This is a genomic window from Paracoccus sp. (in: a-proteobacteria), from assembly GCF_030536915.1.
Lineage (GTDB): Bacteria > Pseudomonadota > Alphaproteobacteria > Rhodobacterales > Rhodobacteraceae > Paracoccus.
The window spans coordinates 1-55226 of record NZ_JAUNPC010000004.1; the positions used below are offsets into that span (position 1 = coordinate 1).

At 69.7% G+C, this 55226-nt stretch carries 52 protein-coding genes and 2 pseudogenes (1 of these 54 running past the window's edge); 30 read left to right on the forward strand and 24 right to left on the reverse strand.

Annotated features, from left to right (window positions below; all coding sequences use genetic code 11):
* The 6 genes and pseudogenes from Q4F04_RS01455 to Q4F04_RS01480 all read left to right on the forward strand — a co-directional run.
* Positions 1-436, forward strand: a pseudogene (locus Q4F04_RS01455) (heme ABC transporter ATP-binding protein); the annotation flags it as partial.
* Between the two features lie 68 nt (positions 437-504).
* Positions 505-801, forward strand: coding sequence for a hypothetical protein (locus Q4F04_RS01460; protein ID WP_303368061.1), 297 nt, complete (start codon positions 505-507; stop codon positions 799-801).
* A complete protein-coding gene (locus Q4F04_RS01465) occupies positions 801-1880 on the forward strand; it encodes an ABC transporter permease (RefSeq protein ID WP_303368062.1) in 1080 nt (359 codons plus the stop codon). Before Q4F04_RS01460 ends, Q4F04_RS01465 begins: the two co-directional genes overlap by 1 nt.
* Positions 1880-2845, forward strand: a complete 966-nt coding sequence (locus Q4F04_RS01470) for an ABC transporter permease (RefSeq protein ID WP_303368063.1) — start codon at positions 1880-1882, stop codon at positions 2843-2845. The genes Q4F04_RS01465 and Q4F04_RS01470 overlap by 1 nt, the downstream gene beginning before the upstream one ends.
* A 110-nt stretch (positions 2846-2955) precedes the next feature.
* Complete coding sequence (gene gyrB, locus Q4F04_RS01475) at positions 2956-5394, forward strand: DNA topoisomerase (ATP-hydrolyzing) subunit B (RefSeq protein WP_303368064.1); 2439 nt, start codon at positions 2956-2958, stop codon at positions 5392-5394.
* Positions 5395-5678: 284 nt separating this feature from the next.
* Positions 5679-6383 carry an outer membrane protein gene (locus tag Q4F04_RS01480; RefSeq protein ID WP_303368065.1) on the forward strand — a complete coding sequence of 235 codons (705 nt, stop codon included), beginning with the start codon at positions 5679-5681 and terminating at the stop codon, positions 6381-6383.
* 53 nt (positions 6384-6436) lie between these two features.
* Here the strand turns inward: Q4F04_RS01480 and pdeM are convergent, their stop codons facing one another.
* The 6 genes and pseudogenes from pdeM to mobA all read right to left on the reverse strand — a co-directional run bounded on the left by pdeM (position 6437) and on the right by mobA (position 13820).
* On the reverse strand, positions 6437-7072 hold the full coding sequence (pdeM, locus tag Q4F04_RS01485) for a ligase-associated DNA damage response endonuclease PdeM (RefSeq protein WP_303368066.1): 636 nt from the start codon (positions 7070-7072) through the stop codon (positions 6437-6439).
* A complete protein-coding gene (locus Q4F04_RS01490; protein ID WP_303368067.1) occupies positions 7069-9537 on the reverse strand; it encodes a ligase-associated DNA damage response DEXH box helicase in 2469 nt (822 codons plus the stop codon). Before Q4F04_RS01490 ends, pdeM begins: the two co-directional genes overlap by 4 nt.
* Positions 9534-11246, reverse strand: a complete 1713-nt coding sequence (locus Q4F04_RS01495; RefSeq protein ID WP_303368068.1) for a cisplatin damage response ATP-dependent DNA ligase — start codon at positions 11244-11246, stop codon at positions 9534-9536. The genes Q4F04_RS01490 and Q4F04_RS01495 overlap by 4 nt, the downstream gene beginning before the upstream one ends.
* Positions 11247-11316: 70 nt before the next feature.
* On the reverse strand, positions 11317-12312 hold the full coding sequence (locus Q4F04_RS01500) for a ligase-associated DNA damage response exonuclease (protein ID WP_303368069.1): 996 nt from the start codon (positions 12310-12312) through the stop codon (positions 11317-11319).
* 24 nt (positions 12313-12336) lie between these two features.
* Positions 12337-13242, reverse strand: a pseudogene (locus Q4F04_RS01505) (DMT family transporter).
* Complete coding sequence (gene mobA, locus Q4F04_RS01510; protein WP_303368070.1) at positions 13233-13820, reverse strand: molybdenum cofactor guanylyltransferase MobA; 588 nt, start codon at positions 13818-13820, stop codon at positions 13233-13235. Before mobA ends, Q4F04_RS01505 begins: the two are co-directional and overlap by 10 nt.
* Before the next feature lie 98 nt (positions 13821-13918).
* Between mobA and Q4F04_RS01515 the strand changes: the two genes are divergently transcribed.
* The 5 genes from Q4F04_RS01515 (at position 13919) to Q4F04_RS01535 (ending at position 17231) form a co-directional block, all read left to right on the forward strand.
* Positions 13919-14416, forward strand: coding sequence for a DUF2478 domain-containing protein (locus tag Q4F04_RS01515; protein WP_303368071.1), 498 nt, complete (start codon positions 13919-13921; stop codon positions 14414-14416).
* Complete coding sequence (locus tag Q4F04_RS01520) at positions 14413-14643, forward strand: sulfurtransferase TusA family protein (RefSeq protein ID WP_303368072.1); 231 nt, start codon at positions 14413-14415, stop codon at positions 14641-14643. The genes Q4F04_RS01515 and Q4F04_RS01520 overlap by 4 nt, the downstream gene beginning before the upstream one ends.
* Positions 14644-14707: 64 nt before the next feature.
* Positions 14708-15634 carry an AEC family transporter gene (locus Q4F04_RS01525; protein WP_303368073.1) on the forward strand — a complete coding sequence of 309 codons (927 nt, stop codon included), beginning with the start codon at positions 14708-14710 and terminating at the stop codon, positions 15632-15634.
* A 5-nt stretch (positions 15635-15639) separates the two neighbouring features.
* A complete protein-coding gene (locus Q4F04_RS01530) occupies positions 15640-16437 on the forward strand; it encodes a crotonase/enoyl-CoA hydratase family protein (RefSeq protein ID WP_303368074.1) in 798 nt (265 codons plus the stop codon).
* Positions 16434-17231 carry an alpha/beta hydrolase gene (locus Q4F04_RS01535; protein ID WP_303368075.1) on the forward strand — a complete coding sequence of 266 codons (798 nt, stop codon included), beginning with the start codon at positions 16434-16436 and terminating at the stop codon, positions 17229-17231. Before Q4F04_RS01530 ends, Q4F04_RS01535 begins: the two co-directional genes overlap by 4 nt.
* 54 nt (positions 17232-17285) lie before the next feature.
* Here Q4F04_RS01535 and Q4F04_RS01540 read toward each other — a convergent pair whose 3' ends face one another.
* Together Q4F04_RS01540 and Q4F04_RS01545 are read right to left on the reverse strand one after the other, a co-directional pair.
* Positions 17286-18509 carry a BON domain-containing protein gene (locus tag Q4F04_RS01540; RefSeq protein WP_303368076.1) on the reverse strand — a complete coding sequence of 408 codons (1224 nt, stop codon included), beginning with the start codon at positions 18507-18509 and terminating at the stop codon, positions 17286-17288.
* Between the two features lie 144 nt (positions 18510-18653).
* The gene (locus Q4F04_RS01545) at positions 18654-19979 is read right to left on the reverse strand and encodes a 4-aminobutyrate--2-oxoglutarate transaminase (RefSeq protein ID WP_303368077.1); all 1326 of its coding nucleotides are present in this window, start codon (positions 19977-19979) and stop codon (positions 18654-18656) included.
* Positions 19980-20120: 141 nt separating this feature from the next.
* Here Q4F04_RS01545 and Q4F04_RS01550 point away from each other — a divergent pair, with 141 nt between their 5' ends.
* Positions 20121-20846: a rhomboid family intramembrane serine protease gene (locus Q4F04_RS01550; protein WP_303368078.1), complete on the forward strand. Its 726-nt coding sequence runs from the start codon at positions 20121-20123 to the stop codon at positions 20844-20846.
* Here the strand turns inward: Q4F04_RS01550 and mnmD are convergent.
* Complete coding sequence (gene mnmD, locus Q4F04_RS01555) at positions 20843-21493, reverse strand: tRNA (5-methylaminomethyl-2-thiouridine)(34)-methyltransferase MnmD (protein ID WP_303368079.1); 651 nt, start codon at positions 21491-21493, stop codon at positions 20843-20845. The two genes, Q4F04_RS01550 and mnmD, sit on opposite strands and share 4 nt — an antisense overlap.
* Before the next feature lie 43 nt (positions 21494-21536).
* Here mnmD and Q4F04_RS01560 point away from each other — a divergent pair, with 43 nt between their 5' ends.
* Positions 21537-22577 carry an FAD-binding oxidoreductase gene (locus Q4F04_RS01560; protein ID WP_303368080.1) on the forward strand — a complete coding sequence of 347 codons (1041 nt, stop codon included), beginning with the start codon at positions 21537-21539 and terminating at the stop codon, positions 22575-22577.
* Positions 22578-22792: 215 nt separating this feature from the next.
* Here the strand turns inward: Q4F04_RS01560 and Q4F04_RS01565 are convergent, their stop codons facing one another.
* From Q4F04_RS01565 to Q4F04_RS01580, 4 genes are all read right to left on the reverse strand, one after another.
* Positions 22793-23119 carry a DUF1992 domain-containing protein gene (locus Q4F04_RS01565; protein ID WP_303368081.1) on the reverse strand — a complete coding sequence of 109 codons (327 nt, stop codon included), beginning with the start codon at positions 23117-23119 and terminating at the stop codon, positions 22793-22795.
* Entirely contained in the window at positions 23116-26175 is a 3060-nt protein-coding gene (locus Q4F04_RS01570; protein WP_303368082.1) for a valine--tRNA ligase, read from the reverse strand. The genes Q4F04_RS01565 and Q4F04_RS01570 overlap by 4 nt, the downstream gene beginning before the upstream one ends.
* 69 nt (positions 26176-26244) lie before the next feature.
* A complete protein-coding gene (locus tag Q4F04_RS01575) occupies positions 26245-27048 on the reverse strand; it encodes a VOC family protein (RefSeq protein WP_303368083.1) in 804 nt (267 codons plus the stop codon).
* Between the two features lie 67 nt (positions 27049-27115).
* Entirely contained in the window at positions 27116-27847 is a 732-nt protein-coding gene (locus tag Q4F04_RS01580) for a DUF1428 domain-containing protein (protein WP_303368084.1), read from the reverse strand.
* A gap of 97 nt (positions 27848-27944) precedes the next feature.
* On the opposite strand from Q4F04_RS01580, the gene Q4F04_RS01585 reads away from it, so the two are divergent.
* Together Q4F04_RS01585 and Q4F04_RS01590 are read left to right on the forward strand one after the other, a co-directional pair.
* Positions 27945-28616 carry a helix-turn-helix domain-containing protein gene (locus tag Q4F04_RS01585; RefSeq protein WP_303368085.1) on the forward strand — a complete coding sequence of 224 codons (672 nt, stop codon included), beginning with the start codon at positions 27945-27947 and terminating at the stop codon, positions 28614-28616.
* Positions 28613-29086 (forward strand): VOC family protein, encoded by a 474-nt coding sequence (locus Q4F04_RS01590; RefSeq protein ID WP_303368086.1) that lies wholly within the window; start codon positions 28613-28615, stop codon positions 29084-29086. Before Q4F04_RS01585 ends, Q4F04_RS01590 begins: the two co-directional genes overlap by 4 nt.
* Positions 29087-29089: 3 nt before the next feature.
* Here the strand turns inward: Q4F04_RS01590 and Q4F04_RS01595 are convergent, their stop codons facing one another.
* Positions 29090-29521 carry an Lrp/AsnC family transcriptional regulator gene (locus tag Q4F04_RS01595; RefSeq protein WP_303368087.1) on the reverse strand — a complete coding sequence of 144 codons (432 nt, stop codon included), beginning with the start codon at positions 29519-29521 and terminating at the stop codon, positions 29090-29092.
* A gap of 144 nt (positions 29522-29665) precedes the next feature.
* Here Q4F04_RS01595 and Q4F04_RS01600 point away from each other — a divergent pair, with 144 nt between their 5' ends.
* Entirely contained in the window at positions 29666-30823 is a 1158-nt protein-coding gene (locus Q4F04_RS01600; RefSeq protein ID WP_303368088.1) for a type III PLP-dependent enzyme, read from the forward strand.
* A gap of 41 nt (positions 30824-30864) precedes the next feature.
* Here the strand turns inward: Q4F04_RS01600 and metF are convergent, their stop codons facing one another.
* Positions 30865-31722, reverse strand: a complete 858-nt coding sequence (gene metF / locus Q4F04_RS01605; RefSeq protein ID WP_303368089.1) for a methylenetetrahydrofolate reductase [NAD(P)H] — start codon at positions 31720-31722, stop codon at positions 30865-30867.
* Between the two features lie 81 nt (positions 31723-31803).
* Here metF and Q4F04_RS01610 point away from each other — a divergent pair, with 81 nt between their 5' ends.
* The 4 genes from Q4F04_RS01610 (at position 31804) to Q4F04_RS01625 (ending at position 35193) form a co-directional block, all read left to right on the forward strand.
* Positions 31804-32691: a LysR family transcriptional regulator gene (locus Q4F04_RS01610; protein WP_303368090.1), complete on the forward strand. Its 888-nt coding sequence runs from the start codon at positions 31804-31806 to the stop codon at positions 32689-32691.
* 62 nt (positions 32692-32753) lie between these two features.
* Entirely contained in the window at positions 32754-33218 is a 465-nt protein-coding gene (locus tag Q4F04_RS01615) for a hypothetical protein (RefSeq protein ID WP_303368091.1), read from the forward strand.
* Positions 33219-33296: 78 nt separating this feature from the next.
* On the forward strand, positions 33297-34088 hold the full coding sequence (locus Q4F04_RS01620; RefSeq protein ID WP_303368092.1) for an inositol monophosphatase family protein: 792 nt from the start codon (positions 33297-33299) through the stop codon (positions 34086-34088).
* A 127-nt stretch (positions 34089-34215) separates the two neighbouring features.
* Entirely contained in the window at positions 34216-35193 is a 978-nt protein-coding gene (locus Q4F04_RS01625) for a DMT family transporter (RefSeq protein ID WP_303368093.1), read from the forward strand.
* Here Q4F04_RS01625 and Q4F04_RS01630 read toward each other — a convergent pair.
* Positions 35141-37594, reverse strand: coding sequence for a lytic transglycosylase domain-containing protein (locus Q4F04_RS01630; protein WP_303368094.1), 2454 nt, complete (start codon positions 37592-37594; stop codon positions 35141-35143). The two genes, Q4F04_RS01625 and Q4F04_RS01630, sit on opposite strands and share 53 nt — an antisense overlap.
* A gap of 115 nt (positions 37595-37709) precedes the next feature.
* Between Q4F04_RS01630 and dapA the strand changes: the two genes are divergently transcribed.
* Positions 37710-38585 carry a 4-hydroxy-tetrahydrodipicolinate synthase gene (gene dapA, locus Q4F04_RS01635; RefSeq protein WP_303368095.1) on the forward strand — a complete coding sequence of 292 codons (876 nt, stop codon included), beginning with the start codon at positions 37710-37712 and terminating at the stop codon, positions 38583-38585.
* A 10-nt stretch (positions 38586-38595) separates the two neighbouring features.
* Positions 38596-38925, forward strand: a complete 330-nt coding sequence (locus Q4F04_RS01640) for a multidrug efflux SMR transporter (protein WP_303368096.1) — start codon at positions 38596-38598, stop codon at positions 38923-38925.
* Between the two features lie 34 nt (positions 38926-38959).
* Here Q4F04_RS01640 and Q4F04_RS01645 read toward each other — a convergent pair whose 3' ends face one another.
* Positions 38960-40057, reverse strand: coding sequence for a pyridoxal phosphate-dependent aminotransferase (locus Q4F04_RS01645; RefSeq protein WP_303368097.1), 1098 nt, complete (start codon positions 40055-40057; stop codon positions 38960-38962).
* A 138-nt stretch (positions 40058-40195) separates the two neighbouring features.
* Positions 40196-41944, reverse strand: a complete 1749-nt coding sequence (locus Q4F04_RS01650) for a thiamine pyrophosphate-binding protein (RefSeq protein WP_303368098.1) — start codon at positions 41942-41944, stop codon at positions 40196-40198.
* A 106-nt stretch (positions 41945-42050) separates the two neighbouring features.
* Here Q4F04_RS01650 and smpB point away from each other — a divergent pair, with 106 nt between their 5' ends.
* On the forward strand, positions 42051-42524 hold the full coding sequence (gene smpB / locus Q4F04_RS01655; protein WP_303368099.1) for an SsrA-binding protein SmpB: 474 nt from the start codon (positions 42051-42053) through the stop codon (positions 42522-42524).
* An 87-nt stretch (positions 42525-42611) separates the two neighbouring features.
* The gene (locus tag Q4F04_RS01660; protein WP_303368100.1) at positions 42612-42860 is read left to right on the forward strand and encodes a hypothetical protein; all 249 of its coding nucleotides are present in this window, start codon (positions 42612-42614) and stop codon (positions 42858-42860) included.
* A gap of 23 nt (positions 42861-42883) precedes the next feature.
* Here the strand turns inward: Q4F04_RS01660 and Q4F04_RS01665 are convergent, their stop codons facing one another.
* Positions 42884-43291 (reverse strand): DUF1810 domain-containing protein, encoded by a 408-nt coding sequence (locus Q4F04_RS01665; protein ID WP_303368101.1) that lies wholly within the window; start codon positions 43289-43291, stop codon positions 42884-42886.
* Positions 43292-43392: 101 nt separating this feature from the next.
* Here Q4F04_RS01665 and sseA point away from each other — a divergent pair, with 101 nt between their 5' ends.
* Complete coding sequence (gene sseA, locus Q4F04_RS01670; RefSeq protein ID WP_303368102.1) at positions 43393-44244, forward strand: 3-mercaptopyruvate sulfurtransferase; 852 nt, start codon at positions 43393-43395, stop codon at positions 44242-44244.
* Positions 44245-45429 (forward strand): amino acid aminotransferase, encoded by a 1185-nt coding sequence (locus Q4F04_RS01675; RefSeq protein ID WP_303368103.1) that lies wholly within the window; start codon positions 44245-44247, stop codon positions 45427-45429.
* A gap of 97 nt (positions 45430-45526) precedes the next feature.
* Here Q4F04_RS01675 and Q4F04_RS01680 read toward each other — a convergent pair whose 3' ends face one another.
* Positions 45527-45724 carry a DUF1127 domain-containing protein gene (locus Q4F04_RS01680; protein WP_303368104.1) on the reverse strand — a complete coding sequence of 66 codons (198 nt, stop codon included), beginning with the start codon at positions 45722-45724 and terminating at the stop codon, positions 45527-45529.
* A gap of 282 nt (positions 45725-46006) precedes the next feature.
* Entirely contained in the window at positions 46007-46747 is a 741-nt protein-coding gene (locus Q4F04_RS01685) for a 16S rRNA (uracil(1498)-N(3))-methyltransferase (RefSeq protein WP_303368105.1), read from the reverse strand.
* 43 nt (positions 46748-46790) lie between these two features.
* Between Q4F04_RS01685 and ubiA the strand changes: the two genes are divergently transcribed.
* Positions 46791-47717, forward strand: coding sequence for a 4-hydroxybenzoate octaprenyltransferase (gene ubiA, locus Q4F04_RS01690; RefSeq protein ID WP_303368106.1), 927 nt, complete (start codon positions 46791-46793; stop codon positions 47715-47717).
* Between the two features lie 58 nt (positions 47718-47775).
* A complete protein-coding gene (locus tag Q4F04_RS01695; protein WP_303368107.1) occupies positions 47776-49920 on the forward strand; it encodes an OmpA family protein in 2145 nt (714 codons plus the stop codon).
* Between the two features lie 547 nt (positions 49921-50467).
* Here Q4F04_RS01695 and Q4F04_RS01700 read toward each other — a convergent pair.
* The gene (locus Q4F04_RS01700) at positions 50468-51346 is read right to left on the reverse strand and encodes a 50S ribosomal protein L11 methyltransferase (protein ID WP_303368108.1); all 879 of its coding nucleotides are present in this window, start codon (positions 51344-51346) and stop codon (positions 50468-50470) included.
* The gene (msrA, locus tag Q4F04_RS01705) at positions 51346-52014 is read right to left on the reverse strand and encodes a peptide-methionine (S)-S-oxide reductase MsrA (RefSeq protein WP_303368109.1); all 669 of its coding nucleotides are present in this window, start codon (positions 52012-52014) and stop codon (positions 51346-51348) included. The genes Q4F04_RS01700 and msrA overlap by 1 nt, the downstream gene beginning before the upstream one ends.
* 162 nt (positions 52015-52176) lie before the next feature.
* Here msrA and Q4F04_RS01710 point away from each other — a divergent pair, with 162 nt between their 5' ends.
* The gene (locus tag Q4F04_RS01710; RefSeq protein ID WP_303368110.1) at positions 52177-53148 is read left to right on the forward strand and encodes a P1 family peptidase; all 972 of its coding nucleotides are present in this window, start codon (positions 52177-52179) and stop codon (positions 53146-53148) included.
* A 64-nt stretch (positions 53149-53212) separates the two neighbouring features.
* Here Q4F04_RS01710 and Q4F04_RS01715 read toward each other — a convergent pair whose 3' ends face one another.
* Positions 53213-53899, reverse strand: a complete 687-nt coding sequence (locus Q4F04_RS01715; RefSeq protein ID WP_303368111.1) for a DUF1236 domain-containing protein — start codon at positions 53897-53899, stop codon at positions 53213-53215.
* A 153-nt stretch (positions 53900-54052) separates the two neighbouring features.
* On the opposite strand from Q4F04_RS01715, the gene Q4F04_RS01720 reads away from it, so the two are divergent.
* Positions 54053-55226, forward strand: the 5' portion of a protein-coding gene (locus Q4F04_RS01720; RefSeq protein WP_303368112.1) for an NAD-dependent succinate-semialdehyde dehydrogenase. Its footprint extends 305 nt past the window's final position; the window shows 1174 of its 1479 coding nt (coding positions 1-1174); the start codon lies at positions 54053-54055; the stop codon falls past the right edge of the window.

A 55226-nucleotide genomic window follows, 5' to 3' on the forward strand; every position in this document is an offset into this window, starting at 1 on the left:
GAACACGGTCCTCGGCCATCACCGCGAGGGCGGCGCGCTGATGGACAACGCCGCCATCCGCAGCAAAGCCGCCGCCCAGATGGAGCGCTTCGACGTCCGCCCCCGCGACCCCGACCTGCCCGCCCGCAACTTTTCTGGCGGCAACCAGCAGAAGATCGTCGTCGCCCGCGAGATCGAGAGCCGGCCTGTCCTTCTGCTGGTTGGCCAGCCCACGCGCGGCGTGGACATCGGCGCCATCGAGTTCATCCACCGCCGCCTGATCGCCTTGCGCGACGCGGGCGCCGCGATCCTGCTGGTCTCGGTGGAACTGGACGAGATCATGGCGCTGTCCGACCGCATCGCCGTCATGTTCGACGGCCGCATCATGGGCGAGCGGCTGCCTGATCAGACCTCGGCCGCCGAACTGGGACTGCTGATGGCGGGCGCCTCGCCTTAGACAAAGCACCCGTGCAGAAACTTCCGATTGATGCAAGCATGTTAGCGCGGCAAAGCCAGAGGGCAGACATGAAGATTACGATCAGACCGGAAAAACGAAACAGAGACAACGTAACAATCCTCTGTGAGAAGAGCAGTCCAGGAAGAAGCGCATCAACAACTGATGATGGGATAGCTATTTCCTTTTCCACAGATGTCAGAACAAGCGGCAGCTTCTATGGAACACTATATCTTAGCGTATCCGAGCTTTATGAATTAATAGGCGTAGCCGCTCAGCATCATTTTGAGAACGTGCAACAGCATCGCCGTGCGATTTCGGCAGCTGAGAGAAAGATCTTGTCCATAGAACGGAAACAGACGCCTTGATGACCCGCCTGCCCCGCTGGGCCGACCTCGTGCTGGTGCCGCTGATCTCGCTGGCGCTGGCCTTCGCCATCTCGGCGCTGGTGATCCTGTCGATCGGCCAGAACCCCGTCGAGGCGCTGAAGGTGATGGTCACGGGCGCGCTCGGGTCGTCCTACGGCTGGGGCTACACGCTGTATTACGCGACGAACTTCATCTTCACCGGGCTGGCCGTGGCGGTGGCGGCGCACGCGGGTCTGTTCAACATCGGGGCCGAGGGGCAGGCGAGCCTCGGCGGGCTTGGCGTCGCGCTGGTGGCGCTGTCGCTGCCATGGCCGCATTGGGGCGTGGCGCTGCCCGCCGCGATGGTGGGGGCGGCGCTTTTCGGGGCGCTCTGGGCCTTTGTCCCGGCGATCCTGCAGGCGAAACGGGGCAGCCACATCGTCATCACGACGATCATGTTCAACTTCCTCGCCGCCGCGCTGCTGAACTGGCTGCTGGTGAACGTGCTGCGACCCGTGGGCAGCATGGACCCGGCCTCGGCGCGGTTCCCGGAAACCACGCAACTGCCGCGCCTGACGGACATGGCGGCGGTGGTTGGGCTTGATTGGGGCAAGTCCACGCCCGCCAACATCAGCTTCCTGATCGCTCTGGCCGCCTGCGGGCTGGTCTGGCTGCTGATCTGGCGCACGCCGCTCGGCTACGAGATCCGCGCCTTCGGCCGGTCGGAACGCACCGCGCGCTACGCGGGCATCCGGCCCGCTCGGATCATCGTGATCGCCATGATGATCTCGGGCGCGCTGGCCGGAATGATGGCGATCAACAACGTCATGGGAGAGGCCGGGCGGCTGCTTCTGAACAGCGCCGAGGGCGCGGGCTTCATCGGCATCGCGGTCGCGCTGATGGGCCGCAACCATCCGGTCGGGATCGTGCTGGCGGCGCTGCTGTTCGGGTTCCTGTATCAGGGGGGCGCGGAACTGGCGCTCTGGACCTCGATCCCGCGCGAGCTGATCGTGGTGATCCAGGCGCTGGTGATCCTGTTCACGGGGGCCCTGGACAACATGGTGCGGATGCCGCTGGGCCGCCTGTTCGGGGCGCGCTGATGGATTACGCGACGATCCTGCAGATCCTCGACAGCGCGGTGCGGCTGATGACGCCGCTGCTGCTGGCCTGCCTCGCCGGGCTTTATTCCGAACGCGCGGGCGTCTTCGACATCGGGCTGGAAGGCAAGATGCTGATGGCGGCATTTTCGGCGGCGGCCACGGCGGCGGTGACGGGGAACGTCTGGCTGGGGCTTGCCGCGGGGGTCGCCTCGGCGGTCGGGATGTCGCTGATCCACGGGCTGGCGGCGATCACCTTCCGCGGCAACCAGCTGATCTCGGGCGTGGCGATCAACTTCCTCGCCTCGGGCCTGACGGTGCTTCTGGGGCAAAGCTGGTTCGCATTGGGCGGCCGCACGCCCTCGCTGGAGGGCGCGGCGCGGTTTTCCCCGATCACCCTGCCGGGGGCCGAGGCGCTGCGGGGCATCCCCATCCTCGGCCCCTTCTACGCCGAGGTCGTGTCGGGCCACACGGCGCTGGTCTATGTGGCAGCGCTGCTGGTGCCGGGGACCTGGTGGCTGCTCTACCGCACCCGCTTCGGGCTGCGGCTGCGGGCGGTGGGGGAAAACCCGGCCTCGGTCGATACGGCGGGGGTGTCGGTGACGCGCCTGCGCTGGGCGGCGGTGGCGATCTGCGGGGTGCTGACGGGGCTGGCGGGGGCTTACCTCGCCACCGGCCTTTCGGCGGGCTTCGTCAAGGAGATGACGGCGGGGCGCGGCTATATCGCGCTGGCCGCCCTGATCTTCGCCAACTGGCTTCCCTGGCGGGCGCTGGGGGCGACCTTCCTCTTCGGGCTGATGGAGGGGGTGGCGAACCGCTATCCCGAACTCACCCTCGGCCCCGTCACCATCCCCTCGATGGTGATGAGCGCCCTGCCCTACCTGCTGACCGTCATCATCCTCGCGGGCTTCATCGGCCGCGCCACGCCGCCACGCGCAGGCGGCGAGCCTTACGTCAAGGAACGCTAGGCAAGACCCTGCCGGACGCCCCGGAAAACCGCAAAATCTTGTGTGTTTCCCGTGACATTAGCGCGCGCGAGCCCTATATGATGGGCAACAATCGCAGGATAATGTCAGCAATGAGCGCAGCCACCGCGCAGCCGATCGAATACGGCGCCGATTCCATCAAGGTTCTGAAGGGTCTGGAAGCCGTCCGCAAGCGGCCCGGCATGTATATCGGCGATACCGATGACGGGTCCGGCCTGCATCACATGGTCACCGAGGTGGTGGACAACGGCATCGACGAGGTTCTTGCGGGCCACGCCGATTACGTCCGCGTCACCATCCACGCCGACAGCAGCGTCAGCGTCCGCGACAACGGCCGCGGCATCCCCGTGGACATGCACCCGACCGAGGGCGTCAGCGCGGCCGAGGTCATCATGACCCAGCTTCACGCGGGCGGAAAGTTCGACAGCAACAGCTACAAGGTCTCGGGCGGGTTGCACGGCGTCGGCGTGTCTGTCGTCAACGCCCTGTCGGACTGGCTGGAACTGCGGATCTGGCGGGGCGGGAAAGAGCATTTCGTCCGCTTCGAGAACGGCGACACGGTGGAACACCTGCGCGTGGTGGGCGACGCCGCGCCGGGCGAAAAGGGGACCGAGGTGCGGTTCCTCGCCAGTTGCAAGGAGAACGCGCAGGGCGGGACCTTCTCGAACCTCGACTACCAGTTCAAGACGCTGGAAACGCGGCTGCGGGAACTGGCCTTCCTGAACTCGGGCGTCCGCATCCTGCTGGAAGACGAGCGCCCCGCCGAACCCCTGCGGACCGAGCTGTTCTACGAGGGCGGCGTCCGCGAGTTCGTCAAATACCTCGACCGCTCCAAGACCCCGGTCATGCCCGAGCCGATCTTCATCACGGGCGAGCGCGGCGGCATCGGCGTCGAGATCGCCATGTGGTGGAACGACAGCTACCATGAAACGGTCCTGCCCTTCACCAACAACATCCCCCAGCGGGACGGCGGCACGCATCTGGCGGGCTTCCGGGGTGCGCTGACGCGGGTGATCGGCAAATACGCCCAGGACAGCGGCATCGCGAAGAAGGAAAAGGTGGATTTCACCGGCGACGACGCGCGCGAGGGGCTGACCTGCGTCCTGTCGGTCAAGGTGCCGGACCCCAAGTTCTCGAGCCAGACCAAGGACAAGCTGGTGTCCTCGGAAGTGCGGCCTGCGGTCGAGAACCTGGTGGGCGAGAAGCTGGCCGAGTGGTTCGAGGAGCATCCGACTGAGGCCAGGCAGATCGTCGGCAAGATCGTCGAGGCCGCGCTGGCGCGCGAGGCCGCGCGCAAGGCCCGCGAACTGACCCGCCGCAAGACCGCGATGGACGTGGCCTCCCTGCCCGGCAAGCTGGCCGACTGCCAGGAAAAAGACCCTTCGCTGGCGGAACTGTTCATCGTCGAGGGTGACTCGGCGGGCGGTTCCGCCAAGCAGGGGCGTTCCCGCCAGAACCAGGCGGTGCTGCCGCTGCGGGGCAAGATCCTGAACGTGGAACGCGCCCGCTTCGACCGGATGCTGTCCTCGGACATGATCGGGACGCTCATCACCGCGTTGGGCACCGGCATCGGACGGGACGAGTTCAACCTGAAAAAGCTGCGCTACCACAAGATCGTCATCATGACGGATGCCGACGTGGACGGCGCCCATATCCGCACGCTGCTGCTGACCTTCTTCTTCCGCCAGATGCCGGAACTGATCGAGGCCGGGCACCTCTACATCGCCCAGCCCCCCCTTTACAAAGTCGCGCGGGGCCGGTCCGAGGTCTACCTTAAGGATCAGGCCGCGCTGGAAGACTACCTGATTCAGCAGGGGATCGAGGGCACCTCGCTGCGCCTGGGTTCGGGCGAGGAGATCAGCGGCGCCGATCTTGCCCGCGTGGTCGAGGAGGCGCGGCTTGCCCGCCGCGTCATCGCCACCTACCCGACCCATTACCCGCATCACATCACCGAGCAGGCTGCCATTGCCGGGGCGATGGTCCCCGGCGCCATCGACACGGATGCGGCGGGCGTGGGCGCAGCCGTGGCGGCGAGGCTGGACGCCATCGCCGAGGAATACGAACGCGGCTGGACCGCGCGGCCCACGCAGGACGGCGGCATCCGCCTGTCGCGCCTGCTGCGCGGGGTCGAGGAGACGCGGCTGCTGGATGGCCCGATGCTGCGCTCGGCCGAAAGCCGGCGGCTGGGGACGTTGACCGACGCGCTGCGCGAGGTCTATGGCGACCGCGCCACGCTGGTCCGCAAGGACCGCAGCATCCCGATCCACGGGCCGCTGTCGCTGCTGGACGCGATCTTCGCGGAAGGGGAAAAGGGCCTGACCTTGCAGCGCTACAAGGGCTTGGGCGAGATGAACCCGGAACAGCTTTGGGAAACCACGCTGGATCCGGTGGCGCGCACCCTGCTGCAGGTCCGGGTCGAGGACGTGGCCGAGGCCGACGACATCTTCACCAAGCTGATGGGCGACGTGGTGGAACCCCGCCGCGACTTCATCCAGCAGAATGCGCTGGCGGTCGAGAACCTTGATACGTGACAAATCCGCCACCCTCGCCTGACAGGATCGAACCTGCCCGGGCGAGGGAAGCGACAAGGCTGTCCGTCAAAATGCCTTTCACACCAACAGGTTGTGGAAGCGGGGCTCGGTCCTGCCGGCACGGTCCATGATCCTCTGCCCCCTGAGGGATCGTGCCGGCGCCGCCACACAAGCCCGTGGTTTTCCGCTTATCCCCTTGGGAACGGAGCGATTTCATGCGAGTTGTCAGCCATAGATGGTCTGGGCCCGGCCCAAGACCGATTCCTTATGAAGTGAGGTTCACCTTGCGCATTAACCTCGTCGTGGCCTCTGCCGCTGTCCTGTTCTCGGTTCCCGCTGCTTACGCCGGCGGCTATGTCGCCCCGGTCGTCGATATCGAGCCCGCGCCGGTCGTTGTCGCGCCGGCTGCGTCCGACTGGCAGGGCGGCTATGCCGGCATCACGCTGGGCTATGCGTTCGGGGGGGATGACAGGGTTGGCGCATATACCGCCGACGACCGGTTCATCGCCAACCTGGGGGATGCAGAAATTTCGGGGGCCAACGGGGGGCTGCACGTCGGGTATCGCTGGCAGCGCAATCGGTGGGTGATCGGACCGGAACTCTCTTACACCTTCAGCAACATCTCGGATGACTTCGACTATGATGTTCCCGTTCTGGGAAGCGGAACGTTCAAATCCGAAGTGGACGATCTTTGGGCACTCAAGCTGAAGACCGGCTATCTGGCGCGGCCGGATACCTTGGTTTACGGCATCGCCGGCTATCAGGAGGGTAACTTCACCTTGTCGGCCGGCGGAGGCGACGTCGAATATGACGCGGATGGGTATGTCGTCGGCCTCGGTGTCGAGCGGCTCATCAATGATCGCCTCTCCGTCACGGGTGAATGGGAGTACAGCGATTTCGGCACGACCGACGTCGAAATTCTGGGGGCGAACACTTCCGCCTCGTCCAGCTTCCACAACGTCAAGGTGGGCCTGAACTTCCGCTTCTGAGCGGACATTCAGAAACCATGCAGGCCGCCGGTTCGCCCGGCGGCCTTTTCCGTTCAGGCGGCCCGCAGCGGAACCGGCAGGGCCTTGTGCAGGCAGGCGACGGCAAAGCCGCGCGGCACCCAGCGGGTGATCGCCTGCGAATCCGCATCGAGCCCGCCCGTGTAATGCCCGAAGGCGGGCAGGATCATGTGCGACGGCCCGACCAGCAGCGCCCGCCTGCGCCCGCCCGCTAACCGAACGACCGGATGGAAATGCCCGCTGATGTCGGGACCATCGCCCTGCGGTTCATGCCGCAGCGTGACCGGCCCCATTCGCAGCGTCTCGACGCCGCCGCCCGCCTGCGGATCGTGGTTGCCCGCGACCCACAACATGCGGCGGTCCCGCGCCAGCGCCGCGACCCCCTCCGCCACCTTCTGGTCAAGCCCCTCTGCCGCCGCATCGTCGTCGAAACCGTCGCCGAGGCTGACGATCGCCGTCGGATCCAGCACCGCGACCTCGGCTTCGAGCCGACGCAATGTCTCAAGCCCCTCGTAGGGCGGCAGCAGCGCGCCGCCGCGTCGGGCCATGCGCTCGGACTTGCCGAGATGCAGGTCGGCCACGATCAGCCAGCGCCCCTCGGGCCACCACAGCGCACCCGAACAGCGGGCCTCAAGCGCAAGGCCATGCCACGTGAAGGCAAAGCCCGTCATCGCGCCAGCGGAACCCTGCGCGGCCGCGCGCGCCGGGGCCGCTCGGACAAGGGCGCCGCAGGCGCGGGCGTGTCGAAGCCCCCGAGGTCGTCCAGTTGCAATCCTGCGGCCTGCATCAAAGCCTCTGCCTCCTGCTCGGCCAGCCGCATCCGGCCCTGCCCCTCGATCCTGACGCGACCCTGTTCCAGCATCAGGGGCGCGGCCAGCGGGGATACGCGGTCGAGCTGCCGGTGGTCAAGGACGGGGGATCGGTCCAGCATTTCCTCGATCCGCCCGAAATCGACGAGGCCGCGGCCTGCCTCGGCCGCCGTGATCCGCAGCAGCAGGTGGTCCGGGTCGTGGCGGCGCAGGGTGTCGTAAAGGATGTCGGTGGAAAAGGTCGCCTGCTTTCCGCTGCGCCGCCCGCCCGGCATGTTGCGCTGGATCAGGGCCGAGATGATCGCCACGTTCTTGAAGGTCCGCTTCATCACCGCGTTGCCCGCGAGCCAGTCCCCCAAGCCCGCCCGAAGGCGGTCGCGGTCCAGCAGCGGGCCAAGGTCCGTCACCGGGTCCAGCGACCAGACCAGAACCGCATAGTCGGTCGAGGAAAAGCCCAGAGGCCCCAGCCCCGCCTCCTCCATCGCCCGCGTCAGCAGCAGGCCCAGCGTCTGCATCGCGTTGTGCCCCGCGAAGCCATAGACGGCGAGATGCCAGCGGCCCATGTGCGGGAAGGTTTCCGCCAGCAGCACGCCGGGCCGGGGCACGGCCGAGACCTCGGCCTGCAGGGACAGCCAGTCGCGGGTAGGCTGGGGCAGCACGTCCCAGCGGGCGGGATCGCCGATCAGGGACATGACGCGGTGGCTGAGTTCGGCCGACATGGGCATCCTGACGCCGGTGAAGACGGCGATCTTGGCTTCCTTGCGGGGACTGGGGCTGACCTCGACCACCAACTCGCGCAGGGCCTCGTAGCGGACGATCTGGCCGCCGGTCAGGAAGGTGTCACCGGGGACGAGGCTGGCGGCGAAGGATTCCTCGACCTCGCCCAGCAGCCCGCCGCCGCGCTTCCAGCGGACCTTGGTCATCTCGGCCTCGACGATGGTGCCGACGTTCATCCGCAGGTCGCGGGCGGCGCGGGGGTCGCGCAGGCCCCACAGGCCCCCCCGCTGCATCAGCCGCTGCCAGCGGTCATAGGCCCGCAGGGCATAGCCCCCCGTGGCCGCGAAGTTCAGGCAGTCGTCGAAATCGGCGCGGGAAAGGTCGCGGTAGGGACCGGCGGTGCGGACCTCGGCATAAAGCGCATCGGCGTCGAAAGGCCCCGCGCAGGCGGTCAGCAGGATATGCTGGCAGAGGACATCCAGCGGCCCCGGTCCCCGCGCGTCGCCGTCGAGGTCGCGCTCGCGCACGGCCTCCAGCGCGGCGATGCACTCGATCACCTCGAAGCGGTTGGCCGGGACCATGCGGGCGCGGGATGGCGCGTTGTAGCGGTGGTTCGCGCGTCCGATCCGCTGGACCAGCCGCTTGACGTTCTTGGGCGCGCCGATCTGGATCACCAGATCGACGTCGCCCCAGTCGATCCCCAGATCGAGGCTGCCCGTCGCCACCACCGCCCGCAAATCGCCCGCCGCCATCGCCGCCTCGACCCGGGCGCGGGCTTCGCGGGCGAGGCTGCCGTGATGCAGGCCGATGGGCAGGTTCGCGTCGTTCTCGGCCCAGAGCGCCTGGAAGAACAGTTCGGCCTGCGCACGGGTGTTGATGAAGATGATGGTCGTGCGCGCCTCGGCCACGGCCTTCAGCACGTCGCGGACGGCATAGCGGCCCCCTGCCCCGGCCCAGGGCGGGGGTCGGCTGGTCGGCAGCATGGCAATGTCCGGCTCGGGGCCGGGATCAGCATGGACGACCTGCGCGCCGCCCATGAACCGGGCCAGCGCCTGCGGGTCTTCCACCGTCGCCGACAGGCCGGTGGCGATCAGGCCGGGCGCAAGGCGGCGCAGCCGCGCGAGCCCCAGCATCAGCTGGTCGCCGCGCTTGGATTCCGCCAAGGCGTGCAGTTCGTCCAGCACCACGCGGCGGAGGCTACCGAAGATCTTCGGGGCCTCGGGATAGCTGAGCATCAGGGCGAGGCTTTCGGGCGTCGTCAGCAGGATCTGCGGCGGGTCGGTGCGCTGGCGCTGGCGGGCGCCGGTCTTGGTGTCGCCGGTGCGGTCCTCGACCCGGATCGGCAGGTCCAGGTCGGCCACGGGCCGCGCGAGGTTGCGCCCAATGTCCGCCGTCAGCGCCTTGAGCGGCGAAACATAGAGCGTGTGCAGCCCTTTCCACCCCCCGGCCAGTTCCACCAGCGAGGGCAGGAACCCGGCCAGCGTCTTGCCGCCGCCCGTGGGTGCGATCAGCAGGCTGTCGCCCTGTGCTTCCAGCAGCGCAAGCTGGTGCGGGTGCGGGGTCCAGCCCTGCCGCGCGAACCAGTCGGCGAAGGCGGAGGGCAGGTTCATTCTTTTTCGTCCAAATATCCCGCGGGGATGGATGGGGTTTTAACCCCATCCATGGGGCGCGAAGCCCCCACGTCTTGGGGCGCATCGCCTCCGCCGCGCCGCCTGGTCCGCCCATGCCGCACGCCCGCCCGCGCGGCCTCGGCATCGAAGACGTTGGGCGCGTCGATCATTGCCTCCAGCGTGTCCAGCCGGTCAGCCTCGAGCGCCGGCTTGTCCCAGCGGATGCGGCTGATGCGGGGGAAGCGCAAGGCCACGCCGGACCGGTGGCGGGCGGAGCGGTTGACGCCCTCGAAGGCGACCTCGACCACCAGCTTGGGCGCCACGGCGCGGACGGGACCGAAGCGCTCGGTCGTGTTGTTGCGGACGAAGCGGTCGAGTTCGCGGAGTTCCTCATCCGTGAAGCCGAAATAGGCCTTGCCGACCGGGACCAGCGCCTCGCCGCTCCACAGGCCGAAGGTGAAGTCCGAATAATAGCCCGAGCGCTTGCCGTGCCCGCGCTGGGCATAGATCAGCACCGCGTCCACCACGCGGGGATCGCGCTTCCATTTGAACCACGGCCCGCGCGGGCGGCCGCCGGTGTAAGGCGCGTCGCGGCGCTTGATCATCACGCCCTCGATCACCGGGTCGGGCGGCTCGGCCCGCAGGGCGGCGAGGTCGTCCCATGTGTCGAACGGCAGCAGCGGCGAGACGTCGATGCGGGGAGAGCCGAAATCCGCCGCCTCCAGCACGGCGCGGCGGTCCATCAGCGGGCGCGGGCGCAGGTCCTCGCCGTTCCAGATCAGCAGGTCATAGACCCGCAGGCCTGCTGGGTGGCTTTGCAGCAGCGCACGGCTGACGGTCTTGCGGTTCAGCCGCTGTTGCAGGTCATTGAACGTAGCAACCCCCTCCTCGCTGCGGACCAGAAGCTCACCATCGACCGTGCCCTCCCAGGTCATCTCGGCAATGAGATCGGGGAAGGCGCCGGAAATATCCTCGCCGGTGCGGGAATAAAGCCGACGGACGCCTCCGTCGCTGACCGCCTGCACGCGGATGCCGTCCCATTTCCATTCCGCGACATGGTCGGCGGGGTTCAGCGCGCGCAGCTCCTCAAGGTCCGTGGGGGTGGACAGCATCACCGGCCGGAAGGGCGCCAGCGCCGCGCGGTCGGGGCGCGGACCGCCCTCGACCCAGGCGAAGACCTCGGGATAGGGGGGCTTGAGGCCGTGCCAGACCTCCTCGATCTCGTCGAGCGTCGGCGCCCCCATCTGCGCCAGCGCCGTGCGCGCCAGCCGCGCCGAGAGGCCGATCCGCAGGTTGCCGGTGGCGAGCTTGAGGAAGGCCAGCCGCTCGGACGGACCCAGCCGGTCCAGCACCCCCGCGATGGCGGCGGGCAGACCCGCCTTGCCGGTGGTTTCCAGCAGGTGGACGGCCTCGGTGATCGACAGATCGCCCTGCGGCTCGCCCTCCCAGATCAGGGCGATGGTCTCGGCGAGGTCGCCCACGAAATCATAGCTCAGCGCGAACAGCACCTCGTCGAAGCGCTCCACCGCGAGGCCGCGCAGCAGGCCCGGCGTGACCGTGCGCAGCTTGAGGTCGCCCGTCAGCGCGGCAAAGGCATAGCCGCGGTCGGGGTCGGGGGTGCGTTCGAGGTAGTGCTGCAGGATCTGCAGCTTGGCATTGCGGGCGGGCGTGAAGGCCAGCCGTTCCAGACGGGCGGCAAAGGCCTTCATGCGGCACCGCCGGACGGGGGGCTGCCTGCCCCCCGAGCCCCCCGGGGATATTCAGGCGAAGAAGAACCTCTCATTCCTCTTCGTCCTCGTAGCCGACCAGCCGCAGGGGACGGGCGCGAAGCTGGTTCAACTCGCACCAGCGGACGAGCGCCTCCTCGGCGCCATGCGTGACCCAGACCTCGGAGGGGCGCAGTTCGAACAGGGTCTGCGTCAGTTGCGGCCAGTCCACATGGTCGCTGATGACCAGCGGCAGTTCCACACCCCTTTGCCGGGCGCGGGCGCGGACCGCCATCCAGCCGGAGGCGAAAGAGATCACCGGGTCGCGGAAACGCTGGACCCAAGGGCTGGCGAAGGCCGAAGGCGGCGCGATGACGACCTGTCCCTCGATCTGCTTCGGCGTGGTGGCGGGGCGCAACTCGCCCAAGGGGATGCCTTCGGCCACATGGTAGTCGCTCAGCCTCTGGGCGCTGCCATGCAGGTGGATCGGCGCATCGTAGCCCGCCTGCCGCAGAAGCGCGATCACCCGCTGCGCCTTGCCCAGCGCATAGGCGCCGACCAGATGCGGGCGGTCGGGGAACTCGGCCATGCTGGCCAGCAGCTTTGCCGTTTCCGCGCCTGGGTCGGGGTGCTTGAAGACGGGCAGGCCAAAGGTCGCCTCGGTCACGAAGATGTCGCAGGGGACGGGTTCCCACGGGGCGCAGACGGGGTTCGGGGTGCGGCAATAGTCGCCCGAGACGGTGATGACCGGGCCATTGTCGCAGGCCAGCCGGATCTGGGCCGAGCCGAGGATGTGGCCCGCCGGGTGGAAGCTGACCTCGACGCCGCCCACCCGCACCGGCCCGTCGGCCAACTGGCGTGCGGCGTTGAAATCCTCGCCATAGCGGATCGCCATGATGTCGAGCGTCTGCCGCGTGGCCATGACCGCGCCGTGGCCTGCGCGGGCGTGGTCGCCGTGGCCGTGGGTGATGAGTGCCCGTGGCACGGGCCGCACCGGGTCGATGAAGAAATCGCCCGGGGGGCAGTAAAGCCCGGCATCGGTCGGATGAAGGAAATCGTCGGCGCGCATCGCCGCCTCAACCTCGGGCAGGGGTCAAGCGTTCCGCGGCTCTGCCACGATGGGCGGAACGGCAGGCGCCACGCGGGCCAGTTGCACCATCAGGATGCCGACGGCGACGATGATGGACCCGATCACGTCCGACCCGCCGAAGCTTTCGCCCAGCCACAGCGCGGCGATGGCGACCCCCAGCGGCGGCGACAGGAAATGGAAGGCTGCCGCCCGGACCGCGCCGATGCGGGTGACCAGCCGGACCCTGTTGAAGGTCGCGAGGATGCCGGGGACGAGGATCTAATTGGCCAGCGCGCCGACCAGCCGCCCGCTCCATTCAAAGGGGCGGCCCCATTCCAGAACCGCCGAAGGCAGCGCCAGCGCCGCCGCGCCCACCGCCATCTGCAGGCCCACGATCATCATGACGTTCGGGCCACCCCCCGCGCCGCGCACGGCCAGCGTGGCGACGGTCAGCGCCACGACGGCGGCAAGGCACAGCGCAAGGCCGAAGAGGTCCATCCCCTGCGAGAGCCGCACGCTCATGATGATGACGACTCCGACGATGCCGACCACCAGCCCGGCCACGGCCTGCGGGCGCAGCGGCTGGCGCAGGAAGGCCCAGCCCGCGAAGGCCACCAGCAGCGGCATCATCGAGGCGATGATGGACGCCGCCGAGGCCTCGACCCACTGCATCCCGACCCAGTTGAGGCCCAGATACAGCGCGTTCTGGCAGAGGCCGAAGACGACGACCGTGCGCCATTCGGCCCGCGTCAGCCGCATCGACTGGCCCATCGCCCGCGCCAAGGCGATGGCGATCACGGCCGAGATCGCAAAGCGGATCACCAGCGCCAGGAGCGGCGGCATCTCGATCACCGCGATCCGCGTCGAGGTGAAGGCGGAGGCCCAGATCGCCGCGAAGCTCAGGCCCATCAGGGCGGATTTCAGGTCCATTCCGGTTCCTGCGACAGCCTGAGGCGGGCCGTTTCCAGCTCGGCGGGCGTGTTGATGTTGAAGAAGGGATCGTCGCCCGGGAACCCGACCCGGACGGCGCCCTGCGCGTCCATCCAGTCACGCATCCGCCGGGTGCCCGAGCGCAGCGCGGCGCGCAGGTCGTCGCGCAGGGAAACATCCCAAAGGGCGAAGGCCGGATGGTCGCCGTCGTTGGTGGCCATGACCACCGGCGCCTCGACGGCGGCAAGCCGGGCCGCAAGGTCGCGCGGGAAGAAGGGCGTGTCTGCGGCAGCGGTCACGATGCGGGCGATTCCCTCTGCTGCCGCCCAGTCCATCCCGGCCAGAACCCCCGCCAGCGGCCCCGGCCAGTCCGGCAGGCTGTCGGGCAGAACGGGCAGGCCGAAGCGGGCGAAACGCGCCGGATCGCCATTCGCGCTGATCGCGCGGGCGCAGCCCAGACGTTCGATCACATGGGCGATGACCGGGCGGCCGCCGAGGTCCAGCAGCCCCTTGTCGCCGCCGCCCATCCGGCGCGACTGCCCCCCGGCCAGCACGATTCCCGCGATCTCTCTGTTCATAAGGCGGCACTCTGCGTCGCCGCCTCGAAGGCCGCAAGCCGGCAGCCGCGACGGCCTGTCGCTTGCGGGCGCGGGCGGCGGCCCATAGGATCGCGTCCATGCTGGCTTACGTGATCCACGATGACGACGAGGGCAACGGCCGGATGGCCGCGCTGGCCCGCAGGCTTGCCGCGCAGGGTCTGCGGCTGGCGGGCGCCGTGCAGACGAACCTCGACCGCGGCGCGGACTGCGCCTGCGACATGGAGCTGACGGTGCTGGGGATCGACGCCCCGCCGATCCGCATCTCGCAGTCGCTGGGCGCAGGCTCGCAGGGCTGCCGGCTGGACACGGACGCGCTGGAACGGGCGGCGGCGCTGGCAGCCCGGGGGCTGGAAGGCGCCGACCTCGCGCTGGTCAACAAGTTCGGCAAGCAGGAGGCCGCAGGCCGGGGCTTCCGAGACTTCATCGCCGCCGCGCTGGCCGGGGAGATCCCCCTCCTGATCGCCGTCGCGCCCGAGCTTGTCCCCGCCTTCACCGGTTTCGCGGGCGATTACGCCACGCCCCTGTCATGGGCCGAGGCCGAGGGCTGGTGCCACAGCCGCCGCGCCGCCGCATGACCGCGGACGCGGAAATCGACGCGCGGCATCTTCTCTGCCCCCTGCCGGTGCTGAAGCTGCGCCGGACGCTCTCTCCCCTGCCCGCCGGGGCGACGGTGGCGCTGGTGGCGACCGACCCGGCGGCGGTGCTGGACGTGCCGCATTTCTGCGCCGAGGGCGGGCATGAACTGATCGCCTCGGACCCCCTGCCCGGCGGCGCCCGCCGCTACTTGGTCCGGCGCGGCTGATCTTGCGTCCTGCGCGCGGGGATGCTTCTGTCGCGCCCCGAAGGCGGTCAAGGGAGGAACGCCCGTGCTGGCGATCTTTCTCAAGACCCTGCCGTTCTTTGCGCTGATCGGGACCGGCTGGCTGGCCGGGCGGCTGCGGCTTTTTTCAGCCGAGGCGACGGCGGCGCTGACAAAATTCGTCTTCTATTTCGCGCTGTCGGCGATGCTGTTCGGCTTTGCCGCCTCGCTGGACATCCGCGAACTCTTCGACCTGCGCTTCGCGCTGGCCTATGTGGCAGGTTCCGCCGTGGTCTGGCTGCTGGTCGCCGCCGTTGCCCGCAGCCGCGGTGCGCCCGCCCCCGAGGCGGCGATGCTGGCCCATACGGCGATCACCGGGAACACAGGTTTCCTCGGCGTGCCGATGCTAGTCGTGCTGCTGGGGCCGGCGGCGGTTGGGCCGGTGCTGATGGTGCTGGCGCTGGATCTGGCGGTCTTCGCCATGCTGGTCACGCTGATCGTCGCGGCAGTCCGCCACGGCCGCATCGGTCCCGGCACCTTCCTGCCGGTGCTGAAGGGCATCATCCGCAACCCGATGATCGGCTCGATGGCGGCGGGGCTGGCGTGGTCGGCCCTGCGCCTGCCCTGGCCCGCGCCCGCGGCCGAGTTCATGACGCTGCTGGGGGGCGCCGCGACCCCCGGCGCCCTGTTCGCCATCGGGGCCTCGCTTGCCCATCGCCCGGCCGAACGGCTCGGGCCGGCCGCGTGGCTCAGCGCGGCCAAGCTGGTGCTGCACCCGGCGGCGGTGGCACTCGCGGCCTTCGTGCTGGCGGTGGAGCCCACGGCCGCCGGGGTGATGATCGCCGCCGCCGCCCTGCCGGTCGCGGGCACCGTCCATATCCTCGCGCATCACTTCGCACTGGCCGAGCAGCGCGTCTCGGCCACGATCCTCGTGTCCACGGCAGGCTGCATCCTGACCCTGCCCTATGTCATCCACCTGATTACGAAAGGTTGAAACTCATGCGGACCCTGTCTGACCTGTCCTTGGAAAACCTGCGCCTTGACCTGGACGATGAGGGCATCGCCACCGTGACCCTGAACCGCCCGGCCAAACGCAACGCGCTGGACGCGGCCACGGTCGAGGAACTGGTGGACGTCTTCACCACCCTGCCCCGCGCGGGCGTCCGCGCCTGCGTGCTGCGCGGAGAGGGGACGCATTTCAGCGCGGGCCTCGACCTCGTGGAACATTACCACGCGAACCGCAGCGCGTCCGACTTCATGCACGTCTGCCTGCGCTGGCACGAGGCCTTCAACAAGATGGAATACGGCGGCGTGCCGATCATCGCCGCGCTGAAGGGCGCGGTCGTTGGCGGGGGGCTGGAGCTTGCCTCGGCCGCCCATATCCGGGTCGCGGACCAGACCACCTATTTCGGCCTGCCGGAAGGCCAGCGCGGGTTGTTCACCGGCGGGGGCGCGACGATCCGGGTCGCGGACCTGATCGGCAAGGCGCGGATGATCGACATGATGCTGTCGGGCCGCCTGTATCGCGGGCAAGAGGCGGTGGACGTGGGCCTTGCCCAGTATCTGGTCGACGACTCCGAGGCCAAGGCCTACGAGATCGCCCGCGCCGCGGCCCAGAACCCGCCGCTTTCCAACTTCGCCATCTGCTCGGCCATCAGCCACATGCAGAACATGAGCGCGCTGGACGCGGCCTATGCCGAGTCGGTCGTGGCCGGCATGGTGAACACGCAGGAGGCCGCCAAGGCCCGGCTGGAAGCCTTTGCCAAGGGGACGGCGGCCAAGGTGAAGCCCGAATGACCGTGGATGGCATCGCCGACTGGGACGACGCTTACGCCAATATCGCCCATATCCCCGGCGGGGCCGGGGTTCCGGACCGCTGGCTGCGCGATGCCGCCGCCTTTCGGGCCATGCACCCACCCGAGGCGGGCGAAGCTGGCGAATTTTACCGCCCTGAGGGGCCACCCAAGGGGCTGATGGTCTTCGTCCACGGCGGCTACTGGATGAAGTTCGGGCCGGAATGGTTCTCGCATCTCGCGCAAGGGGCGCTTGCGCGGGGATGGGCGGTGCTGCTGCCCGGCTATCCACTGGCGCCCGCCGGAACTCTGGCGGGGATGCGCGACGAAGTGGCGCGGCAGATCGCAGAGGCGGCCGAGCGGACAAAGGGACCGATCGCGCTGGCCGGCCATTCTGCCGGGGGGCATCTGGCCGCGCGGCTGATCTGCGGCGACAGCCCGCTTCCGGCGCCGGTGCTGGCCCGCATCCGGCGCTGCCTGCCGATCTCGGGGCTGTTCGACCTGCGGCCGCTGCAGTTCACCGCCATGCGGGACGACCTCGGGTTGACGGACGAGGTCGCGCGCCGGGAAAGCCCTCTGTTCCACCTGCCCGCCCGCGATCTCGACCTGCACATCCGGGTCGGCGCAGATGAACGGCCGGTGTTCCTGCGGCAGTCGCGCCTGATCCACGCGGCATGGGCCGGCATCCCGAACCGGACCGAACTGACGGTCGAGACCGGGCGGCACCACCTGGACGTGATCGACGGTCTGGCCGATCCCGCGCATCCGCTGACCGAGGCGCTTCTGGGCAGTCTCTAGACACAGAAACGGGCGGCCCATCGGCCGCCCGTCTCTTTCATCCGCCTTGTTTGTTCAGCTGCGGCTGGACGAGTCCGAACCCGCCGAGGAACCGCTGGACGAACCCGAGGACGAGCCGGACGAGCCGCTGCCGCTGCCGCTGGACGAACCGCTCTCCGACCCGACCGAGCCGCTCATCGTGCCAGACGAGCCACCGGACTCGCCGGAGCCGAAGCCCCCGGTCGTCCCGCTGCCGCCCGAGGACCCGCCCGACCCGCTCATCGACCCCGAGGACGAGCCCTTGACGCGCAGGTTGTTCTGGACGTGGTTCACGCCCATGACCCGCTCGGCGATGTCCTCGGCCAGACGCTTGGCCTGGCGGCTGTCGACATGGCCGCTCAGCGTGACCTCGCCGCCCTTGACCTCGACCTCGATGTCCGAGGCGTCGATCATGTGGTCGTCGGACAGGCGGTCGGACACGTCCTCGCGCACCCGCTCATCGGACCGGGAATAGCCCTTGGGGCCGCGTCCGCGATGGGAACCCGTGCCTTCGCTGCCGCCATAGGCGCCGCGGAACGAGCCGTCCTCGCCCCGGCCGAAGCCGCCGCCGGCCGCGCCCATGCCGGCGCCCATTCCGGCACCGCGCCGCGTGCCCATGCCGCCGCCATAGCCCGAGCCGTAGTCACCAGAGTAGCCGGACCCGTAGTCGCCCGAATAGCCCGAGCCATAGCCGCCGGACCCGCCCGAGTAGCCGGAGGAGCCGAAGTCGGACCCGCGCCACTGGCCGCCGCGCTGGGCGCCGCGGTCCCATTCATCGCTCAAGCCGCGGTCCTGACCGCCGCCATAGCCACCGCTGCGGCCATAGTCGCCGCCATAGCCGCTCGACGATCCGCCGCTGAGATTGCGGCCGGCATAGTCATAGCTGGTGGACATGCCGCGGCCGGACTGGCCGTAGTCGCCCCGTCCACCGTAGCCGCCGCCATAGCCCCTGCCGCCGTAGCCGCCTCCTCCGTAGCCGCCCCCGGAGCCGCTGTAGCCACCGCGGCCCTGCTCGGTGCCGCCGTAACCGCCGCGGCCCGAGTCGCCGCCGCCATAGCCGCTGCCGTAGTCCCCCCCGCGATTGCCACGGCCGCTGTCATGACGGCCATATTCCGAAGGTCCTGCCCAGTCGCGGTCGCTGATCATGCCGGGATGGTCCGGGTCGCCATAGCGGCGGCTGGCCCGCAACTCGTCGTCCCGGTCGTTGCGCCCCGGTTCGTGGCGCCGATGGTCACGGTCGTAGCGATTGTCGTCCTGCATTGGGAACATCCTCCTTTTGCACAGCCGCTGTGGCAGCGGCGACACAAGAACAATGTCTTTCGGCCCTGCCGGGTTTACCGGCAGGATGATCGGAACAGCGCCGGCCCATGCGCCGGAATCGGCTTTGGGCGGATCAGCCTGCCCTCAGGCCTCCTGCCTGCCGGCAGCCAGTCCTCCGTCTTTTTCCGTGGCAGTCCGAGGAGATACGCGCGCCGCCCGGACCGAGTCCTCAAGGATGTCCAGTGCCTCGTCAAAGACCGGATCGGGCACCGTCAGCGGCGGCAGGAAGCGTATCACATTGCCGTGAACACCGCAGGTCAGCAGGATCAACCCGCGCGCCAGCGCCTCCTCGCGCACGCGGTTGGTGAACTCGGGCGACGGCTTGCCGCTGTGTGCGGCATTGAACTCGACCGCGTTCATCAGGCCGGGGCCGCGGATGTCCACGATCTCGGGCACGTCGTCGCGCAGGGACGCGAGCCGCTGCTTGAGCCGCTGGCCCAGCCGCTCGGCGCGCTCGGCCAGCCCCTCCTCCTCGATCACGTCCAGAACCGCATGGGCCGCGGCCACGCCCAGCGGATTGCCGGCATAGGTGCCGCCAAGCCCACCGGGGTTCGGCGCGTCCATGATCTCGGCCCGCCCCGTCACGGCGGAAATCGGCAGGCCGCCGCCCAGACCCTTGGCCATGCAGGTGATGTCGGCGGCGACCCCGTGCAGTTCCATCGCGAACAGCCTGCCGGTGCGGGCGAATCCCGTCTGCACCTCGTCGGCGATCAGCAGCATCCCGTGGTCGTCGCAAAGCTGGCGCAGCTTCTGCATGAAGCCGGACGGCACCGGATAGAAGCCGCCCTCGCCCTGCACGGGTTCCACGATGATGGCGGCCACCCGGGCCGGATCGACATCGGCCTTGAACAGCTTGTCCAGCGCCGCCATCGCATCGGCCTGACTGACCCCGTGCAATTCGTTCGGGAAGGGCAGGTGCCAGACATCGGGCATCATCGCCCCGAAGCCCGCCTTGTAGGGCTGGACCTTGCCGGTCAGCGTCATCCCCATGAAGGTGCGGCCATGGAACGCCCCGGTGAAGGCCACGACCGCGCTGCGCCCGGTGGCGTAGCGGGCGATCTTGATGGCGTTTTCGACCGCCTCGGCGCCGGTGGTGGCGAAGATCGTCTTCTTCTCGAAATCGCCGGGGACCAGCACGTTCAGCCGCTCGGCCAGCGAAACGTAATTCTCGTAGGGCACCACCTGATGGCAGGTATGGGTGAAGCGGTCGAGCTGGTCCTTGACCGCCTGCACCACCTTCGGGTGCCGGTGCCCGGTGTTCACCACCGCGATGCCGGCGGCAAAGTCGATGTAGCGGTTGCCGTCCTTGTCCCAGATCTCGGCGTTCTCGGCGCGATCGGCATAGATCTGCGTGGTCATCCCCACCCCGCGAGAGATCGCGGCGTTCCTGCGGTCGGTCATCGTGGTCATCGGCCTGCTTTCCCTCTGCGGGCGCCACGGGGCGCCGTCCGCCCATATCTGTAAACGGTGAACCGATCCGCACAATGGGGTGTTTGCCCCATGTTCCCGGGGCAACCCGGCCCGCCTTCCCCGACGGCCGAAAGGGCCTCCATGTTCCCGATCCGCGACCACAACCCCTCTGAGCGCACGCCCTACGTCACCTATGCGCTGATCGCGCTGAACGTGGCGATGTTCCTGCTGACCATGCCCTGGGTCGGCGGCATGGTCTGGCTGTGGGAACGGCTGGCGCTTTATCCCGTGGCGGTGGTGCATGGGGAACTGCTGTGGGGCTGGCTCACCCACATGTTCCTGCATGCGGGGCTGCTGCACCTTGGCGGCAACATGCTGTTCCTGTGGATCTTCGGCGACAACCTGGAAGACCAGATGGGACACTTGGGATTCCTGCTCTTCTATCTCGGATGCGGGCTGGCGGCGGCCGCGGCGCAGGTGCTGGCCGAGCCGTTCCTCGGCGTGCCCATGGTCGGCGCCTCGGGGGCCATCGCCGGGGTGATGGGGGGCTACCTGCTGATGTTCCCGCGCGCCAAGGTGGACGTGGTCGCGATCATCATCATCCTCATCAAGATGTTCACCATCCCCGCCTGGGTGATGCTGGCGGTCTGGTTCGCGGTGCAGTTGTTTTCCGGCTACGCGATGATCGGCGGGGATTCGGGCGTGGCCTACTGGGCCCATGCCGGGGGCTTCGCCGCCGGGGTGGTGCTGGCCATTCCGCTGTTCCTGCGCCGCGGCGGCCCCGCCTTCTGGCGGATCACCCACGGCCAGCCGCCCCATCCGCCGGTCGAATACGCCCCCAGCCGCATCCCGCAGGTGCGCCGCTAGGGCCTGACGCCCCGGCTCATGTGGCGCTTGCCCGCGAAGCCGGGGCCACGCTCGACCCGGAAGCCTGCCGCCGCCAGCGCCCGGCGCACATGGCCCGCGGCGGTGTAGGTGGCGAAGCTGCCGCCCGGCGCGGTGTGGCGGCCGACCTGATCCAGCAAGGCGTCCGACCAGAGTTCGGGGTTCCTGGCGGGCGAGAACCCGTCCAGAAACCATGCGTCGGCTTGCCCCGGCCATCCGGGAAGGGTTTCGCGGGCATCGCCGGGGATGATCTCGGCCATGACCTGCCCGACGCGGAATCCGGCGGTCCCCCAGCCCGCCTGCAGCTCGGCCGAGAGCCGGGCCAGTTCCGAGAAAGCCGCATGGGCACGGGCGAGGTCCTCCACGGTCATCGGAAAGGCCTCGAAGCTGGTGAAGCGCAGCGGCACGGTCGCGACCTGCGCCAGCGCCAGCAGGTTCAGCCCGGTGCCGAAGCCTGTCTCGGCCACATGAAAACCGGGGCGCAGCCGCCGGGGCAGGTCATTGCCCGCCAGAAACACATGCCGAGTCTCCTCCAGCCCCCCGGCGAGACTGAAATACGGATCGTCGAAGCGCCGCGACACCGGGATCGCGCCGCGCCAGTCCAGCCCGCTCTGGTCGTCATCGGTCATCGGCGCTAACTCCTTTCGCGGCTCATGCGGAAAGGGCGATGCGATGGCAAGCAGGGTGACGGTGATCGGCGCCGGGATCTTCGGCCTGTCCTGCGCCTGGGAATGCCTGAAGCGCGGCGCCGCCGTGCGGGTGATCGAGGCCGCGCATATCGGCGCAGGCTCCAGCGGCGGCACGGTGGGGGCGCTGGCCCCGCATGCGCCCGAGAACTGGAATGCCAAGAAGCAGATGCAGCTTGATGCGCTGGTCGCGGCGGAAAGATGGTGGGCCGAGATCGCCCAAGTCGGCGGCACCGATCCCGGTTACGCGCGGACCGGCCGCATCCAGCCCGCCGATCCTGCCACGCTGGACCGCCTCCACGCCCGCATCGCGGCGGCGGCCGAGGTCTGGCCCGCGCCCTTCCGCATGGACCTGACCGATGCGCCCGAGGGCACCCTGCTGCCCGTCAGCGCGAGCGGGTTTTACCTTGTGGACAACCTGACCGCCCGCCTCTCTCCCCGCCGCGCCGGTGTCGCGCTGGCGGCGGCAATCCGGGCCGGGGGCGGCACCATCGAGGAAAACGCCGGGCCGCAAGCGCCGGACAGGATGGACGGCCCGGCCATCTGGGCCACCGGGGCCGCGGGGCTTGCCGCCCTGTCCGCAGATCTGGGCCGCAGCATCGGCAATGGCATCAAGGGACAGTCCGCCCTGCTGGCCCACACTGCCCCCGACGCGCCACAGGTCTTTGCCGAAGGACTGCACATCGTCCCCCATGCCGATGGCACAGTGGCGATCGGCTCGACCTCAGAACGCGACTTCGACGATCCCGCCAGCACCGACGCCCAACTCGATGCCCTGATCGAGCGTGCCCGCACCCTCTGCCCCCCCCTGACCCATGCCCCGGTGATCGACCGCTGGGCCGGAGTCCGCCCCCGCGCCGCCAGCCGCGCGCCCCTGCTGGGTGCATGGCCCGGACGCGCGGGCCATTTCGTCGCCAACGGAGGCTTCAAGATCGGCTTCGGCATGGCCCCCGCCGTGGCGGCCCTGATGGCCGATCTGCTCCTGCTCAAGCAGGACCGCATCCCCGACGGGTTCCGCCTGCAATGAGGGATAACGGTGCGTGGAAACCACGCACCCTACGACGAACAGTTCGGGGGACAACGATGTAGGGTGCGTGCTTTGCACGCACCATCCGCCAAGCCGCGGCGGAAATCACGCACCCTACGTGTCCCGAAAACCGCCCATGAACCCGCAGCACAACGCCCGGGTCTTCTTCCTGACCCAGATACCCATCTTGGGGCACAACCGCACCGCCCTGCGCCTCAGCCCGACGCGAAGCGCCTGCGCTGGTCGGCGGCCATGCCGCGCTTCAGTTCCAGCAGGGCGATCTGCTTTTTCAGACGGGTGCGCTCGGCCTCGTCCTCGATCTGGTCCAGCACCGCGCGCTTGGCCTCGATGTCCTTGGCCATCTGCAGCTCGGGCGGCAGGAAGCCCGCGTCGGACATCATGCGGTACATGACATCTTCGGAGGTCTCGCGCAGCCGGTCGCGGTCCAGGGGCTTGCCCTCGCCCCTCAGCCCGCTCAACTGCCCCCGCGCGGCGGCCTCGTCGATGCGCCGCAGGGCGATGCGTTCAAACCAATGGGTCAAAAAGTCCTCAACTGCTCCAGCGCGGCGCGGGTGCGGGCGATGTCCTCGTCCAGATCGGCCAGCTTGCCGCGCGTGTCCTCGATCACCTCGGGGTCGGCGTTCTGCGCGAACCTGGGGTTCGACAGCCGCCCCCGCAAGCCTGCCGCGTCCTTCTCGACCTTCGCAAGCGCCTTCTCCAGCCGCGCCGTCTCGGCGCCCGCGTCGATCACCTCGCCGAGGGGCAACGCGAAGGACGCGCCCGGTGCCGCCACCGCAATCATCCCGCGTCCCGCCGCGCCATCAATGGGCGGGTTCACCCGCGCCAGCCGCTCGACCAGCGGCGCATTGGCGGCCAGCGCCGCGCGGGCGGCGGGGTCGGCCTCGGTCACGATCAGGTCCAGCTTCGCGCCCGCAGGCACGCCCATCTGGGCGCGGGCGGACCGGATGCCCTCGATCAGCCCGATGACCCAGTTCATCTGCCGGTCCGCCACCGGGTCGATCAGTTCGGCCCCGTAGCCCGGCCAGTCCCCATGCACCAGCATTTTCGCGCGGGTGCCGGTCAGCGCCCAGATCTCCTCGGTCACGAAGGGCATGATCGGATGCAGCATCGTGATCGCCTGCTCGATCACCCAAGCCATGGTGGCGCGGGTTTCCTCGGCGTATTCGCCGTCGAACAGGGGCTTGGCGAACTCGACATACCAGTCGCAGAGCTTCCCCCAGACAAAGGCGTAAAGCCCCTGCGCCGCGTCGTTGAAACGGTAAGCCCCCAGCGCCTCGTCCAGGGCCAGCCGGGCGCGCGCTGTCTCGCCCATGATCCAGCGGTTCACCGTATGCCGCGGCGCGGGCTGGCCCGTGGCGGCCGAGAACACGCCGTTCATCTCGGCGAAGCGGGTCGCGTTCCAGATCTTGGTGACGAAGTTGCGGTTCGCCTCGACATGCTTCGGGCCCAGCTTGGGGTCGCGGCCCATCGCGGCCATGCTGGTGAGCGTAAAGCGCAGCGCGTCCGCGCCGAACTGGTCGATCAGGTCCAGCGGGTCGATGACATTGCCCTTGGACTTGGACATCTTCGCGCCCTTCTCGTCCCGGACGAGCCCGTGGACATAGACGGTGCGGAAGGGCACCTCGCCCACCACGGCAAGCTGCATCATCATCATTCGGGCCACCCAGAAGAAGATAATGTCGAAGCCGGTGATGAGCGTGTCGGTCGGGAAATAGCGGCGCAGTTCCTCGGTGTCCTCGGGCCAGCCCAGCGTCCCGATGGGCCAGAGGCCCGAGGAGAACCAGGTGTCCAGCACGTCCGGGTCGCGCCAGACGGGATAGACGATGCGGGTCGGGTCGCCCGTGGTCTGGTATTCCGCCAGTCCCGCCGCGAATGCATCCACCGCCGCCTCGCGGTCCTCGACCTCGATCACCGAACCCGTGGCAATAGGCGCGGGCTGGGCGGCAAGCTCGTCGAAGAACTTGGCGCGCACCTCGTCGAAGCTGGCGGCGCAATGCTGGATCTCGCCGGGCCGCACCAGCCGGTCGTCGTTCAGCAGGCGCAGCATCTCGACCGGGTCAAGCTGGCCGTCGCCCTGATCGTCGCGGAAATCGGGCGCTTCCAGATCGAGGCCATACCACACCGGGATCTGGTGGCCCCACCACAGTTGGCGGCTGATCGTCCAAGGCTCGATGTTCTCGAGCCAGTGAAAATAGACCTTCTCATGCTGCTCGGGGATGATCCGGGTCCGGCCTTGGCGCACCGCGTCGATGGCGGGCTGGACGATCTTGGCGGTGTCCACGAACCACTGGTCGGTCAGCATCGGCTCGATCACCACGCCGGATCGGTCGCCGAAGGGCTGCATGATCTTCCTGCGCTCGACCCAAGGATTGCCCTCGGCATCGGTGACCGCCAGACCCTCGGCGTTGATCGCCGCGACCACCCGCTCGCGCGCTGCATAGCGGTCGAGCCCGCGCAGGTCCTCGGGAACAAGGTTGACAGTGGAGACGTCGCCCACATCCTCGCCCCGCGCGGCGGCGGTGGCGATAGCGGCGGCCTCGGCATAGGACAACCCGTCCTCGCGCATCCGCGCCTGCCCGTCCATCAGGGCGTAAAGCGGGATGCCGTTCCGCATCGCCACGCCGTAGTCGTTGAAGTCATGCGCCCCGGTGATCTTAACCGCGCCCGAGCCGAAATCCGGGTCCGGGTAGTCGTCGGTGATGATCGGGATCAGGCGGCGATGTTCCTTCGGCCCGACCGGGATTTCGCAGAGCTTGCCGACGATGGGGGCATAGCGCGCATCCCCCGGATGGACCGCCACCGCGCCGTCGCCCAGCATCGTCTCGGGGCGCGTGGTGGCGATGGAAATGTAGTCCCGCGTCTCGCGCAGGGTCACGTTGCCGTCCGCGTCGCGTTCCACGTATTCATAGGTCTCGCCGCTGGCCAGCGGATATTTGAAATGCCACATCTGGCCATCAACCTCGCGGTTCTCGACCTCGAGGTCCGAGATCGCGGTCTCGAAGCGCGGGTCCCAGTTCACCAGCCGCTTGCCCCGGTAGATCAGGCCCTTGTCATGCATGTCCACGAAGACGCGGATCACGGCGTCATGAAAGTTGCCACCCTCGCCCTCGGGCGCGCCGGGGGCACCGGACATGGTGAAGGCGTTGCGCGACCAGTCGAGGCTTGCCCCCAGCCTTTGAAGCTGGCCGGTGATGGTGCCGCCGGATTCGCGCTTCCAGGCCCAGACCTTGCGCAGGAACTCCTCGCGCCCGATCTCGCGGCGGCCGGGCTCCTGCGCCTCGGCCATCCGGCGCTCCACCACCATCTGGGTGGCGATGCCCGCATGGTCCTGCCCCGGCTGCCACAAGGTGTCGTGCCCTTGCATCCGGTGCCAGCGGACAAGGATGTCCTGCAGCGTGTTGTTCAAGGCGTGGCCGATATGCAGGCTGCCGGTGACGTTCGGCGGCGGAATCACGACCGAGAAGCTGGGCGCCCCCGGTTTCGCGTTGGCACCTGCGGCGAAGGCCTGCCGCTTGTCCCACTCGGCTGCGATGCGGGCCTCGGCTGCGGTGGCGTCGAAGGTCTTGTCCATGCTCATCGGTCGGTTCCCTTGCTTGGGCTCGGACTTACCGAAGCAAGGGCCACGCGCCAAGGGGCAAGCGGACGGTCAGGCGGTATGCTCGCGCGGGCCGACCAGGGCGAACCACGCCCCCTGCGGGTCGGTGCAGGTGGCGACAAAGGCGCCGCCCGGCACCTCGGCCGGACCATGGACCACCGCGCCGCCTGCCGCCCTGACGCGGCTGATAGCGTGGTCGATGCCATTGGCGCCGAAATAGGGCAGCCAGGCCGGCATGGGCGCGTTGCCGAGGCCCATCATCCCGCCGATGTCCGTCCCCTTGTGGCGGAACAGTTGGTAGGAGCCCATCGGCCCCATGTCCATCGCCTCTCCCCTCGTCCAGCCGAAAAGCCCCGCATAGAAGTCGAAGCCCGCCTCGGGGTCGGCGGTCATGAGCTCATGCCAGTTGCCGTGCCCCTCCTTTCCCTGGTCAAAGGCGCCCTCGCCGCGTTCCGCCTTGGCGACATCCTCGGCGCTCATGCCCGTCATGTCTGGTTCAAGGATGCCGAAGACCGCGCCCTGCGGATCGGCCGCGATGGCGAAGCGGCCGGTGCCGGGGATGTCGGCCGGGCCGCGCATCACCCGGCCGCCCGCCTTGCCGATGTCCTCGGCCGTCCGGTCGCAGTCATCCACCGCGAAATAGATCAGCCAGTTCGGCGGTGGCGCAAACTCCTGACCCTCCAGCGACATTATCCCGGCGACCATCTCGCCGCCGGATTGCGCCAGCAGATAGGTGAAATCCTTCATGCCCGCGTCCATGATTTCCCACCCCAGAAGCCCGGCATAGAAGGCGCGGGCCGCGTCGAGGTCGCCGGTCCCCAGCTCGTACCAGCAGGGGTTGCCCTGACAGGTCATGTCTCTCTCCCGACCGTGCTGCCGCGCGGCCGTGGCGCAGAAGGCCCTGCGCCACGCATTGCGTTCCTCAGGCCCGGTCGCTGTCGAACAGCGTCTCGAACCCGGCCCAGATCATGCGCTTGCCGTCAAAGGGCATGTCGGGCATCGGCTGGCCCTCCATCGCGGACTGCATCTTGCGGCCCGCTTCCTCGCAGGTTGCGCGGTCGGGCCAGCCGGCCCATGACATGACGACGACTTCGCCCTCCTTCGCGTCGACCGCCCGATGCATGTCGGTCAGCTTGCCGCGCGGCACGTCGTCGCCCCAGCTTTCGAAATTGCCCATGCAGCCGAAGGGCCTGAACATCTCCTCCCATGCCGAATGGGCGAGCTTCTCGAAGGCCTCGCGGTTGCCTTCCGGCACCGGCGTCAGGAAGCCCTGGTAATAGCCGCCGCCCTTGTCGCTGCCATCGGCGACAAAGGCTTCGAACCCGCCGAAGATCATCCGCTTGCCGTCATAAGGCGTCTCGCCCATCGTCTGGCGCATTTCCTCGGGGTTCTGCATGATGTCGGCCCAGGCGGCGTCCGAGGTTGCGCGGTCGGGCCATTCGACCCAGCCGAAGCTGACGGCCTCGCCGTCCTGCGCGTCCACGGCCCGCAGGAAGTCGGTCTGCTTGCCGGGCTGGAGGTCCTCGGCCCAGGTCTCGACCATGCGGACCGCACCGCGCTTTCGCATCAGCGGCCAGGCGCGGCGGTTGATCTGCAGATAGGCGTCCTTGCTGGTCTTCGGCACGGGGGTAACCGATCCGGTGTAGTAAGGCATCTCGCGTCCTTTCCGGTGGGATGTCGTCCGATGCGACTCAGGCTGCCATATCGGTTGCAAAAAGCAACTGAAATGTTGTATCCTGCCAGCAGGAGGCGTGGCATTGGCAGAAAACCGCAAGACCTATGGCGAGGGCTGCATCGCCGCCCATGCGCTGGACCTGATCGGCGATCGTTGGGCGCTGCTGGTGGCGCGCGAACTGATGCTGGGCCCCAAGCGCTTTGGCGCCATCCGCGCCGGGCTACCGGGCGTGGCCAGCAACATCCTCACCCGCCGGTTGGAGGACCTTGAGCGCGCGGGCATCCTGCGCCGCCGCAGCCTGCCCGCCCCCGCCAGCGCCCCGGCCTATGAGCTGTCCGAGAGCGGCCTCGGCCTGCGCCCGGTGCTGCGCGAGCTTTGCCGCTGGGGCGCGGCGATGCCGGGCCACGACCCCCGGCTGCCGATCAGCCCCACTTCGCTGATGCTGTCGATGGAGGCGATGATCCACCCCGCCGGACGCTTCACCGCCGGGTTCGAGATGGAGGGCGAGGCCTTCGCCCTGACCACCGACGCGCAAGGCCTGCACATCCGCCGCACCGACGCGGCAATCGGAGAGATGAGCTTTACCGGCCACCCGAACGACATGGCCGCGACGATCTACGGCCCCGTGCCGCTGGCGGATGTCGCCGCAAGTAGACGGGTCCGTTTCACCGGCGACCTTGGGCGCGGGCAGGGCTTCGTGGACCTGTTCCGGCTGCGTCGCCCCGTTCCCGCAGGAGAAGACGCATGACCCGCCTCATCCCGCATCTGTGGTATGACTCGGACGCCGAGGAAGCCGCCCGCCTTTATGTCTCGGTGGTCCCGGACAGCCGGATCGACCACGTCACGACGATGCCCATCGAGACCCCGTCCGGCCCGCCCGGCAGCGTCACCATCGTGGAATTCACGCTGTCGGGCCAGCCCGTGGTGGCCTTCAGCGGCAGCCCGATGGACCCGTTCAACCACGCCATCTCGCTGCTGATCGAATGCGACACGCAGGCCGAGATCGACCGCATCTGGGACGCGCTTCTGGACGGCGGCGCCCCTGAACAATGCGGCTGGCTGCGCGACCGCTGGGGCGTGGCGTGGCAGATCGCCCCCCGGTGCCTGATGGACATGATCCGGGGCGAGGACCGTGCCGCCGCCGCCCGTGCGGCCGAAGCGATGCGAGGCATGGTCAAGCTGGACCTCGCGGGGCTGGAACGCGCCTTCGCGGGCTGACCCTTACACCGCCCGGTCGAACTTGGTGGACAGATGCACTAGGCTTTCCGACGACCGCACCCCCGTGAGATTGCCGATGCGGTCCAGCAACTCGTCCAGTTCCACCGTCGATGCGCAGCCCAGTTGCAGCAGAAGATCGACCCGCCCGCTGGTGGAATGCACCTTCTCGACCGCCGGCAGCGCCTTGAGCCGGCCGAGGATCGCTCCTTGGGCCCGCGGCTCGATCGTCAGCAGGCAGGTCGCGCGGATGCGGGTGACCCGCGCCGCCTCGCCCAGCCGCAGGGTGTATCCGGCGATGGCGCCGGTGGTTTCCAGCCGCTCCAGCCGCGCCTGCACGGTGGACCGCGCCAGCTTCAGCCGCCGCGCCAGCACCGCCACCGACATCCGCGCATCCTGCCCCAGATGCGCGATGATCGCGCGGTCGGTGTCGTCCATGGTCCCTCTCGTCGATCTGACGGCCTTGCCGGTCACATTAACCGGCCCCGCGCGGCGATCCATCCTTTTCATCGTGCCGAATGCGTCCCATAGGGCGCCTTCCGCGTTGAGCGGCCGAACCCCCGGACATGGAAAGGATTGCGCATGGGACTGACCGAAGGCCACCTGGCCAAGACCGTGTGGGAGAACCCGGCCGAGATCGTCCGCAGCCTCAAGCCTGAGAACCCGGTGATGGTCTTCGCGCCGACCGTCCTGCAGGACCGCGCCCGCGCCTTCCTGGCGGGCTTTCCCGGCTTCGTCACCTATGCCGTCAAGTCGAACCCCGACGAGGCGGTGATCCAGAACCTCGTGCAGGCGGGGATCAAGGGATTCGACGTGGCCTCGCCCTTCGAGATCGACCTGATCGGCCGCCTCGCCCCGATGGCCGCGCGCCACTACCACAACCCGGTGCGAAGCCGCGCCGAGATCGCCCATGCGGTGGCGGCGGGCATCAAGGCCTGGTCGGTGGACAGCCGGACCGAACTGGACAAGCTGTTCGAGCAGGTGCCTGCGGAAAACTGCGAAATTTCCCCCCGCTTCAAGCTGCCGGTGCTGGGCGCGGCCTATGACTTCGGGTCCAAGTTCGGCGCCAGCCCCGAGCTTGCGGCGGACCTGCTGCGCGCGGTCCATGAGAAAGGCTACATCGCCTCGCTGACCTTCCACCCCGGCACGCAATGCACCGATCCCCACGCATGGGAGCAGTATATCCGCACCGCCGCCGAGATCGCCCAGATGGCAGGCGTTCATCCGAAACGCCTGAACGTCGGCGGGGGCTTCCCCTCGTGGCGCGTCCACGGGGTCGAGCCCGACCTGTCCGCGATCTTCGAGCTGATCGGCCGCACCACGGCGGAAGCCTTCGGCACGGACGCCCCGGAACTCGTCTGCGAACCCGGCCGCGGCATCTGCGCCGACGCCTTCGCCATCATCACCCGCGTCAAGGCGGTCCGCGACGGGACAAACGTGTTCCTCAACGACGGCGTCTATGGCGGGATGAACGAACTGCCGGTGATCGGCAACCTCGACCGGCTGGAGGTGCTGACGCCCGAAGGCCGCTTGCGCGGCGAAAACAGCCACGGCCGCGTGGTCTTCGGCCCGACCTGCGATTCGGTTGACCGCCTGCCGGGCGAGATCTCGCTGCCCGACGACATCGAGGAAGGCGATTACGTCGTCTTCCATGGCGCGGGCGCCTATTCGGTCGTGACCAACACCCGCTTCAACGGCTTCGGCGAGATGCGGCAACTGACGGTGATGGGCTTCGAATGAGCCTTCGAGGCGTCACCCCTTTCGGGGGTGGTGCCCTGACCTTACGCGACCTTGGCCTGCGGGGCCGCGATCCCCAGCTCCTCGCAGACGGCCAGCGTCATCTGCGGCCGGTTGACCGTGTAGAAATGCAGCCGGTCCACGCCGTCCTCGATCAGCCGGCGGCACAGATTGACCGCCATGTCCACGGCAAGCCGCCGCTCGCCTTCCGGACCCACCTTGGCAAACGCCTCGTCGGCCCAGGCGGGCACGCTCGCGCCGCAGCGGGCGGCGAACTTGCGGGCGCCCGACCAGCTTTGGATCGGCAGGATGCCGGGGATGATCGGGGCCGAGACCCCCGCCGCCGCACAGGCGTCGCGAAAGCGGAAATAGACATCCGCGTCGAAGAAGAACTGGGTGATCGCGCTGGACGCGCCCGCATCCACCTTGCGCTTGAGCCACTCCACGTCGGTGCTGGTGCCGGGGCTTTCCGGGTGCGGCTCGGGATAGGCGCCGCAGCGGATGGTGAAGCCGCCCCGCGCGGCGATGGCCTCGATCAGCTCGACCGAGTCGGCGAAGCCCTCGGGATGGGGCGCAAAGCGGTCGGCCCCCTGCGGCGGGTCGCCCCGCAGCGCCACGATCTCGCGCACGCCCGCCGCGGCATAGTCGTCCACGATCCGCATGGTTTCGGCGCGCGAGGCATCCACGCAGGTCAGGTGCGCTGCGACGTTCAGCCCGTAGTTCGCGGCCAGGGCCGTCACCGCCTCATGCGTCAACTGCCGGGTCGTGCCGCCCGCGCCATAGGTCACGGACACGAAATCCGGTCCCAGCGGCGCCAGCGCGTTCGCCGTTTCCCACAGCTTGAAGGACTGGTCGAGGTTCCGGGGCGGGAAGAACTCGAAGCTGACAGAGGGCGTGGTCATGGCAGGTATCCTTTCACCCGCCTTGTGCCACGACCTTGGCCGTGAGACAAATTCATCTTCCGCAACTTTGACATGAATCCCATGCATCTTGAACTGCGCCACCTGCGAACGATCCGCGCCATCCACGACCAGGGGGGCCTCGCCCGCGCGGCCGAGGTGCTGAACATCACCCAGTCGGCGCTGTCGCATCAGGTCCGTGCGCTTGAGGATCAGGCGGGCACCGCCCTGTTCCTGCGCCAGACCAAGCCCATGCGCCTGTCGCCCGCAGGGCTGCGGCTGCTGGCGCTGGCCCGGCAGGTGCTGCCGCTGGTCGAGGCCGCGGAATCCGAGATGCGCGGCGTCACCCAAGGCCGGATCGGGCGGCTGCATATCGCGATGGAATGCCACGCCTGCTTCAACTGGCTGCTGCCCGCGCTGGACGCCTTTCGTCACTTGTGGCCGCAGGTGGACATCGACGTGCGCGCGGGGCTGGCCTTCACCGCCCTGCCCGCGCTGATGCGGGGCGAGGCCGACCTTGTCGTCTCATCGGACCCCGAGGACCTGCCCGGCGTCGTGTTCGAGCCCCTCTTCGACTATCACCCGCTGCTGGTGGTGCCCGCCGCGCATCCGCTGGCGGGGCGCAACGTCGTGGAACCCGCCGACCTTTCCACGGAAACGCTGATCACCTACCCGATGGACCGGGCGCGGCTGGACGTCTTCTCGCATTTCCTCGACCCCGCCGGGGTGCGTCCGGCGGCGGTGCGCGAGATCGAGCTGACCGATGTCATCCTGCTTCTGGTCGCCTCGGGGCGGGGGGTCTCGGTCCTGCCCGACTGGGTGCTGCAGCGCGAGGCGGACAATCCCGATCTGGTGACGCTGCCCCTGGGCCGCAGCGGCGTCACGCGCAGGCTTTACGCGGCGCTGCGCGAGGGCGACCGCGAGCTTGCCTTCATGCAGGACATGCTGCGCCTGGCGCGCGAATCGCGCTGAGCGCGGGAACCCGGAAGGCCGCGGGCGGAGTTTCCCTTCCTGAACATCTCGGGAAAAACACCATGCTCGCCTCATTCCTCATGGGCCTCGTCGGGGGCCAGCGATCCATGACGCCGCTGGCCGCCGTGGCCGTGGCCGCCGCGCGGGACGACCTGCCGCGGGACTGCGCCGCGCCCAGTTTCCTGCGCGATCCGGCGGTGGCCAGCGGCGCGGTCGCGCTGGCGCTGGCGGAACTGGCGGGCGACAAGATGAAAAGCGCCCCCGACCGGATCGTGCCGCTCGGGCTTGCCGCGCGCTTCATCATGACCGGCTTTGCGGCCGGGGCGCTGGCCCCGCGCGGCCGCTTTCTGGAAGGGGCGGCGCTGGGCGGGATCACGGCGATCGCGGCCTCATATCCCGGCTGGCGGGCACGGATGGCCGCGATCGAGGATCACGGCCAGACCCCCACCGGGCTGGTCGAGGATGCCCTTGTCCTGGCCGGCGCGGTCGCCATCCTTGCCGCCATGCGGCCTGAAAGCGACGGCTGAGGCGCGCGGTGCGCCTTTCCTTCCGGCGGCGGGGGCCTTAAAGGGGCCTGCCCCCAAGCCCGTCCCGAGGATTCCCCCATGCCCAGCGCCAACCTCAACCTGATGATCAAGGCCGCGCGCAAGGCGGGCCGCAGCCTCGTCAAGGACTTCCGCGAGGTGGAAAACCTTCAGGTCTCGTCGAAAGGCCCCGGCGACTTCGTCAGCCGCGCCGACCGCGAGGCCGAGCGGATCATCAAGGAGGAACTGCGCGGCGCACGGCCCAATTATGGCTGGGTGGGCGAGGAAACCGGCCATGAGGCGGGCGAGGACCCGACCCGCCGCTGGATCGTCGATCCGCTGGACGGCACCACCAACTTCCTGCACGGGCTGCCCCACTGGGCCGTCAGCATCGCGCTGGAACACAAGGGCGAGATCGTCGCCGCCGTCATCCTCGACCCTGCCAAGGACGAGCTGTTCACCGCCGAAAAGGGCGACGGCGCCTTCGTCAACGACAAGCGCCTGCGCGTGTCCGGGCGGCGCGACATGAACAGCGCGATCTTCGCCACCGGCGTGCCCTTTGGCGCAAAGACCACCCTGCCCGCGACGCTGAAGGACCTCGCCCGGCTGATGCCGGTCTGCGCGGGCGTGCGCCGCTGGGGCTCGGCGGCGCTGGATCTGGCCTATGTCGCGGCGGGCCGCTACGACGGCTACTGGGAACGCGGCATCCAGCCTTGGGACATCGCCGCGGGTATCCTCTTGGTGCGCGAGTCGGGCGGCTTCGTGGAACCGCTGCGCGACCATGACGGCCCCATCGCCGATTCCAGCACCATCCTCTGCGCCAACCCGCAACTGTTCGAAACCTTCGCAGGCATCGTCCGCAGCCGCGACTGAGGCGCCCGGAACCGTCACCTTCCTGCACGCCTTCCGGCCTTTCCCCTTTTGCGGGGCTGGCCCGGCTTGACACTTGCCTCCCGAGGGGCGAGCGCCGGGGTCATCTCGCCTGTCGCGGTGCCCCTTCATGCTTTCCCCTGATTCGCCGGCCGCTGCGCCGGCGCCGCTTGCCCCTGCCCCGCTTCATCCCGCGCCGGAAATCCCGCCGCAGCCCCTCCGCCCGGACGACCGGCAGGGCCTCGCGATCCTGCTGGTCTGCATCACCAGCCTGATCTTTGCGATCCAGGACGGGCTGGCCCGCCATCTCGGCACCGCCTATTCGCCGATCTTCGTGACCATGGTGCGCTACTGGTTCTTCGCGGTCTTCGTGCTGGCCATGGCCGCCCGCGGCCCCGGCGGGCTGCGCAGCGCCGCCCGCAGCCATTACCCCGTGCTTCAGATCACCCGCGGGCTGCTGCTGGTCTTCGAGATCGTCATCATGGTCGCCGCCTTCGTCAAGCTGGGCCTGATCGAGACCCATGCCGTCTTCACCGCCTACCCGCTGCTGGTCGTGGCGCTGTCCGGCCCGGTGCTGGGGGAACGCATCGGCTGGCGCCGCTGGGCCGCGGTCGGCGCGGGCTTTGTCGGCATCCTCATCATCCTGCAACCCGGGCTGCGCGTCTTCTCGCCTTGGGCGATCCTTCCCCTGATCGCGGCGCTGATGTTCGCGGTCTACGGGCTGCTGACGAGGCTGGTGTCCGCCAAAGACAGCGCCGAGGTCAGCTTCTTCTGGACCGGCATCGCGGGGGTCGCGGGCATCACCCTTGTGGGCGCCTGGCACATGGAACCCATCGCCCGCGCCGACTGGCCCTGGATGGCGGGCCTGTGCATCTGCGGCGTGATCAGCCACTACCTGCTGATCCGCGCCTATTCGCTGGCCGAGGCCTCCAGCCTGCAGCCCTTTTCCTACACGCAGCTTGTCTGGGTCAGCCTGATCGGCGTCCTGCTGCTGGGAGAGGAGGTCCGGCCGAACGTGATCCTCGGGATGCTGATCATCGTCGGCGCGGGGCTGTTCACCTGGTGGCGGACGCTGCAGAAGGCGCGGGCAGAGGCTGGGCCCCGCTGACGATCTCGACCACGGGGACCGGCAGGATCGCCTCATCCGGCATGGCCTCCGGCGCAGGGGCGGCCTCGGCAGGCAGGTTCCCGGTCTCGCGCAGCGGGGAAAAATCCTCGGGCCGCCGCTGCGGCGCGGGCGGGATCTTTGGCGGGTCGAGGCTTTCGGCCACGCTTGCGATCTGCGCCTGCGGCCGGGGCAGGTCCTGCCCCTCGCCCGCGTCGATGACCGGCGCGGCAGCCTCGGGCAGCGCCACCGGCCCACCCGCCATCGCAAGCCGCATCGCATGGCCCGCGGCCTCGCCCACCCAGGCAGGCGGCGCGGGCGGCCGGGCCGAGGCGGCCAGCACCAGCAGCCCCTCGGCCCGCCGGGGCTTGGACACCCCGCCGCTCAGGTCCCAGCCCGGCACGAAGGGCACCGCATGGCCCGCGATCCGGGCGCGGTAGATCGGCAGCGCCTCGGCCACGCGCATGACGTAGTTGCGCGTCTCGTCAAAGGGGATCATCTCGACCCAGTCCACCGGATCGGCGCCCCCGTCCCGCAGGTCGCCGAAATCGCGCAGCCAGCGCGAGGACCGCCCCGGCCCGGCATTGTAGCCCGCCGCCACCAGCGCGATGGAATTGCCGAAGCGGTTGCGCAAGCCTTCCAGATAGGCCGCGCCCAGCCGCGCGTTGTAGCCCGCGTCCTGCGTCAGCCGGGGCAGATCGTAAGGCTCGCCGATGACGCCCGCCATCTGCCGGGCCGTGTCGGGCATCACCTGCATCAGCCCCCGCGCGCCGACATGGGACTGGACGGTGTGGTTGAACTCGCTTTCCTGCCGGGCGATGGCCATGACCAGTTCGGGCGGCAGGCCGAAGCTTTCGGCCTCCAGCCCCGTCAGCGGGTAATGCAGCGCCGGATAGACGCCGCCCTTCGCCGCCGCCGCCTTGGACAGCCGCAGGGCGTCCCAGGGGCGGCGCAGTTCCAGCATCACCCGGCCCATGCGGGCGATGTCCTCATGCGCCGCGCCGGTCGCCAGATGCAGGAAGAACCGCTGCGCCTGCGCGGGCTCTCCTGCCGCGATCAGCCACAATCCCGCCTGGAACAGCCGGTTCCCCGTCAGCGCCGAGCTGCGCCAGTCCGGCAGGCTGTCCACCGCCGCGCCGGTCACGGCCAGCGCGGGCTGCATCGGCGCGCCGATCTTCTCGGCCGCCAACTGGCCATAATAGGCCGTCTGATGCGCGGCGGCCTTCCCATAAGCCGCGCGGGCCGCGCCCTGATCGCCCAGCGCCTCGGCGGCGCGGGCCTGCCAGTAATGGGTGCGGGCGACGGTGATCGCGTTGTAATCCGCCGCCGGAAGCCGGGCGAAATGCGCCGCCGCCCGGTCGGCTGCCCCCGCGCGCAGGGCCGCATATCCCGCGATCCAGTCCAGATCGACCGCGCCGCTGTCGCCTGCCGGCAGGAAATGCCCCGCCGCGAAGCGTTCCGCCAGCGCCCAGTCGCCCTTGCGCAGCGCCTCGCGCGCATAGTCCCGCCGCATCCCCGCCCAGGCCGAGGGGTTCCCCAGCGCCTCGGCCGAGGTCGAGCGTTCCAGCATCAACTGCCGCGCCAGCTCCCCCTGCTTTGCCGCCACCCGCCAGCGGAAGCGGTCGAGCGCCAGCCCCGCATCGTTCCGCAGGTCTTCGGGCAATGCGAGAATCAGCGGGTCCACCCCCGTCCGCCGCGCCTGCACCGCGATGCGGGCGCGGGCGAGATCGGCATCCGGCCCGGTGACGTAAAGCAGCATCCGCTCGGCCACCGCCCATTCGCCGGCATCCAGCAGCACCTTCAGCCGGGCCGCGTGATGCGGGGCAACGGCGGCGCCGTGGACGGCGAGGAATGCGGTTTCCTCGGCGGCATCCAGCGCGGCGCTGCTGATCCAGAACCGGGCGGCGGCCTCGGAGCGCTGCGCTTCGGGATGGGCGGCGATCCAGGCATTCGCGCCGCCAAGGCTTTCAGGCAGGCGCGCGCCGAACCAACCCAGCACCTCGGCGGCGGGCAGGCCGGGGCGGATCATGGCCTCGCCACGGCGGAACAGAAGCTCCATCCCCGGCCAGTCGGGGTTGCGGGCGGCAAAATCGCGGTATTCGCCCCATGTCCCCTGCCCCCCCCGCAGCCGCTGCCACAGGACAAGGTCCACCGCCATCTGCCCCGACTGCCGCGCGACCCGCGCCACGGGCCGCCCCCGCCCGGCCCCCCCCCCCCCCCCGCGGGGGCACCCGCCCCCGGCCCCCCGCCGCGGGGGCCGGGGCCCCGCGGGGGCGGCCGGCCAGTCCCTTGCCGCCGCCGCCGCCAGCGCGCGGGTCATCGCGCCCCTGTCCTCGGCCTGTGCGGGCAGGGCCAAGGCGGTCGCCAGCGCCAGCGCCGCGAGTCTGAATGTCGTCCCCGTCATGCGCGCCAATCTGGGGGCGTCGGGGCGCCGGGGCAACTCACATCCGCGGCAGGCGCGCTTGGCATCCCGCGCGCCCGGCTGTATGCCCGCGCGAAACAATCGTCAGGATCGAGTCATGTTCCAAGGGTCCCTGCCCGCCCTCGTCACCCCCTTGACCGGCGAGGGCAAGATCGACTGGCCCGCGCTGGAACGGCTGGTCGAATGGCAGATCGAACAGGGCAGCCACGGCCTTGTCCCCGTCGGCACCACCGGCGAAAGCCCGACGCTGAGCCATGACGAGCACCGCGAGGTGGTCGAGGCCGTGGTCCGCCTTGCCGCCGGCCGGGTGCCGGTGATCGCGGGGGCGGGGTCGAACAACACCCACGAGGCGATCGAGCTGGCCCAACACGCCTGCGAGGTCGGCGCCGACGGGCTGCTGATCGTGACGCCTTATTACAACAAGCCCACGCAGGACGGCCTGATCGCCCATTTCACCGCCGTCCATGACGCGACCGACCGGCCGATCATCATCTACAACATCCCCGGCCGGTCCGTGGTGGACATGACGCCCGAAACGATGGGCGAACTGGCGAAGCTGCCGCGCATCGCGGGCGTCAAGGACGCGACCGGCAGGCTGGAACGGGTCTGCCAGCAGCGCATCACCTGCGGCCCGGACTTCCTGCAGATCTCGGGCGAGGACGCGACGGCCCATGGCTTCAACGCCCAAGGGGGCCGGGGCTGCATCTCGGTCTCGGCCAACGTCGCGCCCGCGCTCTGCGCGCGGATGCAGGCCGCCTGCCTTGCGGGCGACTATACGCAAGCGCTGCGGCTGCAGGACCTGTTGATGCCCCTGCATATCGCGATCTTCCTTGAGCCGGGGCTTGTCGGGGTCAAATACGCCCTGTCGCGGCTGGGGATGTGCGGGGAAACCGTGCGCCTGCCGCTGACGCCGCTGACCGCGCCCACCCGCGCCCGCATCGACGCCGCCATGGCCCATGCGGGACTGATCTGAGGCGCTGGGCATGGCCTACGCCGTCCTGACCGTCGCCATCGTCTTCGAGGTGATCGGCACCTCGCTGCTGATGCTGTCGCAGCAGTTCACGCGGGTCTGGCCGACCGCAGGAATGGCCGTGGCCTATCTCGTGTCCTTCTATTTCCTGTCGCAGGCGCTGAACTACCTGCCGCTCGGCATCGCCTATGCGCTGTGGAGCGGGCTGGGAATCATCCTGACCCTGGGCGTCGGCATCCTCGTCTTCCGGCAGATCCCCGACCTGCCCGCCGTGATCGGCATCGCGCTGATCCTTGCCGGGGTCGTGGTCATCAACGGGTTTTCCCAGACAACCCCGCATTGAGGGCGGTAAGCGGTGCGTGCGAAGCACGCACCGCTTACCCCTGCGCCATCTCAAGCGCCTTCGGCAGCGCCTCGGCGAAGGCATCCAGTTCCTCCCCCGGCCCGCAACTGACGCGGATGCAGCGGTTCTGCGGCGCGACCCAGGGCATCCGGGCGAAAATTCCCTGCCCGTCCAGAGCCGCCAGCACCGCACGGGCAAAGTCCCCGTCCCCTCCGCAGTCGATGGCGACGAAATTCGTGGCCGAGGGCAGCGCCGCAAGGCCGTTGTCCCGCGCGATGGCGGCGATGCGTTCGCGCGCCTCCGCGACCCGCCGGACCGTCCCGGCCAGATGCGCCCCGTCCCCCAGCGCCGCCAGCGCCCCCGCCTGCGCCACGCTGTTGACGCCAAAATGGTTCCGCACCCGGTCAAAGGCGCGGATCATTCCGGGCGCGCCGATGGCATGGCCGATCCGCGCACCCGCCATCCCGTGGGCCTTGGAGAATGTCCGCATCCGCAGCACCCGCGGATCGGCGGGGTCGATCCGCGGCAGGGCGGGGGCGAACTCGGCATAGGCCTCGTCGAGGATCAGCAGGATGTCTTCGGGCAGGGCGGCGACGGCGGCCTCGACCGCCTCGGGTGGATGCCAGCCGCCCATGGGGTTGTCGGGGTTGCAGAGATAGACCATCCGCGCGCCGGTCCCGGCGGCCTTCGCCACCAGCGCGGCCGGGTCCTGCCGGTCGTCGCGGTAAGGCACGCGGACCAGTTCGCCGCCAAAGCCCGTGACGTGGAAATCGAAGGTCGGATAACCGCCCGCCGAGGTCACGACGCGATCCCCCGGCGCCACCATCAGCCGGACGGCGAGGCCCAGAAGCCCGTCGATCCCCTCGCCCACGACGATGTTCTCGGGGGCGACGCCGCAATGGGCGGCAAGCGCGGCCTTGAGGTCGTGGTTCGTCGGATCGCCGTATTTCCAGACCTCGGCGGCGGCCTTCCGCATCGCCTCGACGGCCAGCGGCGAGGGGCCGAAGCCGTTTTCGTTAGCGCCCAACCGAGCACGGAAGGCCCCGCCGCGCCGGCGTTCCAGCGTTTCGGGGCCGACAAAGGGCACGGCGTCGGGCAGGCTGGCGGGCAGGGGCGCGAGGGTCGATTTCATGCGCGGATCAGAAGCGCAAATCCGCCGTCCTCGCAAGCCCGCCCGGGCGAAGGCGGCGCAAGGGGGCCGGCTCGGCTGCGCCAGCCCTTGGGCGGACGTTGCCGACGCAGCCTCTGCCGCCTGCCCTGCCGCCCTGTCCTAGCCCTTGCCGAACAGCCGGCTGAGCAGTCCCCCTGGCGCAGGCGGCTCAGCGGCGCTGTCGGCCACCGCCGGCGCAGGTGCGGGCGCGGGCTTCGCCGTCGCCGCCTCGGCCGCCGCGCGGGTCTCGGACAGCGTCGCGCCGGTCGTCAGCGCCTCGGGGTCCAGCCGCAGCTCGATCACCGCCAGCGTGCCCGCGCCTTGCGCGCGCTCGAACGCCCCGGCGAAATCCTCGTCGCGTTCCACAAGCTCTCCATGCCCGCCATAGGCGCGGGCGAGCGCGGGAAAGTCCGGGTTGAACAGGTCGGTGCCCGAGACGCGGCCGGGATAGGTCTTTTCCTGGTGCATGCGGATCGTGCCGTAGCGGCCGTTGTTCGCCACGATCACGATCACCGCAGCACCCTCCTGCGCCGCAGTGGACAGTTCATTCACCGTCATCTGGATGTCGCCGTCGCCCGCCACGCAGACGACCGTGCGGCCCGGATGCCGGATCTTGGCCGCCACAGCCGCGGGCAATCCATAGCCCATCGAGCCCGAAGTCGGCGCAAGCTGCGTCTCGCCCCGCTTGAACTGGAAATAGCGATGGATGAAGGACGCGAAGTTGCCTGCGCCGTTGGTGATGATGGCATCCTCGGGCAGGTTGTCGGACAGCCAGGTGATCACCCGCTCCATCTTCACCGCGCCGGGGGTTTCCCTGGGCTTGCGCCATGCCTCGTAGTTGGCCCGCAGCCCCGCGGTCCAGTCGCTCCACTGGCGCGGCGCGGGGGCCTCGGCCAGCGCCTTCAGCACCACGCGCGGACAGGCGGCGATGCCGGGATCGGCCCGCCACAGGTGCCCGATCTCGTCGGGGTCGGGGTAGACGTGGATGATCCGCTTGCCCTGCCCCTTCGGGCTCATCAGGTCATAGCCGTTCGTCAGCGTGTCCCCCAGCCGCGAACCCAGCGACAGCACGCAGTCCGCCTGCCGCAGCGCCTCGCCCAGCTTCGGGTTCATGCCGACGCCAAGATCGCCCACGTAGTTCGGCAGCCGGTTGTCCATCAGATACTGGCGGCGGAAGGGCACGGCGACCGGCAGGCCCCAGCCTGCCGCAAAACGCGCAAGCCGGTCGCCGTCCTCCTGCGTCCAGACCGAGCCGCCGGGAACCACCAGCGGCCGCTCGGCCGCAGCCAGCGCCCCGGTGATCGCCGCCAGTTGCGCCTGCGAGATGCCGGGGACGGGCGGTGGCGCGGGGATCAGGTCGGGGGCGTCGGATTCCGCCGACAGCATGTCCTCGGGCAGCGCCAGCACCACCGGGCCGGGGCGGCCGGACTGGGCCAGGTCGAAGGCGCGGGCGACATATTCGGGGATGCGGTCGGTCCGGTCGATCTCGGCCACCCATTTCGCAAGGCCGCCGAACATCTGCCGGTAGTCCACCTCCTGAAACGCCTCGCGGTCGCGGTCGGCCAGCGCGATCTGGCCGACAAAGAGAATCATCGGCGTCGAATCCTGCCTGGCCACATGGACCCCGGCGCTGGCGTTGGCCGCCCCCGGCCCGCGGGTGACGAAGCAGACGCCCGGCTGTCCGGTCATCTTGCCCCAGGCCTCGGCCATCATCGCGGCCCCGCCTTCCTGCCGGCAGACGGTGTTCGGGATTCCTGCGTCGTAAAGCCCGTCCAGCGCGGCAAGGAAGCTTTCGCCGGGCACCGAGAAGACCCGTTCCACCCCATGCGCCTTCAGCGCATCCGCCAGTATCCGTCCGCCGTGCCGCATCGCCTCGCCCCCTTGTCGCAGATCGGGCGCAAACTGGGGGCAAGCGGCGACAAGGGCAAGCCCGCAGCTTTACAGCGGCCGCCCGCGCCCTTATCTCACGCCGACCATGGCCCAGGCAAAATCCGACCCGAACTACAAGGTGATCGCCGAGAACCGGCGGGCGCGCTTTGATTATTTCATCGAAAGCGACATCGAGGTGGGCATCGTCCTGACCGGCTCCGAGGTCAAGGCGCTGCGCACCGGCCAGTCCAACATCGCCGAAAGCTACGCCAGCGTGGAACAGGGCGAGCTGTGGCTGATCAACGGCTACATCTCCTCCTACAAGCAGGCGGGCGTCTTCGGGCACGAGGAACGCCGCCACCGCAAGCTGCTGGTCAGCCGCAAGGAACTGTCGCGGCTGTGGCAGGCCACGGGGCGCGAAGGCATGACGTTGGTGCCGCTGGTGATGTACTTCAACCACCGCGGCATCGTGAAGCTGAAGCTGGGCATCGCCAAGGGCAAGAAGAACCACGACAAGCGCGCGACCGAGGCCAAGCGCGACTGGGGCCGCGAAAAGCAGCGTCTGCTGAAGCAGGGCTGAGACGGACCTGCCTGTTCAGTCACTGGCGTGAGCCGCGATGTCGGTGCACATTAAAGCAATGTGCCACGCCGGGCTTGCGGATCAAGGATGAGCGACACCAAGACCGATCTGGACCGGTTGCTGGCAGAAACGCGCCGGCTGAACGCCGAGGCCGACAGGCTGATGGCCGAGGAACGCAAACTCATGGCCGAGCGACTGCTGCGCCGGCAGAGGCGTGGACCCTGGTTCAACTTCGTTCATGAGATCGCTCCATTTCTGGGCATCGGTCTTGTGACCGGCCTGATTGCCGCCTTGGCTGTCGTGCTTCTGCTCCTGATGGGAACGCCCAAGCCTTAGGCGCAGACCGCATCCGTTCCCTGCTACCACAAGGCCGCCAGCGTCGCCGGGTCCGCCGCGCCGCCGAAGAACTCCGCCAGCAGCCGGTCGAAGACCTCGCCCCCGCCCGCCGCGCGGAACAAGGTCGCGCAGGACCGCAGCTTCACCGCATCGACCGGCCCCAGCACCGCCTCGGGCGGGGTGCCCGCGTTCTCAAGCATCGCCGCGGCCGCCGCGTGCAGATTCGCGACCAGCACCGGGTCGGCCAGATAGGCCCGCGCTTCGGCCAGATCGCGGATGCCGTAATGCTTCGCCGTCCCCGATCGCCCCAAGGCCGCCAGTTGCGGAAAGACATACCACATCCAGTGGCTCACCTTCCGCCCCGCCCGCAGTTCCGCCACCGCGCGGGCCTGGTCGCGCGTCTGCGCGTCGTGAAAGCGTTGCAGGTCCATGCCGCATCGTTCCCCCCTCGCACTTGCCCGGTCAAGGCCCGTTGTCCTGCCCGCGCCCCGAGGCTAAGAAAGCCCGGTGCTCGTGGGCCGAGGAGGGAAGGATGGACGATCCGAAGACGCTTGTGTCGACCGATTGGCTGGCGGCGCATCTGAACGATCCCGACCTGCGGATCATCGACGCAAGCTGGCACATGCCGGCCACGGGGCGCGACGCGCAGGCGGAATACCATGCCGCCCATATCCCCGGCGCGCGCTTCTTCGACATCGACGCCATCGCCGACAGCCGCAGCCCCCTGCCCCACATGGCCCCCCAACCCGAGATGTTCGTCAGCCGCCTGCGGGCGATGGGCATCGGCGACGGCCACCAGGTCGTGGTCTACGACAATTCGGACGTCCATTCGGCGGCCCGCGTCTGGTGGATCTTCCGGCTGATGGGCAAGGCCGACGTGGCGGTGCTGGACGGCGGCTTTGCCAAGTGGCAGGCCGAGGGACGGCCGGTCGAGGACATGCCCCCGATCACCCGCGACCGCCACATGACCGTGCAGCGGCAGGCGGGGCTGGTGCGCGACGTGACGCAGGTCGCGGCGGCGGCCAAGCTGGGCGACCACCAGATCATCGACGCCCGCAGCGCGGCCCGCTTCCGCGGGGACGAGCCCGAACCCCGCCCCGGCCTGCGCGCGGGCCATATCCCCGGCGCGAAGAACCTCCCCGTGGGCCAGCTTTACACCCCCGACGGCACGATGAAGCCGGTGGACGAGTTGCGCGCCGCCTTCGAATCGGCGGGCGTGGATCTGTCGCGCCCCGTCATCACCACCTGCGGCTCGGGCATCACCGCGGCCAGCCTCGCGCTGGCGCTGGAACGCATCGGCAAGCGGGACTGGTCGCTTTACGACGGGGCCTGGGCCGAATGGGGCAGCTACCCCGACCTCAAGATCGCAACCGGAGACGCCTGAATGTTCGGCAGCCTGCAGCCCCAAGCCCCCGACAAGATCCTTGCCCTGATGGGCGAGTTCCGCGCCGACACCCGGCAGGGCAAGATCGACCTGGGCGTGGGCGTCTACAAGGACCCGACGGGGCTGACCCCGGTGATGCGCGCCGTCAAGGACGCCGAGCGCCGCATCTGGGACGCCGAGACCACCAAGGCCTATACCGCGCTTGCGGGCGAACCCGCCTATCTGAACGCGCTGTCGCGGATGGTGCTGGGCGAGGGGCTGGACGACAGCCGCACCGCGGCGCTGTCCACCGTTGGCGGCACCGGCGCGATCCGGCAGGCGCTTGAACTGGCGCGGATCGGCAACCCGGACCTGACCGTGCATGTCTCGGACCCGACATGGCCCAACCACCTGTCGATCCTGAAATTCATGGGCGTGCCTTTCGTCGAATACCGTTATTTCGACGACACGACCCGCGGCGTCGATTTCGAGGGGCTCAAGGCCGACCTGTCGCGGGCGAAGAAGGGCGACCTGATCCTGCTGCACGGCTGCTGCCACAACCCGACCGGCGCCAACCTGACCATGAAGCAATGGGCCGAGGTCGCGGACATCCTTGACCGCACCGGCGCGGTGCCGCTGGTGGACCTCGCCTATCAGGGCTTCGGCGACGGGCTGGAGGAAGACGCGGCCGGGACGCGCCTGATCGTGTCGCGTTCGCCCGAGGCGCTGGTGGCGGCCTCCTGTTCCAAGAACTTCGGCATCTACCGCGAACGGACGGGGATGCTGCTGGCGCAGGTCAGGGACGCCGCCACGCGCGATCTTGCGCAGGGGACGATGGCCTACCTGAACCGCCAGAACTACAGCTTCCCGCCCGATCACGGCGCGCGGATCGTCCAGGTGATCCTCGACGACGAGGGCCTGACCGCCGACTGGAAGGCCGAGCTTGAGGAGGTGCGGCTGGGGATGCTGCAACTGCGCCAGCAGCTTGCGGCGGAACTGCGGAACCTGACCGGCAGCGACCGCTTCGACTTCATCGAGCGGCACCGCGGCATGTTCTCGCGCCTCGGCGCGAGCCCCGAGCAGGTTGCGAAGATGAAGGACGACAACGCCATCTACATGGTCGGCGATTCGCGGCTCAACATCGCCGGGCTGAACCGCGACAGCGTGCCGATCCTGGCCCGTGCCATCGTCGAGGCGGGAATCTGAGGCGGGACGCGGTCCTGCCGCCCCCCGAGGCCCGGACATGAGAAAGCCGGGGCGCCTTTCGACGGCCCCGGCTTTATCGCTATCCAGACGGTGACGATCAGAGACCGCGCGCAACCCGCTCGATGTCGCCACGGGTCAGGCCGATGTCGGCCAGTTCGCGGTCGGTCAGGGCATTCAATTGGTTGCGCGTCTCGCGCACATCCGCCCAGGTGCGGACGGTCGCGGCGATGCGATCGAAGATACCGGCAGGACGCGCCGCCGAGGGGACAACGCGGAAGGTGTCGATGGCCGACATGTCAGGAACCCATTTTTTCTTGCGGCCCGCGCCAATCGCGAGCAATGTTCATCAGTGCCCGTGATATAGGTCCGCGCCCCACTTCTGACCACGTCCAAAGAAGAAGCTCAGCCATGCGCGCCCTGCATGGCAAGCCCTTATTTACGTTGCGTTAACATAGCTCGCAAATGCGCGAGCCTGCGAATGTTCCGTCGCTGGATATAACGTTCTTCGCAGAAACTTTCACCCTTTAGGACAATAGGCCGGTTTCCTTGCGCAAGAGTGCCCCTTTGTCGCAGCCATTCACGCCCTGGCGCAGGCTTCTCGGCGCCAGTCTCCCAGCGCCGCCTGCCACAAGGTCAGCGCCGCCACCGCCGCCGTATCCGCCCGCAGCACCCGCGGGCCGAGGCTGACCTGGTGGACGCAATCCATCCCCGAAAGCCGCCGCCGCTCGGCCTCGGACCAGCCGCCTTCCGGCCCGATCAGCACCGCCCAGGGACCGCCGGGCAGCCCCGCCAGGGTTTCGGCCGGCCCCGCCAGCGCCTCGTCCGCCCAGAGGATGCGCCGCCCCCGATCCCAGCCGTCCAGCAGCCGCGCCAGCGGCACCAGCGCCTCGACCGGCGGGACAAAGGTGCCGCCGCATTGCTCGGCGGCTTCCACGGCATGGGCCTGCAGTCGATCCTGCCGGATGCGTTCCGAATTGGTGTGGTCGGTCTGCACCGGCAGGATGCGCGCCGCCCCCAGTTCCGCCGCCTTTTCCACGATGAAATCGGTCCGCGCCTTCTTGATCGGCGCGAAGACCAGCCACAGGTCCGGCGGATCAAGCTGCGGCGCGGCCTGCCCCACAAGCTCGACCTCGCCCCCCCGCTTGGACGCCATGACCAGCCGCGCCGTCCATTCGCCGTCGCGCCCGTTGAAGACCGCGATCTCGGCCCCCGCGCCCAGCCGCATCACCGCTGAAAGATAATGTGACTGGTCCGTGTCCAGCGGCACGGGTTGTCCCGGGGCGAAGCGGTGATCTATGTAAAGCCTGATCTTTCCCATGACGGCGGACCCTATGCAGTCTGATGTCTCAACGCCACAGGCCATGGCCACGGTTGCGGACGCGCCGCGCGGCAACTGGGTGGACCGGCTGGCCCCGCCCGCGACCCGCCCCTGGCTGCGCCTCAGCCGCGCCGACCGGCCGATCGGGACCTGGCTTCTGCTGCTGCCCTGCTGGTGGGGGACGGGGCTGGCGATGATGACCGACCGGCCGCTGTGGGCGGACCTTTGGGTGGTGGTCGCCTGCGCCATCGGATCGGTGGTGATGCGGGGGGCGGGCTGCACCTGGAACGACATCACCGACCGCGACATCGACGGCTCGGTGGCGCGCACCCGATCGCGCCCGCTGCCCTCGGGGCAGGTCACGCTGAAGGGCACCTTCATCTGGCTGGGGGCGCAGCTTGCCATCGGCGCCTTGATCCTTTTCACCATGAACGCGGCGGCCATCGCGCTGGGGGTGGCCTCGCTGGCGCTGGTCGCAATCTATCCCTTTGCCAAGCGCTTCACCTGGTGGCCCCAGGTCTTTCTGGGCCTCGCCTTCAACTGGGGCGTGCTGGTGGCCTTTGCCGCGCATGGCGGCAGCCTGCACCCGGCGCCGCTGCTGGCCTATGCGGCGGGCATCCTGTGGACCCTGTTCTACGACACCATCTACGCCCACCAGGACGCCGAGGATGACGCCCTGATCGGGGTGAAATCTACCGCCCGGCTGTTCGGCAAGGACAGCCCGCGCTGGCTTCTGGGCTTTGCCGCGGGCGCGGTCGTGCTGCTGGCGGCGGCGGTGGCGGCGACCCGGCCCTCGGTCCTGCAGGCGATGATCGGCACCGCCGGGATCGCGGGCTTCGCCCTGCATCTGTCGTGGCAGTTGCGCCGGTTCGACCCCCATGACAGCCCGGCGCTGCTGCGGCTGTTCCGGTCCAACCGCGACGCGGGGCTGATCGTCGCGGGCGCGCTGTTCCTGGCCGGATTGGCGTGATTGCCGAACCCGCCCCGCGCGCCGATGCCGGGCGGGATCAAGAACGAAAGGCCCGATGATGGGCGAAAGGACATCCAAACCCCGCCCCGTGCGGAACTGGTTTCTGGGGCTGGCGCTGCTGGCCGCGGGCGCGGCCGGGGCCTACGAGGCCGGCCGCCGGGCCGTTCCCGCCTTTGAACGGCACACGCTGGCGCAGGTGCAGGCGGCGCTGGATCAGGCCGGGGCCGGCTGGGCCGGGGCGGAAGCCCAGGGCCTGACCCTGCGCCTGACCGGCACCGCCCCCGACGAGGTTCAGCGCATCCGCGCCGTGGCGCTGGCGACCGAGGCCGCGCGCTTTGCCCGGATCGAGGACGCAACGCAGGTTCCCCGCCCGCCCGAGACCGCGCCCCCGTCTTTCCGGCTCGAGGTGCTGCGGGGCGAAGCCGGCACCTCGGTGATCGGCCTTGCCCCTGCTGCGACCGACCGCGACGGCCTGCTGACGCGGCTGGAACGCGCGGCGGGGACCGGCGGACTGACCGACCTTCTGGAAACCGCCGACCACCCCGCCCCCGAGGGCTGGGACGAGGCCGTGGCCTTCGCGGTCAAGGCCGCCGGGCAGATGCCGCGGGCCAGGATCGCGGTGACGCCGGGCCGCGTCCAGATCGAGGCCATCACCGATGGCGAGGGCGAAAAGGCGCGGCTGGAACAATCGCTCGCGGCGGCGGTCCCCGAGGGCGTCACCCTTGTCACCGAGATTTCCGCGCCGCGCCCGCTGATCTCGCCCTTTGCGCTGGAACTGGTCAGGACGGCCGAGGGCACGCGCATGGACCGCTGCGCCGCCGACACCGAGCCTGCGCTGGGGCGCATCCTGTCGGCCGCCGCGCAGGCCGGGGCCGATGCGGCGCCCTGCCCGCTGGGCTTGGGCGCGCCCTCGCCGGACTGGGCCGACGCGGCGGTCGCGGGCATCGCCGCGCTGAATGCGCTGCCGCAGGGGCGGCTGGCGATCCACGACCTGCGGGTGACTCTGGCCGCGCCCCATGACGTGCCGCCCGAGGGTTTCGCCGCCGCCCGCGACCGGCTGACCGAGGCCCTGCCCCCCGGCTTCGCGCTGGACGCCACGCAGGCCCCGCCGCCGGACGCGGACAACCCGCCGCCGAGTTTTGCCGCCGCCGCGGATGGCGGGGGCATCCGGCTGCGCGGCGCCATCACCGACCAAGGCACGGGCGAGGCGCTGGCAAGCCTCGCCGGCGCCCGCTTCGGCGCGGTGGACAGCGGCCTGGCGGTGCATCCCGGCACGCCTCCCGGCTGGACGGCCCGCCTTTTCGCCGCGATCGAGGCGATGGGCGCGATGGAGCGGGGGACGGCCACGGTCACACCCGACCTGATCCGGCTTTCCGGCACCACCGCCAGCCCCACCGCCGCGCCGCAGATCGCCGATCTGCTGGCGGCGCGGCTGGGCACGGGGGCGGTCTATGAGCTGTCGCTGATCTACGACCCGCGGCTGGACCCGGCGGTGGACCTGCCCTCGGGGACCGACTGCGTGGACGCGCTGAACGCCACGGTGCAGCAATCCGCCATCGGCTTCGAGCCGAACCGTGCCATCATCGCCGGCGACGTGGCCCCGGTCATCGAGGCCCTGGCCGCGACAATGGCCCGCTGTTCCGGCTTCCGCATCGAGATCGGCGGCCATACCGATTCGCAGGGCGCCGACAGCTTCAACCGCGACCTGTCCGCCCAGCGCGCGCAGGCCGTGTTGGACGCCATGGCCGAGGGGGGCATCGACACGGCGCGGATGGTCGCCGTGGGCTATGGCGAGACCCGCCCGCTTGGCCCCAACGACACCCCCGCCGGGCGCGAGGCCAACCGCCGGATCGAGTTCCGCCTGCTCTCGCCCGAGCCGCTGGACCGCGCCCCGCCCTCGGCCACCATCACCCGCGGCGTGACCGGCGGCCCCGCGCCCGCCGCCGAGCCCCTTCCGCCCGGCGCGATCGTGACCGGCGGCGAAGGTTCCGGCGACAGCGCCCCCGCGGCGGGAACAGGGAACGGCCCCACCCCCGACGAGATCGCCGAGGCCGAGGGCATCTCGATCCGCCCCGACCGCGTCACCATCGAGAACGGCCGCCTGACCACCCCGGTGCCACCGCCGCTGTTCCAGGACGCCGGACCGGACGAGACCGCCCCACCCGACGGCATCCGCCGCCCGAGGGCGCGCCCGCAGGAGTGACGCGGCCGGGGCCTATGCTCACCCGTGCATCCGGGCAGGTGGCCCCATGGCCCCTGCATTGTCACCGGCGCGCCGATGGGGCTGAAAGAGGGCCTAGCGACCGTTCCGCCAACGCGGCGGATCACCGGGACGCGGGCAAGAAGATCCTGTTCATCGACCTCTCGCCGCCGGCTCTCCGCAACCCGGCGGATGTGCATCACCCGTGCATTGCCCGTGCATCATATGTGCATCGGAAAAAACTGCCTGACCGGCCGTGCCGAAGGGTCCGGTCGTTCCTCCGGGATACCCCTTCCTCCCCCGCATCCATGCGGCCGGACGCGCCTTCCTGATGGGGGCCAGAGCCGCCCCGTGAAACAGGGCAACGCCCCCGAGCGCCGCCAGAGGACACTTTTGCGAGCCGGGTTCTGGGCGGACCAAACAGCCCGACGCGGGCGCTGGCACCGGGCAAGGCCGACCGCCTGTCTGCCGGCACGCCCGGCCTGAAGCCGGAAAGCCGCGTCCGGGGTCCGGCCCTGACGGCCAGCGCCGGGCGGATCGAGACCGGGTTTCAGCCCTCTGCCGGGCGTCCGACCACCAGCGTGGCCCATTCCCCAAGGTCGTCGCGGCGCTGCAGCGGCAGGCCTGCCCCGGCATAGGCGGCGGCCACGTCCTCGGCCTGGCCCAGCAGGATGCCCGACAGGATCGCCCTCCCGCCGGGCGCGAGATGACGGGCCATGTCGGGCGCAAGCTCGATCAGCGGCTGCTTGAGGATATTCGCGAAAACAAGGTCATAAGGCCCCGCGTCATGCAGCAGCGGATGGCCGAAGCCTTCGGCCATCACGCATTCGACCCGGCCGGCAAGGCCGTTGGCGATCACATTCGCCTGCGCCGTCTCGACCGCCACCGGGTCGATGTCCGAGGCCAGCACCACCCCCGGCAGCACCTTCGCCGCCGCCATCGCGAGGACTGCGGTGCCGCAGCCGATGTCCGCCACCCGCTCGGGCGTCTCGCCTTCTGCGATCATGCGGTCCAGCGCCAGCAGGCAGCCGCGCGTGGTGTCGTGGTGGCCGGTGCCGAAGGCCATCGCGGCCTCGACCAGCAGCGCCTCGGCCCCTTCGGGCACGCGCTCGGCGTCATGGGCGCCATGGACGAAGAAGCGCCCGGCCTCGACCGGGGTCAGCTCGCGACGGACATGGGCGACCCAGTCGACCTCGGGCAGTTCGGAAATCGCGAAGGGCCGGGCGCCATGGGCGGCGGCCAGCAGCGCCAGCGCGATCTCGTCGGGGGCTTCGGTGAAATAGACGCCGACTTCCCAGCGGTCGGAACCGTCCTCGATCTCGAAGACGCCGCTGCCGACGGGCTCGGGTTCCAGGTCCTCGCAGGCCTCGGCCAGTCCTTCGGCGGCCTCCCGGCCCTGCAGGTGGGTCAGCGCGGTCCAGGTCGGCATCAGGCCGCCCCGCCGGCCGCGACCGAGCTGCCGCCGCTGGACGAGGGCGAGGGTTCCGGGTTGCCGTCGCCGTCGCCCACCGTGGCCTCATGCAGGGCACTGGCCTGGGAGGCCTGCACGCCGGTGCCGCGCAGGTTGCAGTAGCCGTCCGGCACCTTGTGCAGATACTGCTGATGCAGGTCCTCGGGCGCGCGCCAGAAATGGTCCAGCGGCGCGATCTGGGTGGTGATGCGGCCGTAGCCCTCGACCGCAAGGCGATTGCCGTAGTCCACCCGGGTCATCTCGGCCGCGGCGGCCTGGCTGTCGTTGGTGGTGAAGATGGCCGAGCGGTACTGGTCGCCGATGTCGTTGCCCTGCCGGTTCCCCTGCGTGGGATCGTGGTTTTCCCAGAACAGCTTGAGGATCTGTTCCGTGCTGATCCGGCTGGGGTCATAAACGACGCGCACGACCTCGGCATGTCCCGTGCGGCCGCCGCAGACCTGCTTGTAGGTGGGGTCCGGGACCGTGCCGCCGGCAAAGCCCACTTCGGTCAGGAAGACGCCGGGCTGCTGCCAGAACAGCCGCTCGACCCCCCAGTAGCAGCCCATGCCCAGCACGATCTCCTCGAAGCCCGCGGGCGTGGGCGTGTCGAGCGGGCGGTTGTAGATGGCGTGGGTCGGGGTGGGCATGGCGTGCTCCTGTCGCTTTGGGGGATGATCTAGGGTGCGGTGCGGTCCTGCACAACGGCTTGCGCGGGCGGGTGGTTCAGGGCGAGGTGGAGATGCCGGACCGGGGCGCTGCCCCATCGTCGCATACGACGATCCCGGGATATTTACACAAAGGAGAAACACATGCGCCCCGGACCGTTGAACCTGATCACCGACGTCGCGGGGCTGCGGGTCGGGAACGCGCAGGACGCGCGGCTGAAATCGGGCGTCACGGTGCTGACGGCGGATGCGCCCTTCGCCTGCGGGGTCCACGTGATGGGCGGGGCACCGGGGACGCGGGAGACCGACCTGCTGGCGCCCGACAAGATGGTGCAGGCGGTGGATGCGCTGGTGCTGGCGGGCGGCTCGGCCTTCGGCCTCGGCGCGGCCGAGGGCGTCATGGCCGGCCTGCGCGCGGCGGGCCGGGGTTTCGCGGTGGGCGATGCACGCGTGCCCATCGTGCCGGCGGCGATCCTGTTCGACCTGCTGAACGGCGGCGACAAGGGCTGGAAGGACAGCCCCTATCCGGCGCTCGGGCGGCAGGCCCATGAGGCGGCGGGCACGCAATTCGACCTTGGCACGGCCGGGGCGGGCACGGGGGCGATGACGGCGCGGTGGAAGGGGGGCCTCGGGTCGGCCTCGGCGGTGCTGGAGGATGGAACGACCCTGGGCGCGCTGGTGGCGGTCAATGCGCTGGGGTCCGTCACCGCGCCCTCGGGGCAGTTCTGGGCCGGGCCATGGGAGATGGGGGCCGAGTTCGGCGGCCTCGGCCTGGGCGGCCCGTTCGATCCGGGGCATGAGCCTGCGCTCGAAAAGCGGCAGGGCGAGGCCACGACCATCGCCATCGTCGCGACGGATGCGGCCTTGGACAAGGCGGCGCTGACGCGGCTGGCAGTGGCGGCGCATGACGGGCTGGCGCGGGCGATCGTCCCCTCGCACACGCCCTTCGACGGGGACCTGGTCTTTGCCGTCTCGACCGGCCGGCGGGCGGGCGATCCGTTCCGGCTGGGCCATGCGGCGGCCTGCGTGCTGGCCCGGGCGGTGGCGCGGGGGATCTTCGAGGCGACCCCCGCGCCCGGCGACCTGCAACCCTGCTGGCGCGACCCGCGCGGATGAAGAAGGGGCGAGGCGCATGGCCCCGCCCCGGTTTCGCCTAATGGGGAGAGGGAGGCCCCGGCGATCAGCGATAGACGTAAACGATGCGGCGCTCGTCGTTCACCAGCACGGGCAGGTCGTTGACGACGACATAGCGATAGTCCGACTGGCCGGGGATCTCGTACAGCGTCACCGACTCCGGGATGCCCGCGCCAAGGACGACCTCGCCGTCCAGGATCACCGGCTGCTGCGGGTTGGCGGTGATGTAGGTGCGGACCTCGGGCGCCGGCTCGGGCGTCGCCACATTGCCCGCGGTGCCGCCCAGCGCGGCGCCGACCAGCGCGCCCACGGGGCCGCCGACGACCGCGCCCATGGCCGCGCCGCCCGCCGCGCCGACGGCGGTGTTCTGGCCCTCGACGGGGTTCCGGGCAGGCGCCTCGATCACCGCCACGCCGACGGCCTGGCGGTTTTCGTAAAGCGGCTGCGGCTCTTCCCCCACACGGGCGGTCAGGTAGTCGCCGTAGGCCCAGCCCTGCTGGCCGTCATAGGTGACCTCGCACCAGTTGGCCGATTCGATGCAGCCCGCGACGGACACCTCGTCGCCATTGGCGATGACGCCCAGGATGGGGGCGGTCGATTGCGGGCCCGAGCGCAGGTTCAGGTCGGTGGCGGCGGTCGCCGTGGTCGGGGCGGATGTGGCGGCGGTCTGCGCAAGGGCAGCCCCCGCCATGGTCAGCGCGGCAATGGTCGTGGTGGCAAAAAGCTTCGGCATGAAAATCTCCGTCGGGTTCCGGGCGTCTGGCCCTTGAGCGAGGGGACAATGCGAGGCCCCGCGGCCGGGTTCGTTCACGTTCCGGCGAACGCTGGACAATGGCCGCCGGGGTGCTCACCTTTGCGCGGACAGGAACCCTGCCCGGAGCCGCCCATGACCGCCCATCCGACCGACCTGAAGATGCTGCTGAAGGACCCCTCGCTGCTGGAAACCCGCGCCTTTGTCGCGGGCGAGTGGGTGGACGCCGACGACGGCGCAACCTTCGAGGTAAAGAACCCCGCCCGCGGCGACGTGATCGCCCGCGTGGCCGACCTTTCCCGCGCCGAGGTCGCCCGCGCCATCGAGGCCGCTCACCTTGCCATGAAGGACTGGGCCGCCCGCCCCGCCAAGGAACGCGCCCAGGTCCTGCGCCGCTGGTTCGACCTGATGATCGAGAACCAGGCCGACCTCGCCACTATCCTGACCGCCGAACAGGGCAAGCCCCTGCCCGAGGCGAAGGGAGAGATCGCCTATGGCGCCAGCTTCATCGAGTGGTTCGGCGAGGAAGCCAAGCGCGTCTATGGCGAGACGATCCCCGGCCACATGGCCGACAAGCGCATCACCGTGCTGCGCCAGCCGATCGGGGTCGTGGGCTCGATCACGCCCTGGAACTTCCCCAATGCCATGATCACCCGCAAATGCGGCCCGGCGCTGGCCGTCGGATGCGGCTTCGTCGCCCGACCGGCGGCGGAAACCCCGCTGTCGGCGCTGGCGCTGGCCGTGCTGGGCGAACGCGCGGGGCTGCCCAAGGGCATCCTGTCGGTCGTCACCTCGTCCCGGTCATCCGACATCGGCAAGGAGTTCTGCGAGAACCCGCTGGTCCGCAAGCTGACCTTCACTGGCTCGACCGAGGTGGGCCGCATCCTGCTGCGGCAGGCGGCCGACCAGGTGCTGAAATGCTCGATGGAACTGGGCGGCAACGCGCCCTTCATCGTCTTCGACGACGCCGATCTGGATGCGGCGGTGGAAGGGGCGATGGCCTCCAAGTTCCGCAACAACGGCCAGACCTGCGTCTGCGCCAACCGCATCTATGTGCAGGCGGGCGTCTATGACGAGTTCGCCAGGCGGCTCGCGAAGGCCGTGGACAAGCTGACCGTGGGCGACGGTCTCAAGGACGGCACCACCACCGGCCCGCTGATCAACGCCGATGCCGTGGAGAAGGTCGAGGAGCATATCGCCGACGCGCTGGACCGGGGCGCGCAGGTCGTCACCGGCGGCAAGCGCCACGACCTCGGCGGCTCGTTTTTCCAGCCAACGGTGGTGACGAACGTGCCCGCCGACGCCAAGG

What these genes read in the sequence shown, in the direction of transcription:
- Q4F04_RS01645 (WP_303368097.1), bottom strand. Translation starts at nt 40,057, where the DNA reads ATGAAATCGACCCTCGCGCCCCTGCCCGCCAGCCTGCCCGACGCCGTG.
- Q4F04_RS01580 (WP_303368084.1), bottom strand. Translation starts at nt 27,847, where the DNA reads ATGCCTTACTACACCGGATCGGTTACCCCCGTGCCGAAGACCAGCAAG.
- msrA (WP_303368109.1), bottom strand. Translation starts at nt 52,014, where the DNA reads ATGCCCACCCCGACCCACGCCATCTACAACCGCCCGCTCGACACGCCC.
- Q4F04_RS01665 (WP_303368101.1), bottom strand. Translation starts at nt 43,291, where the DNA reads ATGGACCTGCAACGCTTTCACGACGCGCAGACGCGCGACCAGGCCCGC.
- Q4F04_RS01625 (WP_303368093.1), top strand. Translation starts at nt 34,216, where the DNA reads ATGCTTTCCCCTGATTCGCCGGCCGCTGCGCCGGCGCCGCTTGCCCCT.
- sseA (WP_303368102.1), top strand. Translation starts at nt 43,393, where the DNA reads ATGGACGATCCGAAGACGCTTGTGTCGACCGATTGGCTGGCGGCGCAT.
- mnmD (WP_303368079.1), bottom strand. Translation starts at nt 21,493, where the DNA reads ATGACCGATGACGACCAGAGCGGGCTGGACTGGCGCGGCGCGATCCCG.
- Q4F04_RS01495 (WP_303368068.1), bottom strand. Translation starts at nt 11,246, where the DNA reads ATGAAGGCCTTTGCCGCCCGTCTGGAACGGCTGGCCTTCACGCCCGCC.
- Q4F04_RS01465 (WP_303368062.1), top strand. Translation starts at nt 801, where the DNA reads ATGACCCGCCTGCCCCGCTGGGCCGACCTCGTGCTGGTGCCGCTGATC.
- Q4F04_RS01695 (WP_303368107.1), top strand. Translation starts at nt 47,776, where the DNA reads ATGGGCGAAAGGACATCCAAACCCCGCCCCGTGCGGAACTGGTTTCTG.
- metF (WP_303368089.1), bottom strand. Translation starts at nt 31,722, where the DNA reads ATGACCACGCCCTCTGTCAGCTTCGAGTTCTTCCCGCCCCGGAACCTC.
- Q4F04_RS01630 (WP_303368094.1), bottom strand. Translation starts at nt 37,594, where the DNA reads ATGACGGGGACGACATTCAGACTCGCGGCGCTGGCGCTGGCGACCGCC.
- smpB (WP_303368099.1), top strand. Translation starts at nt 42,051, where the DNA reads ATGGCCCAGGCAAAATCCGACCCGAACTACAAGGTGATCGCCGAGAAC.
- Q4F04_RS01500 (WP_303368069.1), bottom strand. Translation starts at nt 12,312, where the DNA reads ATGCGCGCCGACGATTTCCTTCATCCGACCGATGCCGGGCTTTACTGC.
- Q4F04_RS01660 (WP_303368100.1), top strand. Translation starts at nt 42,612, where the DNA reads ATGAGCGACACCAAGACCGATCTGGACCGGTTGCTGGCAGAAACGCGC.
- Q4F04_RS01640 (WP_303368096.1), top strand. Translation starts at nt 38,596, where the DNA reads ATGGCCTACGCCGTCCTGACCGTCGCCATCGTCTTCGAGGTGATCGGC.
- Q4F04_RS01540 (WP_303368076.1), bottom strand. Translation starts at nt 18,509, where the DNA reads ATGCAGGACGACAATCGCTACGACCGTGACCATCGGCGCCACGAACCG.
- Q4F04_RS01515 (WP_303368071.1), top strand. Translation starts at nt 13,919, where the DNA reads ATGCTGGCTTACGTGATCCACGATGACGACGAGGGCAACGGCCGGATG.
- ubiA (WP_303368106.1), top strand. Translation starts at nt 46,791, where the DNA reads ATGGCCACGGTTGCGGACGCGCCGCGCGGCAACTGGGTGGACCGGCTG.
- dapA (WP_303368095.1), top strand. Translation starts at nt 37,710, where the DNA reads ATGTTCCAAGGGTCCCTGCCCGCCCTCGTCACCCCCTTGACCGGCGAG.
- Q4F04_RS01490 (WP_303368067.1), bottom strand. Translation starts at nt 9,537, where the DNA reads ATGAACCTGCCCTCCGCCTTCGCCGACTGGTTCGCGCGGCAGGGCTGG.
- Q4F04_RS01610 (WP_303368090.1), top strand. Translation starts at nt 31,804, where the DNA reads ATGCATCTTGAACTGCGCCACCTGCGAACGATCCGCGCCATCCACGAC.
- Q4F04_RS01545 (WP_303368077.1), bottom strand. Translation starts at nt 19,979, where the DNA reads ATGACCACGATGACCGACCGCAGGAACGCCGCGATCTCTCGCGGGGTG.
- Q4F04_RS01460 (WP_303368061.1), top strand. Translation starts at nt 505, where the DNA reads ATGAAGATTACGATCAGACCGGAAAAACGAAACAGAGACAACGTAACA.
- Q4F04_RS01570 (WP_303368082.1), bottom strand. Translation starts at nt 26,175, where the DNA reads ATGAGCATGGACAAGACCTTCGACGCCACCGCAGCCGAGGCCCGCATC.
- Q4F04_RS01535 (WP_303368075.1), top strand. Translation starts at nt 16,434, where the DNA reads ATGACCGTGGATGGCATCGCCGACTGGGACGACGCTTACGCCAATATC.
- Q4F04_RS01530 (WP_303368074.1), top strand. Translation starts at nt 15,640, where the DNA reads ATGCGGACCCTGTCTGACCTGTCCTTGGAAAACCTGCGCCTTGACCTG.
- Q4F04_RS01615 (WP_303368091.1), top strand. Translation starts at nt 32,754, where the DNA reads ATGCTCGCCTCATTCCTCATGGGCCTCGTCGGGGGCCAGCGATCCATG.
- Q4F04_RS01595 (WP_303368087.1), bottom strand. Translation starts at nt 29,521, where the DNA reads ATGGACGACACCGACCGCGCGATCATCGCGCATCTGGGGCAGGATGCG.
- Q4F04_RS01675 (WP_303368103.1), top strand. Translation starts at nt 44,245, where the DNA reads ATGTTCGGCAGCCTGCAGCCCCAAGCCCCCGACAAGATCCTTGCCCTG.
- Q4F04_RS01680 (WP_303368104.1), bottom strand. Translation starts at nt 45,724, where the DNA reads ATGTCGGCCATCGACACCTTCCGCGTTGTCCCCTCGGCGGCGCGTCCT.
- Q4F04_RS01700 (WP_303368108.1), bottom strand. Translation starts at nt 51,346, where the DNA reads ATGCCGACCTGGACCGCGCTGACCCACCTGCAGGGCCGGGAGGCCGCC.
- gyrB (WP_303368064.1), top strand. Translation starts at nt 2,956, where the DNA reads ATGAGCGCAGCCACCGCGCAGCCGATCGAATACGGCGCCGATTCCATC.
- Q4F04_RS01590 (WP_303368086.1), top strand. Translation starts at nt 28,613, where the DNA reads ATGACCCGCCTCATCCCGCATCTGTGGTATGACTCGGACGCCGAGGAA.
- Q4F04_RS01520 (WP_303368072.1), top strand. Translation starts at nt 14,413, where the DNA reads ATGACCGCGGACGCGGAAATCGACGCGCGGCATCTTCTCTGCCCCCTG.
- mobA (WP_303368070.1), bottom strand. Translation starts at nt 13,820, where the DNA reads ATGAACAGAGAGATCGCGGGAATCGTGCTGGCCGGGGGGCAGTCGCGC.
- Q4F04_RS01560 (WP_303368080.1), top strand. Translation starts at nt 21,537, where the DNA reads ATGGCAAGCAGGGTGACGGTGATCGGCGCCGGGATCTTCGGCCTGTCC.
- Q4F04_RS01685 (WP_303368105.1), bottom strand. Translation starts at nt 46,747, where the DNA reads ATGGGAAAGATCAGGCTTTACATAGATCACCGCTTCGCCCCGGGACAA.
- pdeM (WP_303368066.1), bottom strand. Translation starts at nt 7,072, where the DNA reads ATGACGGGCTTTGCCTTCACGTGGCATGGCCTTGCGCTTGAGGCCCGC.
- Q4F04_RS01550 (WP_303368078.1), top strand. Translation starts at nt 20,121, where the DNA reads ATGTTCCCGATCCGCGACCACAACCCCTCTGAGCGCACGCCCTACGTC.
- Q4F04_RS01710 (WP_303368110.1), top strand. Translation starts at nt 52,177, where the DNA reads ATGCGCCCCGGACCGTTGAACCTGATCACCGACGTCGCGGGGCTGCGG.
- Q4F04_RS01715 (WP_303368111.1), bottom strand. Translation starts at nt 53,899, where the DNA reads ATGCCGAAGCTTTTTGCCACCACGACCATTGCCGCGCTGACCATGGCG.
- Q4F04_RS01575 (WP_303368083.1), bottom strand. Translation starts at nt 27,048, where the DNA reads ATGACCTGTCAGGGCAACCCCTGCTGGTACGAGCTGGGGACCGGCGAC.
- Q4F04_RS01650 (WP_303368098.1), bottom strand. Translation starts at nt 41,944, where the DNA reads ATGCGGCACGGCGGACGGATACTGGCGGATGCGCTGAAGGCGCATGGG.
- Q4F04_RS01470 (WP_303368063.1), top strand. Translation starts at nt 1,880, where the DNA reads ATGGATTACGCGACGATCCTGCAGATCCTCGACAGCGCGGTGCGGCTG.
- Q4F04_RS01620 (WP_303368092.1), top strand. Translation starts at nt 33,297, where the DNA reads ATGCCCAGCGCCAACCTCAACCTGATGATCAAGGCCGCGCGCAAGGCG.
- Q4F04_RS01600 (WP_303368088.1), top strand. Translation starts at nt 29,666, where the DNA reads ATGGGACTGACCGAAGGCCACCTGGCCAAGACCGTGTGGGAGAACCCG.